This is a genomic window from Hellea balneolensis DSM 19091 (assembly GCF_000428525.1).
GTDB classification, from domain to species: Bacteria; Pseudomonadota; Alphaproteobacteria; order Caulobacterales; family Maricaulaceae; genus Hellea; species Hellea balneolensis.
The window spans coordinates 288,358-344,685 of the sequence record NZ_AUAC01000002.1 but is presented as its reverse complement, the minus strand read 5'-3'; the positions used below and the strand labels follow the sequence as shown (position 1 = coordinate 344,685).

The 56,328-nt window shown below is 48.2% G+C and carries 57 protein-coding genes (2 of these 57 cut by a window edge); 34 read left to right on the top strand and 23 right to left on the bottom strand.

Annotated elements, in window-relative coordinates; translation table 11 throughout:
• The 3 genes from F569_RS0101830 to F569_RS0101820 all read left to right on the top strand — a co-directional run.
• Positions 1 to 749, top strand: the 3' portion of a protein-coding gene (locus F569_RS0101830; protein WP_084168711.1) for a class II aldolase/adducin family protein. It extends 88 nt beyond the left edge of the window; only the last 749 of its 837 coding nucleotides appear in the window; the start codon falls outside the window, past its left edge; it ends in the stop codon at positions 747 to 749.
• Between the two features lie 87 nt (positions 750 to 836).
• Positions 837 to 1,730 carry a formylglycine-generating enzyme family protein gene (locus F569_RS16005; protein ID WP_162143717.1) on the top strand — a complete coding sequence of 298 codons (894 nt, stop codon included), beginning with the start codon at positions 837 to 839 and terminating at the stop codon, positions 1,728 to 1,730.
• Between the two features lie 85 nt (positions 1,731 to 1,815).
• Positions 1,816 to 3,018 (top strand): hypothetical protein, encoded by a 1,203-nt coding sequence (locus tag F569_RS0101820; protein ID WP_026940789.1) that lies wholly within the window; start codon positions 1,816 to 1,818, stop codon positions 3,016 to 3,018.
• Between the two features lie 25 nt (positions 3,019 to 3,043).
• On the opposite strand, the gene F569_RS0101815 is transcribed toward F569_RS0101820, so the two are convergent.
• The 3 genes from F569_RS0101815 to F569_RS0101805 are packed head-to-tail and all read right to left on the bottom strand — an operon-like array spanning position 3,044 to position 5,018.
• On the bottom strand, positions 3,044 to 4,039 hold the full coding sequence (locus tag F569_RS0101815) for a tetratricopeptide repeat protein (RefSeq protein ID WP_026940788.1): 996 nt from the start codon (positions 4,037 to 4,039) through the stop codon (positions 3,044 to 3,046).
• Positions 4,012 to 4,674: a thiamine phosphate synthase gene (gene thiE / locus F569_RS0101810; RefSeq protein ID WP_026940787.1), complete on the bottom strand. Its 663-nt coding sequence runs from the start codon at positions 4,672 to 4,674 to the stop codon at positions 4,012 to 4,014. The genes F569_RS0101815 and thiE overlap by 28 nt, the downstream gene beginning before the upstream one ends.
• Positions 4,671 to 5,018, bottom strand: coding sequence for a tRNA-binding protein (locus tag F569_RS0101805; protein ID WP_034387063.1), 348 nt, complete (start codon positions 5,016 to 5,018; stop codon positions 4,671 to 4,673). Before F569_RS0101805 ends, thiE begins: the two co-directional genes overlap by 4 nt.
• A gap of 52 nt (positions 5,019 to 5,070) precedes the next feature.
• Here F569_RS0101805 and F569_RS0101800 point away from each other — a divergent pair, with 52 nt between their 5' ends.
• Complete coding sequence (locus F569_RS0101800) at positions 5,071 to 5,553, top strand: GNAT family N-acetyltransferase (protein ID WP_026940785.1); 483 nt, start codon at positions 5,071 to 5,073, stop codon at positions 5,551 to 5,553.
• Between the two features lie 70 nt (positions 5,554 to 5,623).
• Positions 5,624 to 8,035: a zinc-dependent metalloprotease gene (locus F569_RS16000; protein ID WP_051279102.1), complete on the top strand. Its 2,412-nt coding sequence runs from the start codon at positions 5,624 to 5,626 to the stop codon at positions 8,033 to 8,035.
• On the opposite strand, the gene F569_RS0101790 is transcribed toward F569_RS16000, so the two are convergent.
• Positions 8,032 to 9,207, bottom strand: coding sequence for a PrnB family protein (locus F569_RS0101790; RefSeq protein WP_026940784.1), 1,176 nt, complete (start codon positions 9,205 to 9,207; stop codon positions 8,032 to 8,034). The genes F569_RS16000 and F569_RS0101790 overlap by 4 nt on opposite strands.
• A gap of 100 nt (positions 9,208 to 9,307) precedes the next feature.
• Between F569_RS0101790 and F569_RS0101785 the strand changes: the two genes are divergently transcribed.
• From F569_RS0101785 to pgsA, 4 genes are read left to right on the top strand one after another with little or no spacing between them, the layout of a single operon-like run.
• On the top strand, positions 9,308 to 9,766 hold the full coding sequence (locus F569_RS0101785) for an Lrp/AsnC family transcriptional regulator (RefSeq protein WP_233353565.1): 459 nt from the start codon (positions 9,308 to 9,310) through the stop codon (positions 9,764 to 9,766).
• A gap of 50 nt (positions 9,767 to 9,816) precedes the next feature.
• Complete coding sequence (uvrC, locus tag F569_RS0101780) at positions 9,817 to 11,697, top strand: excinuclease ABC subunit UvrC (protein WP_051279100.1); 1,881 nt, start codon at positions 9,817 to 9,819, stop codon at positions 11,695 to 11,697.
• Positions 11,678 to 12,349, top strand: coding sequence for a CDP-alcohol phosphatidyltransferase family protein (locus F569_RS0101775; protein WP_026940781.1), 672 nt, complete (start codon positions 11,678 to 11,680; stop codon positions 12,347 to 12,349). The genes uvrC and F569_RS0101775 overlap by 20 nt, the downstream gene beginning before the upstream one ends.
• Positions 12,339 to 12,968, top strand: a complete 630-nt coding sequence (pgsA, locus tag F569_RS0101770) for a CDP-diacylglycerol--glycerol-3-phosphate 3-phosphatidyltransferase (protein ID WP_051279098.1) — start codon at positions 12,339 to 12,341, stop codon at positions 12,966 to 12,968. The genes F569_RS0101775 and pgsA overlap by 11 nt, the downstream gene beginning before the upstream one ends.
• Here pgsA and F569_RS0101765 read toward each other — a convergent pair.
• Positions 12,965 to 13,843, bottom strand: coding sequence for a branched-chain amino acid aminotransferase (locus tag F569_RS0101765; protein ID WP_026940779.1), 879 nt, complete (start codon positions 13,841 to 13,843; stop codon positions 12,965 to 12,967). The genes pgsA and F569_RS0101765 overlap by 4 nt on opposite strands.
• Before the next feature lie 107 nt (positions 13,844 to 13,950).
• Between F569_RS0101765 and F569_RS0101760 the strand changes: the two genes are divergently transcribed.
• Together F569_RS0101760 and F569_RS0101755 are read left to right on the top strand one after the other, a co-directional pair.
• Positions 13,951 to 14,655 carry a response regulator gene (locus tag F569_RS0101760; RefSeq protein ID WP_233353564.1) on the top strand — a complete coding sequence of 235 codons (705 nt, stop codon included), beginning with the start codon at positions 13,951 to 13,953 and terminating at the stop codon, positions 14,653 to 14,655.
• 5 nt (positions 14,656 to 14,660) lie between these two features.
• Positions 14,661 to 15,965 (top strand): ATP-binding protein, encoded by a 1,305-nt coding sequence (locus tag F569_RS0101755; protein ID WP_034387058.1) that lies wholly within the window; start codon positions 14,661 to 14,663, stop codon positions 15,963 to 15,965.
• On the opposite strand, the gene proC is transcribed toward F569_RS0101755, so the two are convergent.
• The 7 genes from proC to F569_RS0101715 form a co-directional block, all read right to left on the bottom strand.
• Complete coding sequence (proC, locus tag F569_RS0101750) at positions 15,962 to 16,777, bottom strand: pyrroline-5-carboxylate reductase (protein WP_026940776.1); 816 nt, start codon at positions 16,775 to 16,777, stop codon at positions 15,962 to 15,964. The genes F569_RS0101755 and proC overlap by 4 nt on opposite strands.
• A gap of 2 nt (positions 16,778 to 16,779) precedes the next feature.
• Positions 16,780 to 17,313 carry a type III secretion system chaperone family protein gene (locus F569_RS0101745; RefSeq protein WP_051279096.1) on the bottom strand — a complete coding sequence of 178 codons (534 nt, stop codon included), beginning with the start codon at positions 17,311 to 17,313 and terminating at the stop codon, positions 16,780 to 16,782.
• 128 nt (positions 17,314 to 17,441) lie between these two features.
• Positions 17,442 to 18,461 carry an ACP S-malonyltransferase gene (locus F569_RS0101740; protein ID WP_026940774.1) on the bottom strand — a complete coding sequence of 340 codons (1,020 nt, stop codon included), beginning with the start codon at positions 18,459 to 18,461 and terminating at the stop codon, positions 17,442 to 17,444.
• Between the two features lies 1 nt (position 18,462).
• Entirely contained in the window at positions 18,463 to 20,664 is a 2,202-nt protein-coding gene (locus F569_RS0101735; RefSeq protein ID WP_026940773.1) for a dehydrogenase E1 component subunit alpha/beta, read from the bottom strand.
• Between the two features lie 117 nt (positions 20,665 to 20,781).
• Entirely contained in the window at positions 20,782 to 21,405 is a 624-nt protein-coding gene (locus tag F569_RS0101725) for a glutathione S-transferase (protein WP_026940772.1), read from the bottom strand.
• Positions 21,405 to 22,343, bottom strand: a complete 939-nt coding sequence (trhO, locus tag F569_RS0101720) for an oxygen-dependent tRNA uridine(34) hydroxylase TrhO (protein ID WP_034387422.1) — start codon at positions 22,341 to 22,343, stop codon at positions 21,405 to 21,407. The genes F569_RS0101725 and trhO overlap by 1 nt, the downstream gene beginning before the upstream one ends.
• A gap of 15 nt (positions 22,344 to 22,358) precedes the next feature.
• Entirely contained in the window at positions 22,359 to 22,817 is a 459-nt protein-coding gene (locus tag F569_RS0101715) for a hypothetical protein (protein WP_026940770.1), read from the bottom strand.
• Between the two features lie 181 nt (positions 22,818 to 22,998).
• Here F569_RS0101715 and F569_RS0101705 point away from each other — a divergent pair, with 181 nt between their 5' ends.
• The 9 genes from F569_RS0101705 to F569_RS0101665 all read left to right on the top strand — a co-directional run bounded on the left by F569_RS0101705 (position 22,999) and on the right by F569_RS0101665 (position 34,670).
• Positions 22,999 to 24,132, top strand: coding sequence for a Gfo/Idh/MocA family protein (locus F569_RS0101705; protein ID WP_233353563.1), 1,134 nt, complete (start codon positions 22,999 to 23,001; stop codon positions 24,130 to 24,132).
• Positions 24,129 to 25,181 carry a sugar phosphate isomerase/epimerase family protein gene (locus F569_RS0101700; protein ID WP_026940768.1) on the top strand — a complete coding sequence of 351 codons (1,053 nt, stop codon included), beginning with the start codon at positions 24,129 to 24,131 and terminating at the stop codon, positions 25,179 to 25,181. Before F569_RS0101705 ends, F569_RS0101700 begins: the two co-directional genes overlap by 4 nt.
• A 19-nt stretch (positions 25,182 to 25,200) precedes the next feature.
• A complete protein-coding gene (locus tag F569_RS0101695) occupies positions 25,201 to 26,460 on the top strand; it encodes an MFS transporter (protein WP_233353562.1) in 1,260 nt (419 codons plus the stop codon).
• Positions 26,453 to 27,043 (top strand): gluconate 2-dehydrogenase subunit 3 family protein, encoded by a 591-nt coding sequence (locus F569_RS0101690; protein WP_026940766.1) that lies wholly within the window; start codon positions 26,453 to 26,455, stop codon positions 27,041 to 27,043. Before F569_RS0101695 ends, F569_RS0101690 begins: the two co-directional genes overlap by 8 nt.
• Positions 27,043 to 28,743: a GMC oxidoreductase gene (locus tag F569_RS0101685; protein ID WP_233353561.1), complete on the top strand. Its 1,701-nt coding sequence runs from the start codon at positions 27,043 to 27,045 to the stop codon at positions 28,741 to 28,743. The genes F569_RS0101690 and F569_RS0101685 overlap by 1 nt, the downstream gene beginning before the upstream one ends.
• Positions 28,744 to 30,444, top strand: coding sequence for a GMC oxidoreductase (locus F569_RS0101680; RefSeq protein ID WP_026940764.1), 1,701 nt, complete (start codon positions 28,744 to 28,746; stop codon positions 30,442 to 30,444).
• Entirely contained in the window at positions 30,444 to 32,132 is a 1,689-nt protein-coding gene (locus tag F569_RS0101675; RefSeq protein WP_026940763.1) for a GMC oxidoreductase, read from the top strand. Before F569_RS0101680 ends, F569_RS0101675 begins: the two co-directional genes overlap by 1 nt.
• Entirely contained in the window at positions 32,132 to 33,016 is an 885-nt protein-coding gene (locus tag F569_RS0101670; protein ID WP_026940762.1) for a sugar phosphate isomerase/epimerase family protein, read from the top strand. The genes F569_RS0101675 and F569_RS0101670 overlap by 1 nt, the downstream gene beginning before the upstream one ends.
• Before the next feature lie 118 nt (positions 33,017 to 33,134).
• Positions 33,135 to 34,670 (top strand): acyl-CoA synthetase, encoded by a 1,536-nt coding sequence (locus tag F569_RS0101665; RefSeq protein WP_026940761.1) that lies wholly within the window; start codon positions 33,135 to 33,137, stop codon positions 34,668 to 34,670.
• A 139-nt stretch (positions 34,671 to 34,809) separates the two neighbouring features.
• Here F569_RS0101665 and F569_RS0101660 read toward each other — a convergent pair whose 3' ends face one another.
• From F569_RS0101660 to F569_RS0101645, 4 genes are read right to left on the bottom strand one after another with little or no spacing between them, the layout of a single operon-like run.
• On the bottom strand, positions 34,810 to 35,637 hold the full coding sequence (locus F569_RS0101660) for an SDR family oxidoreductase (protein WP_026940760.1): 828 nt from the start codon (positions 35,635 to 35,637) through the stop codon (positions 34,810 to 34,812).
• Positions 35,638 to 35,652: 15 nt separating this feature from the next.
• Entirely contained in the window at positions 35,653 to 36,255 is a 603-nt protein-coding gene (locus F569_RS0101655; RefSeq protein ID WP_233353560.1) for a hypothetical protein, read from the bottom strand.
• Positions 36,252 to 36,686, bottom strand: a complete 435-nt coding sequence (locus tag F569_RS0101650) for an acyl-CoA thioesterase (RefSeq protein WP_026940758.1) — start codon at positions 36,684 to 36,686, stop codon at positions 36,252 to 36,254. Before F569_RS0101650 ends, F569_RS0101655 begins: the two co-directional genes overlap by 4 nt.
• 10 nt (positions 36,687 to 36,696) lie before the next feature.
• Positions 36,697 to 37,827 (bottom strand): iron-containing alcohol dehydrogenase, encoded by a 1,131-nt coding sequence (locus F569_RS0101645; RefSeq protein WP_026940757.1) that lies wholly within the window; start codon positions 37,825 to 37,827, stop codon positions 36,697 to 36,699.
• Between the two features lie 97 nt (positions 37,828 to 37,924).
• Between F569_RS0101645 and F569_RS0101640 the strand changes: the two genes are divergently transcribed.
• Genes F569_RS0101640 through F569_RS0101630 form a run of 3 tightly spaced genes read left to right on the top strand, consistent with a single transcriptional unit; the run spans position 37,925 to position 40,746 of the window.
• Positions 37,925 to 39,109, top strand: a complete 1,185-nt coding sequence (locus tag F569_RS0101640; protein WP_026940756.1) for an acyl-CoA dehydrogenase family protein — start codon at positions 37,925 to 37,927, stop codon at positions 39,107 to 39,109.
• Between the two features lie 3 nt (positions 39,110 to 39,112).
• Positions 39,113 to 40,252 (top strand): acyl-CoA dehydrogenase family protein, encoded by a 1,140-nt coding sequence (locus F569_RS0101635; RefSeq protein WP_026940755.1) that lies wholly within the window; start codon positions 39,113 to 39,115, stop codon positions 40,250 to 40,252.
• A 35-nt stretch (positions 40,253 to 40,287) separates the two neighbouring features.
• The gene (locus F569_RS0101630) at positions 40,288 to 40,746 is read left to right on the top strand and encodes a MaoC family dehydratase (protein WP_026940754.1); all 459 of its coding nucleotides are present in this window, start codon (positions 40,288 to 40,290) and stop codon (positions 40,744 to 40,746) included.
• On the opposite strand, the gene F569_RS18635 is transcribed toward F569_RS0101630, so the two are convergent.
• Positions 40,736 to 41,512, bottom strand: a complete 777-nt coding sequence (locus F569_RS18635; protein WP_051279092.1) for a CAP domain-containing protein — start codon at positions 41,510 to 41,512, stop codon at positions 40,736 to 40,738. The genes F569_RS0101630 and F569_RS18635 overlap by 11 nt on opposite strands.
• Before the next feature lie 100 nt (positions 41,513 to 41,612).
• Positions 41,613 to 41,915, bottom strand: a complete 303-nt coding sequence (locus F569_RS0101620) for a hypothetical protein (RefSeq protein WP_026940753.1) — start codon at positions 41,913 to 41,915, stop codon at positions 41,613 to 41,615.
• Between the two features lie 776 nt (positions 41,916 to 42,691).
• Here F569_RS0101620 and F569_RS0101610 point away from each other — a divergent pair.
• The 7 genes from F569_RS0101610 to F569_RS0101580 all read left to right on the top strand — a co-directional run bounded on the left by F569_RS0101610 (position 42,692) and on the right by F569_RS0101580 (position 48,329).
• Positions 42,692 to 43,249, top strand: a complete 558-nt coding sequence (locus tag F569_RS0101610) for a hypothetical protein (protein ID WP_154813606.1) — start codon at positions 42,692 to 42,694, stop codon at positions 43,247 to 43,249.
• Positions 43,246 to 44,292 (top strand): GmrSD restriction endonuclease domain-containing protein, encoded by a 1,047-nt coding sequence (locus F569_RS0101605; RefSeq protein WP_026940750.1) that lies wholly within the window; start codon positions 43,246 to 43,248, stop codon positions 44,290 to 44,292. Before F569_RS0101610 ends, F569_RS0101605 begins: the two co-directional genes overlap by 4 nt.
• A 2-nt stretch (positions 44,293 to 44,294) precedes the next feature.
• Positions 44,295 to 45,434: a DNA cytosine methyltransferase gene (locus F569_RS0101600; RefSeq protein WP_026940749.1), complete on the top strand. Its 1,140-nt coding sequence runs from the start codon at positions 44,295 to 44,297 to the stop codon at positions 45,432 to 45,434.
• A gap of 65 nt (positions 45,435 to 45,499) precedes the next feature.
• Positions 45,500 to 46,336, top strand: a complete 837-nt coding sequence (locus F569_RS0101595; protein WP_026940748.1) for a TIGR01459 family HAD-type hydrolase — start codon at positions 45,500 to 45,502, stop codon at positions 46,334 to 46,336.
• Between the two features lie 55 nt (positions 46,337 to 46,391).
• Positions 46,392 to 46,826, top strand: a complete 435-nt coding sequence (locus F569_RS0101590; RefSeq protein ID WP_026940747.1) for a MaoC family dehydratase — start codon at positions 46,392 to 46,394, stop codon at positions 46,824 to 46,826.
• Positions 46,827 to 46,828: 2 nt separating this feature from the next.
• Positions 46,829 to 47,767: a bifunctional riboflavin kinase/FAD synthetase gene (locus F569_RS0101585; RefSeq protein ID WP_026940746.1), complete on the top strand. Its 939-nt coding sequence runs from the start codon at positions 46,829 to 46,831 to the stop codon at positions 47,765 to 47,767.
• A 70-nt stretch (positions 47,768 to 47,837) separates the two neighbouring features.
• Positions 47,838 to 48,329 (top strand): hypothetical protein, encoded by a 492-nt coding sequence (locus tag F569_RS0101580; RefSeq protein ID WP_154813605.1) that lies wholly within the window; start codon positions 47,838 to 47,840, stop codon positions 48,327 to 48,329.
• Positions 48,330 to 48,343: 14 nt separating this feature from the next.
• Here F569_RS0101580 and F569_RS0101575 read toward each other — a convergent pair whose 3' ends face one another.
• Positions 48,344 to 49,645 (bottom strand): metal-dependent hydrolase family protein, encoded by a 1,302-nt coding sequence (locus F569_RS0101575; RefSeq protein ID WP_034387048.1) that lies wholly within the window; start codon positions 49,643 to 49,645, stop codon positions 48,344 to 48,346.
• 49 nt (positions 49,646 to 49,694) lie between these two features.
• Complete coding sequence (gene purD, locus F569_RS0101570; RefSeq protein WP_026940743.1) at positions 49,695 to 50,969, bottom strand: phosphoribosylamine--glycine ligase; 1,275 nt, start codon at positions 50,967 to 50,969, stop codon at positions 49,695 to 49,697.
• Between the two features lie 62 nt (positions 50,970 to 51,031).
• Here purD and xseA point away from each other — a divergent pair, with 62 nt between their 5' ends.
• The 4 genes from xseA (at position 51,032) to F569_RS0101550 (ending at position 54,253) form a co-directional block, all read left to right on the top strand.
• Positions 51,032 to 52,570: an exodeoxyribonuclease VII large subunit gene (xseA, locus tag F569_RS0101565; RefSeq protein ID WP_034387045.1), complete on the top strand. Its 1,539-nt coding sequence runs from the start codon at positions 51,032 to 51,034 to the stop codon at positions 52,568 to 52,570.
• Positions 52,571 to 52,707: 137 nt separating this feature from the next.
• Positions 52,708 to 52,917: a DUF2093 domain-containing protein gene (locus F569_RS0101560; protein ID WP_026940741.1), complete on the top strand. Its 210-nt coding sequence runs from the start codon at positions 52,708 to 52,710 to the stop codon at positions 52,915 to 52,917.
• On the top strand, positions 52,917 to 53,924 hold the full coding sequence (locus tag F569_RS15990; RefSeq protein ID WP_233353559.1) for a M23 family metallopeptidase: 1,008 nt from the start codon (positions 52,917 to 52,919) through the stop codon (positions 53,922 to 53,924). Before F569_RS0101560 ends, F569_RS15990 begins: the two co-directional genes overlap by 1 nt.
• 8 nt (positions 53,925 to 53,932) lie before the next feature.
• Positions 53,933 to 54,253 carry a chorismate mutase gene (locus F569_RS0101550; protein WP_233353558.1) on the top strand — a complete coding sequence of 107 codons (321 nt, stop codon included), beginning with the start codon at positions 53,933 to 53,935 and terminating at the stop codon, positions 54,251 to 54,253.
• On the opposite strand, the gene F569_RS0101545 is transcribed toward F569_RS0101550, so the two are convergent.
• The 3 genes in view from F569_RS0101545 to F569_RS0101535 are tightly spaced (each overlapping or abutting the next) and all read right to left on the bottom strand, a layout consistent with a single transcriptional unit that may run on beyond the window.
• Entirely contained in the window at positions 54,250 to 55,137 is an 888-nt protein-coding gene (locus F569_RS0101545) for a lysophospholipid acyltransferase family protein (protein ID WP_026940739.1), read from the bottom strand. The genes F569_RS0101550 and F569_RS0101545 overlap by 4 nt on opposite strands.
• Positions 55,134 to 56,138, bottom strand: a complete 1,005-nt coding sequence (gene lpxK / locus F569_RS0101540; RefSeq protein ID WP_034387042.1) for a tetraacyldisaccharide 4'-kinase — start codon at positions 56,136 to 56,138, stop codon at positions 55,134 to 55,136. The genes F569_RS0101545 and lpxK overlap by 4 nt, the downstream gene beginning before the upstream one ends.
• Positions 56,138 to 56,328, bottom strand: partial view of a 3-deoxy-D-manno-octulosonic acid transferase gene (locus tag F569_RS0101535; RefSeq protein WP_026940737.1) — the final stretch only. It continues 1,099 nt past the right edge of the window; the window shows 191 of its 1,290 coding nt (coding positions 1,100-1,290); the start codon falls outside the window, past its right edge; it ends in the stop codon at positions 56,138 to 56,140. Before F569_RS0101535 ends, lpxK begins: the two co-directional genes overlap by 1 nt.

Sequence of the window (56,328 nt, the reverse complement as noted above, 5' to 3'; positions counted from 1 at the left end):
AAGTTTCTGATACCGAGTGGGCTATGCGTAAACAGCTGGCGGCAACCTACCGGCTTTGTGCTATGCATGGTTGGACGGACCTTGTTTTTACGCATATCTCTGCGCGCCTTCCTGATGAAAATGGCGAGCACAGGTTTTTAATAAATCCATATGGGGTCATGTTTGACGAAATGACGGCCTCTGCTCTAGTTAAAATCGATATGGACGGGAAGATTTGCCAAGACACACCTTATTTTATTAATCCTGCAGGTTTTACAATTCACTCAGCTGTCCATATGGCCCGGGAAGATGCGGGCTGCGTCATCCACGTGCATACACCTTACGGAATGGCGGTGTCAGCTCAGAAAAAGGGCCTCCGTCGTTACACGCAGATGTCTATGCAAGTTTATGATGATTTGGCGTATCACGATTATGAGGGTATTGCTCTGGAGCATGATGAGCGCGAGCGGATCGTTGCAAACCTTGGGACTAAGAGCCTTCTTATGTTGCGCAATCACGGAACCCTAACCTTGGGCAAGACCTGCGGCACGGCCTTTTTGCGTATGTATTTCCTTGAAAATGCCTGCAAAGCTCAAATCTTCGCGCAGTCTGTTGGTGGAGAAGAACATCTGCACGAAGAGCCTGAAGCCATGGGGCACCGTGTCTATCAGCAAGGAGCGGCTGCTTTCGTTCCAGGTATGGGAGATAACCTCGTATGGCCAGGCTTGATGCGCAAACTCGCCAGAACAAATCCTGGATATGGTCATTGATTTAGCCGAAGTAAGCTAGACTTTGGGCCGAGGGATAATAATTAAGACTTAAAATCTAAAGCTATCTTTATGATAAGTAGTTTATGCATGATTGCTCTTACGGGGCCTCCTTTGGTGGGGCCAGCAAGGTGTGACTTTGAGCAAATGTCAGCTGAGTCTATTTATTATCTGACATTGGATGCTAAACCTCCAAAGCCAGAGGTCAAAGCCGTCGTTAAGAAGCGCCGCGATCACGGGCGTCCATCTCCTGCTAGAATGAATATGGTAACGATCTTGCCCGGTAGCTTTATGATGGGCTCACCCAAGGATGAAGTTCGGCGGGACAGTAATGAAGGGCCCCGTCATAAGGTCACGATTGATTACCCCTTTGAGGTCGGTAAATTTGAAGTCACCTTCAGTGAATGGGGCGTTTGTGTTGCTGATGGCGGATGCCGGGGACACCGTCCGAAAGATGGCGGATGGGGCCGCGGAAACCGCCCCGTTATTAACATTAGTTGGCAGGACGCAAAATCATACATCAAATGGATAAGACGCAAGACTGGGCTTAATTATCGGCTGCTCTCTGAAGCTGAGTGGGAATATGTTGCGCGCGCAGGACAAAAGGGGCCATTTTCTACAGGCTATAGTATCGGGGCCTATGATGCGAATTTTAACGGCGAGAAGCCCTACGGGGATGGGCCTCAAGGCCCGTATATTCGGCAAACGAAACCCGTTGGCAGCTATCCTGCCAATGCCTTTGGCCTTCACGATATTCACGGGAATGTCTATGAATGGGTCGAGGATTGCTGGAACCCAAACCATTCCGGTGCTCCTGCAAACGGAACGCCACGCTTGAGTGGAAACTGTAAACTCCGCGTGATGCGCGGTGGCTCTTGGGTTACGCACGGTTATCAAATGCGCGCGTCAAAACGCCTAAGATATACAACTGATTATCGTTACGATGATTACGGATTTAGAATCGCTCGGACGTTGGGAAAATAGAACATAGCATTGTCTTTGATGCGCTTCGGAGTCGCTTATAGATTTAGTTTTATTTGAGTTTAAATTTCTAAGAGGACCTCATGTTATGGTTTCAGCGTTCTTTATTATAGCTGGTGCGCTTTTTCTGGGTGTTTTTCTTTTGGCACCCTTTACGAAGCGCTCAATGTGGAAGGCTACTGTAACACCATTGGCCTCAATTATTGGCAGCGGTTTTTTGGTATCTGCGCCGCTTTTAGCTCGCGAATTTGGCGGTTATGCAGCTATAGCTATTTTTATATTGATAATCTTAGCCGGCCTTCTGGGGTGGGCAATACGATATAACATTAGAGTTGTTGAGCCACTACTAGAAGAGGGCTCCAATACTGTTATAAGTTCTATGGAGAAACTCAGCCATGTTGTTTTAGCTTTCGCGTATTTTATTTCCGTAGCCTATTATTTGTCTCTTTTAGGAAACTTTGTTCTGGAGGCTTCGGGGCGTCAGGACGCCTTCATTGCAAACATTATAGCTATAGCTTTGCTTGTTACTATAGGTGCCTTGGGATTGAGCGGTGGGGCCACTAGGGTGGCGTCTCTGGAGCGCTATGCGACAGCGTTAAACTTGGCGGTAATTTGTGGTATGTTGGTCGCTTTGGCGGCGCATCTCGGTGGTCTTATCAGTGCAGGTTCAAACGTAAGCCCTCCGTCAGGTAAGTTTGATATAGGGTCATTGCCAGTCTTGCTTGGGCTATTAATTATCGTGCAAGGTTTCGAAACAACTCGATTTACTGGCGATGACTTTGATGCAAAGTTACGACAAAGAGCTATGCTGAACGCGCAACTTATAAGTGGCGTTATCTATATAGTCTTCTTTATTTTACTCTCTCCATTATTAGCAGATTTATCCAAAGGAGAAGGCGTTGCAGCGATTATAACGGTTTCGGCTGTTGTGACGGCTCTTTTACCTATTTCTCTGACAGTTGCGGCTGCCGCAAGTCAGTTCAGTGCCTCAATTGCCGATAGCATAGGTGAGGCTGGACTAGTCTCCGAATTGACGGAAGGTAAAATTGATCAACGACACGCTTATCTTTTGATCGCCCTTATTGGTGTAGGTATTTTAGTATCACTGGACGTTAATCAAGTTATCGCATTAGCAAGCCGAGCATTTGCGTTGTTCTACGGGATGCAATGCTTCGTAGCGTGGCAAGCGGCACGTATTAGGCCTCAAGATAAGGGTAAATCGATAGCCTTTTTTAGCTTGGGGTTGTTAGCTTTTGCAGTCTTTATTTTTGGTGTTCCCTCAGGCGCTTAAGGTGGTAAAGTAAATAACTCTTTTTTTATTTTACCCGCGCCCTGGCTCTATCTAACACAGTCGCATCGACATTCGCCTCTAAACGCTTCTTCAACTCTGCACGATCTTTATCATAGTCGTCATTGCCGCTCTTATCTGACTTTAGGAGCCAATAATACGCGTCTTCAAAACTCTGCGTCACGCCTTCACCTTTCGCCAGCGTGAATGCGTAAAGAAATTGACCTTCTTTGTCGCCGCCTTTGGCTGATTTTTCGAACCATTTGGCCGCTTCGGTTTCAGACCGCGCTGCTCCGTAACCTTGATAAACCAGTAGACCATAATCTGCTTGAGCCGCTGCGTGGCCACCTTCCGCCGCTTGTTTTAGCAGCGCCGCCGATTTTGCTGAATTTGGCCGAATTTCAAAATTTTCTGCATACATAACGCCGGCAATGTAGGCGGCTTCAATATGACCTGATTCAGCGGCTTGCTCATAATATTTCAGGGCCTTTTTCGGGTCTTTTTCAAAATAGCTATCGCCTAAGCGTTTCGTGGCATCGCTGTCAAAGCTTTGCGAGGCCTTCTTGAGCAGGTTTTGTGATTTCTTGGTGCTAGGAGCTGTGCCTTGGCCCGTGCGGTAAAGGTCTGACAAGGCCCGCATGGCATCTGTTCGGCCCATATCAGAAGCGCGAGTCAGGTAAGCGACGGCGTCAGCTTGCGTCAGTCCGGCTTCATTCTTGATGGCCATTTCACCCAGAGCGACAAGAGCATCGGGATGGTTTTTATTCGCGGCTTGCAAATACCAAGATTTAGCTTCAGTCAGATTGATCGAACCCGTTTCACCCTTGCGTAGAATATATCCGGCCATAACGGCGGCATCGGCTGAACCAGCGCGAGCGGCCACCCGAGCATGGGAAAGGGCCGTAAGTTTATCCCCGCTATTAAAGGCGGAAAGCGCATCGTCAAAACTGACGGAAGGCTGTGTGGATGTTGTTGAGTCTGCGTAAGCGGACTGGCCTAGTCCCGCTGTGAATGCGCCTGACATAAGGCAGATAGCTGCGAAACCGCTGAGGCTGGCCCGTCCGGATGCGCCCACACGCCGGAAGATACGGCTATAAAGTCCGCGCCCGCTCTGATGATCTGCGCCGCATTGTCCACGGTTATTCCGCCAATCGCGACACTGGGTATTTCGACGGCTTCTTGCCACCATTCCAAAATCTCCGTCTCGGCACGGTATTTGGCGGCCTTGGTTGGCGTGTCAAAAAACGCGCCAAAAGCCACATAATCCGCGCCTGCATTTGCAGCCTCAAAACCGAGGCCTTTTGAATTATGGCATGTGACACCAATGATGACATCACCGCCTAGCAGTTCCCGGGATGAAAAATAGTCCATGTCGTTTTGACCCAAATGAACGCCATCCGCTTCACATTCCTTTGCCAGATCAGGGTTGTCATTGATAATGACAAGTGTTCCATGTTCATGACATATAGGTTTAATAGCTTCACAGGCCTGAATGACGGCTGAACTCTCTGGTTTGTCTCCGTTCATCTCTTTTAGCCGTATTTGAAGACATGCAACGGGGGCGGCTGCAAGAGTTTCGCTCAATGTTTTGCAAAAGGCTTGCAGGTCAGGAATTTGTGGAGGCGTAATCAAATAGATTTGGCAGCTATCATCGCTCATAACAAACGTGTCCCATTTGCGATCTTATGATCAGGTGAGAATAAGCTGACGTGACCTTCGTCATTATGAAAACCCAGCGTTAAAACCTCGGACATGAAGGGGCCAATTTGGCGTCTGGGAAAGTTCACGACTGCGGCGACTTGCTTTCCTATCAGTTTAGTTGGGGTATAAAGCCCCGTTATTTGAGCAGATGATTTTTTAACGCCAATGCCCTCGCCAAAGTCAATCTTGAGTTTATAGGCAGGTTTGCGGGCTTCGGGAAATTCCACGGCTTCGATGATGGTGCCTGTGCGGATATCGACTTTTAGGAAAGTTTCGAAATCAGTTTCTGGTGTTTTTGTCATTTCGGTTATATGTCAAAGCCTCTTGGCTTCGTCCACATGAAAAGGGTTTTACGTGAATATTCGCCGCGCGACGCAAGAGGATTATGACGCCGTCTGGAGTCTTACAAAACCTGTTATTCGAGAGGGCAGAACCTATCCTTTACCGCAAGATTTGGATAAGGATGGGGCATTGGCCTATTGGTTTGCTCTAGATAAAGATGTGTTTATAGCAGAGCAGGGCAAAGTTCCCGTAGGTGTTTATTACATCAGGCCGAATAATGCTGGGCCCGGCAACCATGTTTGCAATTGTGGTTATGTCACCAATGCTGAGTTTCGCGGGCAAGGTATTGCGGCACAACTGTGCGAGCATTCTCTTAAGCAAGCCCGCCATATGGGATATCGGGCTATGCAGTATAATCTCGTCGTTTCAACAAACAAACCTGCCGTTCATCTATGGACAAAAATGGGTTTCGAAATTGTGGGACGCCTGCCTATGGCTTTTCAAGACCCTGTCGAAGGTGATGTAGAAGCCTATGTCATGTTTCAAAAGCTATAGGCTCTACTCGACAAGACGCATTTAGCTGTTACTCTCGCGGTTAGTTTTAGACAAATCATTGGGTGTTAGTATGCGTATTTTTCTTGGCTTGGTAATGGCTTTTATTCTTACGGCATGTCAGCCTAGTGCTGAAACTTCTAACCCTTTAGCGGGGCTAGAACATAAACAGGGGTTCATTGATCTCTATGTGGATAATAGTAAGAACCGTGTCTTAGCTAAGCTGCCCAAAGCAGATGAAGACGGTGTATCGCTTCGTCTTATTCATACAGCAAGGCTTACGGCGGGTCTGGGATCTAACCCTGTGGGACTTGACCGAGGTTGGGGCGATAGCGGAAAAATCATCGTCTTTCGCCGAATAGGGGATAAAATTGTTATAGAAGCCGAAAATATGCTCTATCGCGCGAGCGCCGATAACCCTCTTGAGGAACGCGCTGTTCGGGAAAGTTTTGCGCGATCATTTCTTGCAAGTGCTGATATTATCAAAAGTTCCAATGGACTTGTGGTTGACCTAACAGACTTCCTAACGAGTGACGTTTTAAACCTCGTGCAATATTTGAAGGACAGAGACCAAGGCAGCTTTAGCGTTTCAAAAGATAGAACATTTGTGGATACAAAAAACGTTTTTTCTTTTCCTGATAATGTTGAAGTGGACGTGTTTTTTACGCTTTCATCTGCCAAACCCGGAACTGAGGTCGCGACAACAGCCGCAAACGGACGGGATGCAACACTTATTCAGCATCATAGTTTTGTAAGACTGCCTGAAGAAGGGTATAAGCCCTTAAGGTCAGACCCGCGTGCAGGTGCGATTGAAGAGGTGCACTATGATTATAGCGTGCCTATTTCAGGACAGATTGAAACCCGTTTGGCGCGGCGTTATCGCTTGCAAAAAAATGAAGCGGGTGAAACCCTAAACCCGATCGTCTTTTATATTGATAGTGGTGCGCCTGAGCCTATTCGCAGTGCCTTAATCGACGGTGCTAAATGGTGGGAAGCAGCCTTTGAAGCTGCCGGTTTTCCTGATGGATACCGCGTTGAGGTTTTGCCAGAGGATGCCCATCCACTTGATATCCGTTATAATGTTGTTCAATGGGTTCATCGTCAAACACGTGGGTGGTCCTATGGCGGAGGTGTTTCAGATCCTCGCACGGGTGAAATGTTAAAAGGGCATGTAAATCTAGGCTCCTTGCGTGTGCGCCAAGACCGCATGATATTCGAAGGCCTGGCTGGAACGGCAAAAACAGATAGCGGGGCCGATGATGACCCTGTTGAACTTGCATTAGATCGTATTCGTCAGTTGTCAGCGCATGAAGTCGGTCATGCTCTCGGTTTTGCACATAACTTCGCCGCTAGCACTTATGGCAAAGGCTCGGTGATGGATTATCCCGCCCCCGATGTGCGCGTAACAGATGGTCAAATGGATTTTTCAAACACTTATGGCGTTGGCGTGGGTGACTGGGATAAATTTGCAGCGATTTGGCTCTATGGTGATTTAACAGATCAAGAACGTGAGGCCGTCATACAGAATGCTTTGGATCGCGGCTTGGCTTATGTGGCCGACTCGGATGCGCGTAGTGCGGGAACGGCTCACCCCTTAGGCAATATCTGGGATAATGGCAGTGATCCAGTTGAAGGGTTAAATGAGGCTATGCGCGTTCGCCGTCTTGCACTTGACACATTTGGACCCGACCGCATTCATCCTGGACAGCCTGTCTATGATTTGAACAAAGTCATCGTGCCCATTTATCTTTACCATCGTTACCAAACGGCTGCGGCGGCCAAGTATATTGGTGGTATGAGTTTTAATTATGCTCTTAAAGGTGATGGTCAAAGCCCTGCAAAAATTGTTGCTCCTGCTGATCAGAGACGTGCATTAGCCGCTGTTCTAAAGACGCTCGACCCAGTGGAATTGGACTTAAAAGACTCAACGTTAAATCTTCTGACACCTACATTGGTAAGTTATTCCATAGCGGATAGTGACCGAGAATTATTTCGTAAGACTGCTTATCCCGCATTCGACGTCACCGCGGCGGCAGACACGGCTGCTGACCTTACATTTGATGTTTTACTGGACCCACGCCGTGCCGCACGTTTGATTGAATTTAAGAGGCGTGACGCGCGCAATCTTGGTTTGATGGACGTTCTACAGCGCACACGTGCTTATGTTATGCGTCAGCCTAATAATGATCGCACTGGAGAAATTGCAAAGGGGATTCAAGCGCGTTTCGTTTTTGCTTTGATGGAACTCGCAGACAGTCAAGCCACGCCCGGCGTTAAAGCGCGAACTGACAAAGTCTTGCGCGATATTCGTAGCGATCTTACTATAAAAGGCTCAGGGCACGGCCTGTGGTTGGTCTCATTAATTGATGCGCATCTGGAACGTCCAGTAAAAGCACGGCCACCTGTGACGAAAGCTAAAACGCTTCCGCTCGGAGGCCCCATCGGAATGGGACAGCTTGAGACATGTTGGCATTGCGATCCTTAAACAGAAACCAGATTCGCTTTCGTTTCATCACGATGCTTTTTGAGATATTTCATGAAGGGGGTCCCGCCTGTGCCGACATCAGTGTCATTACCCGCAGCTGATTTACCCTGCTTGTTTATGTAGCTTGCAGCATATTCTAGGTGGCGCGTTCGGAAGTCCGATATAGCTTGGACATTCGCATTATAGGCTTCGGCCAAACCTTTGTGCCCTGCAGTCTTTACGAAATCACGAAGACGACTTTTAGATCGGACATCATCGATAAATCGGCGGTGATCCGTTGGACGATAAATGTGAAGTTGGTCGAGATATTCCTTGAGAGGATCTGCAGCATGGCCAATGCCGAGCAGGGCATCCATTGCGGGTACAATTGAGCTTTGAGAACCTGTCTGTCCGCGAAAGGCTTGTGCCTCGGTACCAAAGCGTGTGCCCTCATAAATAATACCATTAGGCAAGGCAGGATTATCTCGCCAGCCGTGGATATAAGGACGGACACGCTCGAAATAGACATATGGATCGCATCGTTCTGGCATACGATCAAAGATAGCATTTATCTTATCCCAGGTGAGCGCCATTTTTCCGAGCTTGTTTTGGACTTCGTCTAGATCACCTTTTTCCACAGCATCCACAATAGGGCCCATTAAGGCGAGAGCGCGTCCAGCTTTCGCTTCAATTGCCACATGGATGAGAACAAACCAAGCCTCATCCTGTCCGCCAAGAAAGTGCTGGCGCATATAAATATTATCAAGAGCAATGGGTTTGTCGTGATCAAACCTGTCCCAATTATCAAGAACATATGAGCTGTAGGGGAGAAGGGGCTGTTGGCCTAAATGATCGGCAAGCGCAACAATAGGCATAGCTAAGCATTTTGGAAGGTAAGCCGGAGCTGTTGCTTCACCCCAAACGAAGGATTGCACCATGAAGGCATAGTGAACCATTGCAATGCGGGCTTGGGCGTCTGTGCATTTTGCTAAAAAGTCTGAGAGGTCAGTTTCAGGGAGATCACGATTAAGTATATGCCTAACGCGTCCTGAAGGCAAAATTTGAGGCAGTCCCATAGCGATATCACTTACTTCACTCATGATGCCCGTGAACTCGACTTCATTAGCATTAAACTGGCAAAGATAACCCCGCTCTTTGGAGATGTCGTAATTCGATAGATCTAACGTGCTCATTAAGGTCTCCACAAATTTTCATCTTATGCACACAATAATAGTGTAAAATAATTGCAATTATTCGCTTTATTAAGCGCTAAGTAGGCAATATATGCAATATATGAGAAGTATTGATGCTATTAACTCACAAATATTGTCTGTTCTTGAAAGAGAGGGGCGCATTAGTAACACTGATTTGGCGACAAAAGTCAGCTTGTCACCTTCAGCATGTTTGCGGCGAGTACAGGAGTTAGAAAGGAGAGGCGTGATAAAAGGTTATCGTGCCGTGATTGACCGTGCAGTTATAGGTGAAGTGATTACTATTTTTGTGACTGTCGGGCTCTCGGGTCAATTAAAACAAGACGCATTGGATTTTGAACGCGCTATGAGTGTCGCGCCCGTGGTTAAAGAGTGCCATAATATTACGGGCTCTGTGGAATATTTGCTACGAGTCGAAGTTCAGGATTTAGCGACTTACAAAGAGTTCCATTCAAACGTTTTGGGTGTGTTGTCTCAGGTGAGCAGCATGACTTCTCACATTTGTTTGGGCTCTTCAAAGGATGTTCGCAATCTAGTTTAAAGTGTCTGCTTGAATTGCGTTATGAAAGTAAAGTCCTTACTTATGGGGCAATGCCTGAAACCGAATCTATAAAACCTTTGCATAAAGACGCGAAGCTAGCAGTTCATGGGCCAGAGTTGATTGCTGATTTTGTCTCACGTTTGCCTCATAAGCCTGGTGTTTACCGGATGTTTGATGAGCACAGAAACGTGCTTTATGTCGGGAAAGCCAAGGATCTAAAGAAACGCGTTACAGCCTACACAAGCTATGCGAGGCACCCTGTAAGATTAAAGCGAATGATCCGCGCGACACAAGATATGGAATTCGTTGTTTGCGGCAGTGAAACCGAAGCGCTCTTACTCGAAGCAAATCTGATAAAACGCCTGAAACCGCGTTATAATATTCTTCTACGAGACGATAAAAGTTTTCCCTATATCCTTGTGCGTAAAGATCACCCCGCTGCGCAGATCACTAAGCACCGTGGAGCTAAGACGATTAAAGGAGATTATTACGGGCCTTTCGCCAGTGCGGGGGCGGTAAACCGAACACTTGATACATTACAGCGGGCTTTTCGCCTGAGAAACTGCTCTGACTCAATATATGAAGCTCGCACACGTCCTTGTATGTTACATCAAATCAAACGTTGTTCAGCCCCTTGCACGGGCGAGATTGAGCTTGATGAATATTCTCAGCTTATTGGCGACGCGGAAGACTTTTTAACAGGTAAGTCTGCTGCCCTTCGGCGGCGGCTTCAGAGCCAAATGTCTGATGCGTCAGCGGATTTAAACTTTGAAAAAGCGGCTGAACTTAGGGATCGACTTCATGCCATGTCTCAAGTCAGCGGTGCGAGTGGCGGTATAAACCCCACAACCTTTTCAGAGGGCGATGTAATAGCCATTCATAGCGAGGGCGGACAGAGTTGTGTGCAAGTCTTTTTCTTTCGCGCGGGACAAAATTGGGGGAATAATTCTTACTTTCCACGCCACACAAAAGACGATGAGATTGCAGAAGTGATTGATGCTTTTATTGCTCAATTTTATTTGAATAAACCTATTCCGAAGAATATATTCGTTAATCAAGATCTACCGAATAAAGATCTATTGGAAGCAGGCCTTACTGAAAGATCAGGGCGGCTCATTAAAATCACCAACCCTGTGCGCGGCGAGAAAAAAAAGCTTGTTGATCGCGCCGTTAGGAATGCACAGGAAGCCTTGGCGCGCAAGATGGCTGAAACTGCATCGCAGCAAAAGTTACTCAAAGAAATACAAACCGTTTTTGATCTTGAAGATATGCCTGAACGGATAGAGGTGTATGATAACAGTCATATTCAAGGGACTAATGCCGTGGGGGCCTTTATTGTCGCTGGGCCGAAAGGGTTTAGAAAAAAAGAATACCGAACCTTCAATATTAAAGATGTTGAGACAGAGCCCGGAGATGATTACGGCATGATGCGCGAAGTTTTTCGTCGGCGTTTTTCCCGGCTTATGAAAGATGATCAACTTGAATGGCCTGATATTGTTCTTATTGATGGCGGTAAAGGCCAGCTTTCTGCTGTTAAAAACACGCTTGATGAGCTTGGCGCGACTGAAAAAACAACTTTGGTTGCCATTGCAAAAGGACCTGACAGAAATGCAGGCCGAGAAACATTTTTCATGCCCGGTAAAGCCGAGTTTACAATACCTCCTAAAACACCGGCGCTTTATTATTTGCAACGCTTAAGAGATGAAGCCCATCGATTTGCTATAGGTACGCATCGCGCAAAGCGTAAAAAACAGATGATTACAAGCCCGTTAGATGGTATCACAGGCGTGGGGCCGGGGAGAAAGAAGTCTTTATTGGCGCATTTTGGTTCAGCCAAAGCGATTAAAAAGGCGGCGGTAGAAGATTTGGCTTTAGTAGAGGGAGTCAGTGTAAAGCTGGCAAAGCACATACATGACTATTTCAACGAATAAAACAGGCGAAGCGGAAAGTACGCAAACTGGCGGGGCTATTGCAGACGCTCTGACACTCATGCGTTTTTTTCTGACGCCCATCATCATGATAATTATTATCAAAGGGTGGCCGGATTTAAATATGGCTATTTTGGCGACCTTTCTTCTAATCTTTGCCGCGATGACAGATTTTTTTGATGATTATTTTGGGGGGACAGAAAGAGCACCACATCGGAAATTTGGATGGTTTGACGATATTGCTGATATTATTCTTGTCCTCGGCGTCTTACTCGCCATGACTTATGTGGTTTATAAAGCGAATATGCTTAATTGGATATTCGCGTTGCCTGTTGGTATTATCATTTTACGTGAAGTTCTTGTAGGGCTGCTTAAAGGTTATGATATGACTAAGAGCGGATGGCCTGAGACAAAATTCGGAAGCCTGAAAAATGGCTTGTCTATGCTTGCGGCCTGTTTGCTGGTCGCGTCGCCTTGGATAACGACTTGGATTGATAGTCTTATATCCGGTAAGGATAATATCGATGCGTTAATGTCGACATCCCCTTATGTTTGGATGATTGGCCAGGGGATTCTCTGGTTTGCCGCACTTATCTCAATTCTTACAGGATTTAAGATTCTGACAACAAAGGCGGTCGCCGCAAATGACATCTGATAGGTCTACCCTAATACGCCATCCCGGATGGTGGGTTCCAAATGCACTTACAATTTCACGGATCTGTATTATCCCGATTTTGATTGCTGGAATTATCGCATTCGCAAACGGAACTGATTCTGCGCTAGCGAATGGATATTTGCTTTTCTTTTTGATTTTCTACGCAATGGCGTCTGACTTTCTGGATGGATTTTTAGCTCGGCGTTGGAATCTGGTCAGCGGTTTTGGCCGAATGATTGACCCAATTGCGGATAAGCTATTAGTCGCGGGCTGTTTGATTGCCTTCTGTATAGCTGTCCGAGGAGACTGGCTTATCGTGGTGCCCGCAATTGCGATAATATTCCGTGATATCTTAGTTTCTGGAAGCCGTGAGCATGCGGCACTTTCGGGCCGGGCCATGCCGCCAACAAAGCTAGCTAAATGGAAGACAAGCTTTGAATTTATCTCAATCGTTGTTTTGTTGTTCTGGATTATGGGGCGAAGCTATTTGGAGATAGATTCCGCGATTCCGTCCATTAAGGCGAATGCGAAATTCTTAGGAATTGCTCTACTTTGGCTTTCTGCAGCGATGTCAGTTTGGACAGGACAGCTCTATGTAAGGGCCGCTCTTAAAGATTAAAGACTGGTCTTACCTCTGACAAGGTCGTCATAATCTGAGATAAGCGCCTGACAGACTTCACCTGGAGTATAATGCCGTCCGTCAATCTCGCGGACGGGGGTAACCTCCGCAGCTGTTCCTGTCACAAAACACTCGTCAAAATGCTCCATTTCTGAAGGGTAGATGTCACGTTTAAACACTTTATATCCGCGCTTGGCCGCAAGCTTTAAAACAGTATCATGGGTTATACCGTCCAAGAGGTTATCGCAGGTCGGTGTGTGAATTTCTTGGCCTCTGACAAAGAAAATATGCGCGCCTGTACATTCGGCGACGCGGCCTTGATAATCATACATAAGCGCATCATCAAACCCTTTGGCAGCTGCAGCATCTTTTGAAAGCGTGCAGATCATATAAAGCCCTGCGCCCTTTGATTTACAGGGAATAGTATCAGGTGCTGGGCGTTTCCAATCAGCAATGCAAAGACGAATGCCCTTCATTTTATCTTCAAAGTAATTGCCCCAAAACCAACAGGCAATGGCGAGGTGGATCTGATTGTTCTTAGAGGCAACCCCCATCATTTCCGAACCGCGCCATGCCACCGGTCGCATATAGGCATCCTGCAAACCTGATTTATCAAGTGTATCTATACAAGCCTGATTGATTTGCTCTGCTGTGTAGGGGATTTCATATCCCATCAACTTCGCAGATTGGATTAGTCGATCTGTATGATCCTCAAGGCGAAATACTTTACCGTTATAGGCGCGGTTACCTTCAAAGACGGCAGAGCCATAATGAAGTGAGTGAGTGAGGACATGGACTTTGGTCTCACGCCAATCAATAAATTCGCCATCCATCCAAATGTGACCATCGCGGTCGTGATATGCTTTTTCAATCATTTCGCTCGCCTTAAGAGACTGCTGACTTGCAGGAGTGTGTGTTTCGCGGCATTCTCTTCAGACAGTTTGGGAAGTCAACACTGATTAGACCACGAAAGCAGGAAAAATTGAGCACAGAATCTGACAGTTTGGAACGGCGGGATATTCACATCCTTGTTGTCGATGATGATGACCGTATCAGGTCTCTGCTGAAAAAATACTTGGCTAAAGCCGGGTTTCGCGTTTCAGCGGCGTGCGATGCGGCTGAAGCCCGGAGGAAGATGGATGGCCTTGCCTTTGATTTGCTGATATTGGACGTGATGATGCCGGGAGAGGATGGTTTTACCCTGACGAGAGCTCTAAGGGAACACAATGACGTTCCTATAATCCTACTGACGGCGCGAGGCGAAGCGGCTGACCGCATTGAGGGATTAAAGACAGGCGCGGATGACTATCTTTCTAAACCATTTGAGCCTGAAGAACTAGTGCTGCGTATAGAGGCTATATTCAGGAGGTTGGGGACCACGGCGCCGGCTTCGGTGGTCGCCTTCGGGCCTTATAGATATGATCTTGAGCGGCTGGTTCTGACTAAGAATGGTGATCGTGTTAGGCTGACGACAGGTGAGGAGGCGTTAATGACACTTCTCGCGCGCCGCGCAGGTGGGACAGTAAGCCGGTATGCTCTTTCTGAAAAAATAAGTGCAAAATCTGAACGTGCTGTCGATGTTCAGATGACGCGGTTGCGGCGTAAAATCGAAGACAATCCTGCAGAGCCCGATTATATTATGACTGTGCGCGGTCAAGGATACCGCCTATTGGCAGAAGGGGCCTAGGGCTTATGCCCTTGAAAAAATATCTACCCAAAAGTCTTTTTGGACGAGCCCTGCTAATTATCATGCTGCCGATTGCCATTATGCAAATGGCAGTGGCTTATTTCTTTTTTAATGCGCATTGGAATCAAGTTACCGGAAATTTATCTGACTCAGTTGCCGCCGACATATCAGTCGCGGTTCAGCTCTATAAACAAAGTCCGTCTAGCGATCGCGCGGAACGTTTAGATGATATGCTTCGCCCCCAGATGGAGCTTTCAGTGGCTTTGGAGGAGGGTGATAAACTACCTTTGACGACGCGTGACGCGTTTTTTTCAAATTTGGATAAAACGCTTCGCCGCTCTTTAGGTAACAGTCTGATCGATGAGTTTTGGTTTGATACTACGCGTTATCCTAATCATATTGATATTCGAGTGGCCGTGGATGAGGGTGTTCTAAGATTTATTGCTGCGAGGGAGCGGGTCTTTGCTCCCACCGGTTTTGTCTTCATTTTTTGGCTTATTACTGCGACAGTTTTATTATCCTTAGTTTCAATCGTATTCATTCGCAATCAAGCCAAGCCGATAACAGAACTTGCGGCGGCTGCGGATGCTTTTGGTAAGGGGCAAGATATTTCAAATTTCAAACCTTCAGGTGCCTCTGAAGTGCGCCTTGCGGGACAGTCATTTTTGAAAATGCGTGGACGTATACGCCGCCACATTGAACAGCGCACAACAATGCTTGCAGGTGTATCACATGACTTGCGGACGCCATTGACCCGTTTAAAGCTCCATCTTGCGATGCAAGATAAGACAGACGAAAACGATGAGGCCCGTCAAGATATAAAGGATATGGAAGCGATGCTGGGCGGATATCTTGATTTTGCTAAAGGGCTTGAAGGAGAAAGCACCCGAGCCGTGAATATCAAGCGCTTTTTAACTGACATTATATCAAAATGCGCAGAACCTTTGCCCGAACTTTTTGCCCCTGAGACTATTCAGGCGAATATACGTCCGCAGGCGCTTGAGCGGGCCGTTATGAACTTACTCTCGAATGCTCAAAAATATGCAGAGATGTCCCGTGTTACACTGACAGAAACTGAAAGTAATATATTCATTGCCGTAGAGGATAACGGGCCGGGTATTCCTCCGGAAAAGCGCCAAGTGGCTTTTAAAGCCTTTCAACGCCTAGATGAGGCCCGTAATCAGAATATTGAAGGGGTAGGTCTAGGGCTATCAATTGCTAGAGATATTGCTCAAATTCATGGTGGTTCACTACAGCTAGAAGAAAGCGAACTGGGTGGTTTGAAAGCCGTTTTGTATTTACCGATTTAAGTATCTGCCAGCTCTTTAGCACGCCGCAGGGCGGCTTTGACAGTTTCCCGCATTATAGTTGGCAGTCCGTCTAGTCCCATAAGAACATCCAAGGCAGCCTCTGTAGTTCCATTAGGAGAGGTCACATTTTTCCTTAAGTCTGAGGCTGAAAGCTCAGACTCTTCAAGCAGCCCGGCGGCACCTATTATGGTTTGCCGCGCAAATTTTGGTGCCAACTCTTCGGGAAGTCCAATTTTGACAGCCGCGGCTTCCAAAGCCTCTGTCATGTGAAAGACATAGGCGGGGCCTGATCCTGAAACAGCTGTGACAACGTCAATGAGGTGTTCAGTTTCAACATGAAAAACATCGCCTCCTGCAGCGAGGAGTTTTTCTGCCTCTTTCGTTTGGGCGGCTGATATATTCCCGCCTTTCGTGTAAGCCGTTAGGCCTTTGCCGATGGCGGCAGGTGTATTCGGCATAGCTCTGATAATAGCTTGATCTTTGAATATGCTTTGAAGCGAGGCGAGTGAAGTTCCTGCTAAAATTGAAATCACCAAACATTTTTCTGGAAGGGTCAGCGCGATTGGGGGTGCAAGTTTTTTAAACATTTGTGGTTTAATGGCTAGAAGCAAGTATCTGATATTGCTTGCATTTTTATCGGTCTCAATGAGGTGAAGAGCCCCTTCAGAAATCGCCTTTTGCGCGGCGTCTCCAGGTGACGGATCAAGGATTATGAGCTGTTCTGGTGTAATAACCTTTGAGTTAATCCACCCCTCTAATAATGCGCCGCCCATTTTGCCTGCGCCGACAACAAGGTGCGTACGGTCCGACATGGTTACGGATTCGCTGCTAAATCGACCAGAGCAGATGTTAGAGCGTCTTCTGGAGATTTTCCGGCCCAAATGACATATTGGCATGCAGGATAGCCGCGTTCAGCAGCGTCAAGTGCTAAGGCTAGCATATCCATGGCTTGTTCAGTCCGTAATGTAGCCCCGCCTCGTAATGAGGCCGCATTGCGGTAAACCAAGGCTTCATTCTTGTCCCAATAATCAAAATGTCCCGCAGAGAGCCGCTCATTTATCAATGACATGAGGCGGCAAATATCGTCAGACCGTCCGCCAGGAGTGCGGCCTTCAAAAATCAGAAAAATCTGAACCTGTTCAGTCCCGAGATTCCAAGTTATCGAGACATCATGATCACACCACAGTCCGGGTAGTGAAAGATGAAGTTCGTTTAAATCCACGCGCTCATGGTCATATCCTTCTGCCGTCGCGAGGCGTGAGAAAACGTCAATTGGATTAGGCCGCATGGAGACGGCGCCTTTCAAGGACGGATTGGGCCTAATACATCTATCGTCTGCAAAACTCATTCGCATTTCCATTCACCGAGAATCGTCTGATGCGATTCTTCTTGTGTAAACGCTAGCTTGAACGGAATTTATTACAAGATGTAGTGTTAGGTGCTTTGTTGATAAGTAGATTTAGGGTTAACGGCGCCTTAAATGACCCATTTTCGTTGGGTTTCTAAACCCATAGCGGCCAAATATGGCGCATTTTCTTGCCTATCAGTGAAATCCTTTTTTGTGTTCAGGGATTCCCATCCACAGGAAATTAAAGCTTGTGCAGTTGCCCCGCCTAATGTTGTTCCGGGGCCTAAGACGATAACAATATCCGGGGCGAGTTCTTTGACGCTATTGGCGACAGCTTTAGTGAAGTCATATGTCTCTGTGACTTGCTTCCCAAAGGTATAATTCCACAGATCCCCAAGTTCCACGGTCTGAGGATGCCACAGATGGCCTCGGCCATCAATGAGAGGTATATTGGGTTGAGAAAATAGAGTTTCTGGCAAGGCTGCCTTACCTTGTATTGAGTTTTCAGATTGAAGTTCTGAATGAAATCCTGAATGGTTCATCAACCGCATTGGAAAACGCCCTTGAGCTGGGAGTCTGTCTTCGAGAGTTTTTAATGCCGTATCGGTGCCCGCGAAAACAATCATACCGCCAAGATAAATAGAAATATAAAGCCCTTCGATATCTGAGGCCAAGGACTCAAGTTCAGATTTTTTCGCGGGGCTTTCTATCCAGTTTTCATCATTAAAAGGGTATAGGATTTGTCCGCCAATAGCATTGCCTTGCATGATGCGGCCCATTGTGTTGACGACATGAAACCCATCTTGTGCCGAAAGAGCTCCGCTACAAGCGAGGGCCGTGTACCAGCCCATGGAATTGCCGGTAACGCCTACAATGTCATATTTCTTGCGATCAATCGATTGGAAATCCGCATAAGAGCACGCATAGATAAGGCCGGATGCATTATCGCCTCTCGTGAATTTAGAGACTGAAAACCGCTCGGCGTTGTCAAGCGCTGAGATTGCATCTTGTTCTTCCGTGGTTCTTATCGCGTCAAAGCTGGATATGAGCTCTTTCTTGTCGCCGTGGAATTTATTCAGATAACCAAGTTCGGTTTTATTATAAACGCCGCGGCCCGGACAAATAACAAGTGCTTTTTGATGCGCCATATCAAGCTCCCTCATGAGCTTTTAGAGCGGCTTCGATGATGCTGTCTTTTGAAGGCATCGTAGCGCCATAAGCAGGGCCTGTTGCAATAAAACAGTCATCAGAAGCTAATAATGAGGTCGGAATATCGGTTCGCGAACTGAACAGTGTGTGTAAAGCCTCGCCCTGCGAGCCTGTTTTGCGGCACTCATCGACAATAAGAATATTTCGGCTCTCTTTTGTTTCGACCAATAAAGAGGTTTCCGCTAGGGGTGCGAGCCAGCGTAAGTCAATTACCTTGCACTTGATATTATATGTGTCCTTTAGCTCTTTTGCAGCTTGGAGTGAAAGGAAATAGCCGTTTCCGTAGCTAACGATTGCGATGTCTTTACCGTCCCCGGAAACTCCAATTTCACCGACGGGCAATGTTCCATTCTTGGGGTAATCAAATGCCCAAGCGCCGTCATTTTCTTCATGAAGGTCACGGGTCATGTAAAGTGCAATAGGTTCTATCAAGGCGACTATACGCTGTTCTTCACGGGCAAGCCGCACGGCCTCGCGCAGCATAAGGGCGGCGTCACGACCATTGGAAGGACAGGCTATGATAAGGCCCGGAATATCGCGTAAGACTGCAAGGGAATTGTCATTATGAAAGTGTCCACCAAATCCGCGCTGATAGCCAAGCCCCGCAACACGCATCACCATGGGGTTGGTAAATTGCCCATTTGAGAAGAATGGCAGAGTTGCCGCTTCGCCTCTGATTTGATCCTCTGCATTGTGTAGATAGGCAAGGAATTGAATTTCTGGCATGGGCGTAAAACCGTTATGGGCAAGACCAATACCCAAACCTAATATTGATTGTTCATCTAAAAGCGTGTCAATCATGCGGTGTGGACCAAAGCGTTTTTGAAGACGCTGCGTGACGCCATAAACGCCGCCTTTATGACCAATATCCTCGCCCATCATGATGATGTCTTCATGTGCGTTCATAAGATCTGTCATGGTAAAATTTATCAGTTTGGCCATGTGTTGTGGCTCACCCATAGCCCTCATATCACTTTTGCCAAAAAGAGAGTCTCTATTCTCATGACAAGAAGGTGAGAGTTTTTCGTATTTGCGCCCTGGAGGAATGAGGCTGGCACTGACTTCTTCAGGTGTCGTGAGTTTTGGGCGTTTAACAACTTGCCGGGCTGTTCGGGCAACGCGATCAGTTGTATCGTTATAAAGGCCTAATATCTCTTCGGGCGTCATGATATTATTTTCAACGATATGCCTTGCCGTATGCAAAAGCGGGTCTTGGGCTTCTTGAGCTTCAACCTCTTCTTTTGAAAGATAGACTGTCTGGATATCTGGGCCAGCATGACCATAAAGGCGGATGCAGGACATATGAAGAAAGACGGGTTTTTTACGGGCCCGCGCAATGCGCTGCGCTTCACTAGCCTTGGCGTAAGTCTCAATCACGTCTAGACCATTACAGCTTATATATTCCAATCCCGGACGCGACTCGATTGAAGCTTGCACCCAACCGCGCGGCGTTTTTGTAGAAATGCCAATACCATTATCTTCACAGACGAAGACCATTGGCACGGCGCTGTTCTGATAGGCGCTCCAACTCGCTGTATTTATCGCGCCTTGAGCTGTTGAATGATTTAAAGAGGCGTCGCCAAAGCTGCAGACAACAATACCATCTGTTGGTATTTGCTGATGTTCAGGTTTAATGCGCTTCGTAAGGCCAATGCTAAAGGCCGCGCCAACAGCTTTGGGAAGGTGAGAAGCAATTGTTGAGGTTTGCGGAGGAATGTTCAAAGGTTTCGAACCTAGAACTTTGTGCCGACCGCCTGATATGGGATCTTCAGAAGATGCCGTAAAACTCAGCAGCATATCCCAGAGTGGCGTCTGTCCTGGAACCTGGCGAGAGCGAGCAATTTGAAACGCTGCGCCGCGATAATGTAAAAACGCCATATCGGTGGGTCGCATAGCCCAGGCGATTGCGGCGTTACCTTCGTGACCAGATGAGCCAATAGTGTAAAAGCCTTGTCCGGCTTTCGAGAGTTTTCGTGCGATGATATCCAAATGACGACTAAGAATTTGCGCGTGGAAAATTTCGCTCAAGCCAGCTTTCGTTAGCCCTGATTGTTTTAGAGATAAATCGCTGAGACTTGCCGGGAAATCTCCTTGAGCGACGCGGCGCTTGAAATTTTGGTCTACAATTGCGGCGCGGTCCATGATGTCTCTTTCCAAGCTACTTTGCGGGCATATCCACAAGCATTTGCAACGACAAGCCGTTATGACTGGCTTTGGCAGAAAAATTTACCCCAAAGTCATCTTTCATGAAAACAGCGCTTATAAAGATGTCCAAAGCGGGTATTTTATCATAATGGATTTGAACAGTTCTGACTCAACATGCTGTGAGAGCCATTTTAGCGTTTTAGGGTAAGGTCCGCTGTTCCACCAGTCAGGCTCGACATTTGAAAATTGCCGCATAAAGGGGAAGATAGCGATATCGGCAATCGTTTGCTTCTCGCCTAAAAGATAAGGGCCTGACTCTAGGAAATTCTCTAGAGTTTGAATGTGTTTCTCAGCCTCCAAGCGATGACTTAGGTCCGTATCGCCCCGCTTGGCATCCTCACTATAGCGGCTAGCATATTTATAGCGGTCCAGATGATGTTTGAAATCTGTATCGTTCGCCATGATGAGTGTATTTGCAGCTTCCAAATCGCAGTCAAGCCAACCTAAAGGATCATTTCGTGAAAGAGCCCAATGGAGTAAGTCTAAACTTTCTTCAATAACGTTTCCATCATCTTTAATAAAAACAGGAACGGTGCCTTTGGGTGATGCGTCAAGCATAGTCTTGGGTTTGTCCCTTAAGATAATTTCTCGGTGTTCATAGTCTATGCCGCTCACTTTCAGTCCCATCCGGCCGCGCATGGCATAAGGACATCTGCGGAATGACCAAAGGATAGCCATTAACTGACTTTGCGCCCCAAATGATCTTCGCCGCGCTTTTTGGCGAGTGCAATTTGTTTTTGCCGTTCAGCAAAGCGGGCGCGTTGTTCTTCACTCATTTTGTTGTGACAGCGTGGGCAGGAGACACCTTTTATATAGAGGGGAGAGGCTTTTTCTTTATCTGTAATAGGGTAACGGCACGCATAGCACTGATCGTAATCGGATTCTTCAAGGCCATGTTTGACAGCAACGCGCTGATCAAAGACAAAACAGTCTCCTTCCCAAAGGCTTTCTTTTTCAGGCTGTGTCTCTAAATATTTTAATATGCCGCCTTTAAGGTGATAAACATCATCAAATCCGTTTAACTTCATGAAAGAGCTTGCTTTTTCACATCTTATACCTCCTGTGCAAAACATAGCAACTTTGGGTTTGTTTAAATTTTCGCGATTGTCCTCTACCCATTGCGGGAATTCACGAAAAGTTTGCGTGTCGGGATTTAACGCGCCCTTGAATGTTCCGATTTCGACTTCATAATCATTACGCGTGTCTATCAAGACTACATCTGGGTCCGATATAAGGTCATTCCAGTCCTTAGGGTCAACATAGGTGCCCACAGTCTCGTTAGGGTCTATACCTTCTACTCCCATTGTGACGATCTCGCGCTTTAGGCGGACTTTCATGCGGTAAAATGGCATGTCTTCTGAGCGGGACTCCTTGTGCTCCAAATGCTGAAGGCGAGGATCGGCGCGCAAGAACGTTAAGAGATCGGCAATAGCATTATCAGGCCCGGCTACTGTGCCATTTATTCCCTCATATGCGAGCAATAGAGTGCCTTTAATTCCGAGTAAATCGCACATGTCTTGTAAAGGCGCCTTAAGCTGCTCATAGTCAGTTAGACGCGTGAAATGATAGAGAGCGGCAACGCAGTAAGTCATGCGCCGCGCTTTACTGCTCAGCAACGCAGCCGTCAATCATTAGGCGCGGTTAGCAAGAGCAGGATCGGGCGCAATAAGTTGTTGATAGATACCCACGCCTTCGATGAATTTGATAATGTTATCAGGCAGGCCTTGTTTGCGTAGAAACCCGTCCATTGCATTAGATATGATTTTAGGGTCGTTACATGTGGCCGAGAGCATTTTTAAATCTTTGATGCCTTGGCCATTCTTGAGCTCTTTTTCGAGACTTTTCAGAGAATTACTCAGCATAAAAAGTTGAATCGGGTTTGGTGTTTTACCCTGTGCCCATTTTTCGCCAGCTTTTTTGAGAGGTTTGATTGAGCGAACAGCTTTTTTCTCAATTCGAGAGATAGCTTTGTCAGAGCGCTTGCTGATCCATTCTGATGTGCAAACTTTCTCCGGATCTGGAGCTGTTGCGCATGCTGAAAGAGATAGGGCCGTGAGAGCTATTATGAGTAAAGCTTTGAAATGTGTCATAGGCTATGCTTATCTGGCAAATAACAGCTTCACAAATGAAAAGGACTGTTGTCCTTGTTTTACTTTTGCCCTCATGGCGAGGGCTTGACATTCTGCGTCGATAGCGTGAAATATATTTTTAATGACAACGCTGTCAAAAATGGCAGGAACATTATAAGCACTAAGGTGCTGGGGAACCTTCATGACGCAATCCAGCGGAAAGATCAGAATGGGCATGGTTGGCGGAGGCCAAGGCGCCTTTATCGGTGATGTCCACCGCCTAGCCGCGCGTCTAGATGGTGATATAGAGCTTGTCTGCGGTGCGTTCTCCCGCGATCCTGAAAATTGCCGCATAACTGGAGAAGCCTTAGGGGTCGCCCCGGCGCGCTCTTATACCGACTTTAATGAGATGATGAGAACCGAAGCAGCTCTTCCCGCAAATGAGCGTATGGAATTTGTGGCGATTGTGACGCCTAACCATGTTCATTTTCCTGTGGCGAAAGCCGCGCTCGAAGCTGGTTTTAGTGTACTCTCGGATAAGCCCGCGACACTTAATCTTGAAGAGGCTCTAGAGCTTCGTAAAATTGTCCAAGCGAATAATGGGCTCGCTTATGGTCTGACACATACTTATCTCGGCTATCCTTTGGTTGGCGAGGCTCGCGGCATCATTGAGAGCGGCGGCATTGGTAAAGTTCGCAAAGTCTTTGTTGAATACATACAAGGCTGGCTAGCCACAGAGGTGGAAAATAAGCAGGCAGATTGGCGAACCGACCCCGCCAGATCAGGAGGTTCAGGCTGTATGGGCGACATTGGCACTCATGCGCACAACCTTGCGGAATTTATGACAGGCAAGCGGATGACCCATGTTGCCGCTGATTTATCTATATTCGTAGAGGGGCGGCGATTAGACGATGATGGGTCCGCGCTATTTAAGATGGAAGATGGCGTCAAAGGAACACTCTCAGCTTCGCAAGTATGCGTGGGTGTTGAAAATGGTCTGTCCATTCGCGTTTATGGCGAGACGGGTGGCCTCGAATGGCATCAGGAAGAACCAAATACGCTTAAACGTACATATTCCGACCGCCCAACTGAGCTTATTCGGGCCGCCCAAGGCTACCTGAGCGAAGGTGCGCAAGGCTGGTTCCGCACGCCGCCAGGGCATCCCGAAGGCTATATTGAGGCTTTTGCCAATTGTTATCGCGAGTTTGGAAAAGCTCTACGAAGTCAAGGCGGCGTAGCCTCTGGCATTGATGCGGCGGTGCGGGGAATGGCCTTCATTGAAGCGCTTTTGGAAAGTAGCGAAAATGACTCGGCATGGACGGAGATAAAACAATGAAGACGATTAAAGGCCCAGCTATTTTCCTTGCGCAATTTATGGGTGATGCGCCGTTTGATACGCTGGAAAACGCCTGTAAGTGGATGGCAGATGCGGGATATAAAGGCGTGCAAATTCCTTCCGATAATCCCGTCTGTATTGATCTTCAACGCGCGGCAGAAAGCCAAGATTATTGCGACGAATATTTGGGTAAATGCAAAGAATGGGGTGTAGAAGTCACAGAGCTTTCAACCCATATTCAAGGACAACTCGTCGCCGTTCATCCCGCCTATGATACGGCCTTCGACGCTTTTGCGCCAAAGCATCTTCATGGAAAGCCTGATGACCGTCAGCGCTGGGCTGTAGAGCAAGTCAAATTTGCGGCGAAAGCCTCAGAGCGTATGGGTCTTACCAATAGCGTCAGTTTCCCAGGTGCGCTCGTCTGGCCCTTTATGTATCCGTGGCCGCAGCGTCCAGCCGGACTTGTGGAGGAGGGATTTAAAGAACTCGCGAAACGTTGGCGTCCTATTCTGGATTACTATGATGAGTGCGGCGTAAATGTGTGCTATGAAATTCATCCCGGTGAAGACCTGCATGACGGCGTAACATTTGAGCGTTTCCTCGAAGAAGTTGACGGGCATAGCCGCTGTAACATCCTCTATGATCCGAGCCATTTCATTCTTCAACAGCTCGATTATCTTTCTTTTATTGATCATTATCACGACCGCATCAAAATGTTCCACGTTAAGGATGCGGAATTCCGCCCGAACGGCAAGTCAGGTGTTTATGGCGGCTATCAGGGATGGGTCGAACGTCCCGGGCGCTTCCGTTCTCTCGGCGATGGGCAGATAGATTTCAAGGGTATCTTTTCGAAACTCTCGGCCTATGATTTCGATGGTTGGGCCGTGGTTGAATGGGAATGCGCGTTAAAACATAATCAAGACGGCGCGCGCGAAGGCGCACAATTTGTGAATGATCACATTATCCGCGTAACTGACAAAGCCTTTGACGATTTCGCGGGCGGCGCCGCGGACACAGATACAAACAGAAAAATGCTCGGGTTAAGCTGAGCGATTAAGGGGAAATATTATGGCATCAACAACACTTGCGATGAATGAAGGTGTAAAGCCTAGTCGATTATTTTTATTGAGCTGTATAGCTCTGTGCGTGACGGCAATGACCTTTGCAATACGCGCGGGTATGCTTAATGATCTGGGAGCAGAATTTAGCTTGAACAAAGCACAATTGGGGTGGACGGCTTCAATGGCGTTTTTCGGCTTCCCTGCTGCTACTGTTTTAGGGGGCCTACTTTATAACAGCGTCGGACCGCGCAAGATTATGATTATTGCCTTCCTTGGGCATATTTTGGGTTTACTTCTGACGATCTTTGCGGGCGGGTTTTGGGGGCTGATGATTTCTACCTTCTGTGTCGGCTTTGCCAATGGCGCCGTGGAGGCGGCCTGTAATCCTATGATTGCCAATATGTATACAGATAACAAAACGACCATGCTCAACAAGTTCCACGTTTGGTTTCCGGGCGGAATTGTTGTCGGCTCACTAGCGGCGTTACTCGTTAAAAAGCTTTTTGCGGGAAGTGGCTCGACATGGCAGATGGAAATCGCCGTTATGCTTATCCCGACAATTATTTATGGCTGGATGGTTTTCACCACGAAATTCCCCGACGTGACCGAAGATAAGTCTGACCTGACGGACACAGGGTTAAATTTGAAAGCCCTCGTCTCTCCGCTTTTCATATTTATGTGCGTTTTGATGACGATCACAGCCACGACAGAGCTCGGGACACAGCAATGGGTTGGGTCATTACTTGAGAGTTCAGGAGCTAACCCGCTAATTATACTAGCTATTGTAACAGGGCTTATGGCGATAGGGCGTTACTTTGCAGGGCCGCTAGTTCACGCACTTAACCCAACAGGCGTTTTACTTTTTTCGGCGGTTGTGACAACATTGGGCGTATTCCTTCTCTCAATTGCCACAGGCGGTATGACCTATCTAGCGGCAATCGTCTTTGCCATTGGTGTCTGTTATTTCTGGCCCACTATGGTCGGATTTATCGCCGAATATATGCCTAAAACAGGCGCGCTCGGTATGTCCATCATTGGCGGGGTCGGCATGATGGGACTAGCTATGTGGCAGCCCGTCATTGGCGGCTGGATTGACAGTGAAACAGCTAAGGCCGAAGCATCGGGTGCTGTCGGAAATGCTGTTCAACTCGCGGCGGGGCAGGCAACATTGGGTAAAATACTACTATTTCCGATAGTACTGATTTTAGCTTTCGGCATTCTCTTCGCCCTACGTAAGAAATTCACCCCTGGAGTCTCTCATGGATAAATTAATGATGCAGCGCCGGGATGCGATTAAATCGCTTCTCGCGATATCTGCAGCGAGTGCTTTGGCCGCCTGTACAGGAAAAACAGAGGGCGGCGAGGCGAAACCCGCGGCCTCTGCTAGCCTGAAATATGCTTCCGAGGGCAATTTCTTAAACGCGTATGAAATGGCTTTAGTGGCGGCTCTGGCTCAGACTATTATTCCAAAAACGGACACTGCTGGCGCAATTGAAGCAGGTGTGCCCGCAGCGATACAGGGGCTGGCTTCTGAGTGGGGAGATGATAATTTCCGTAAATATACGCGCGCAGGATTATTGGCTCTTGATAAGTATTTTAAATCAGTGGGCGGGCAAGCTTTTGCCGACCAATCGGAAAAACAACGTGAGTCACTACTCTCGAAATATGATGCTGATGTGTTTGGCGGCAAAGTCAAAGATGATTTCTACCGCAATTTCAAATCTACCGTGGCTACAGCTTATTATATGAGCGAACCGGGCGCGAGTGAAGAACTTATCTATGAGGCCGTGCCGGGCGACTGGAAGGGCTGCGTGCCATTTTCCGAGATTGGCCGGACATGGGCAACATAATGGCTGATTTTGATGTTATTGTCGTGGGCTCGGGCATGTCGGGCGGCTGGGTCGCAAAAGAAATGTGCGAGAAGGGTTTTAAAGTCGCCGTTCTTGAGCGCGGAAAAGATATTGTGCCAACTGAAGATTACACCGATATGGTTGATCCTTGGGATATGGAGCATCTGAATTTAAAGTCGCCTGATGATAGAGCTGACTATCCTATTCAAAGCGAAGTCTATGCCTTCCATAGCTATACCAAGCAGTTCTGGGTCAAGGATACAGAGCATCCTTATATTGTGCCTGAAGGCCAAGAGTATAAATGGCGCCGAGGTTATCACACAGGCGGACGGTCTATCATGTGGGGCCGTCAATCCTACCGCCTGTCTGAGATAGACTTTGAAGCCAATAAAAAAGATGGTCACGGTGTTGATTGGCCATTGCGTTACAAAGACATCGCGCCTTGGTATGATTATGTCGAGACATTTGCTGGTATATCGGGGTCTAAAGAAGGTCTGGATATTCTGCCTGATAGCGTCTTCCAAAAACCCCATGAGTTAAGCTGCGGTGAAGACGTCCTAAAAGAGAAAGTCGAAGCCGCATTTCCGGGCCGTAAAGTTATTCCGGGACGCGTGGCCAATCTGACAGAGCCGACAGAAGAACAAACGGCTCTCGGGCGTGGGCGCTGTCAAGCGAGAGACCATTGTTTTCGAGGGTGCTCCTTTGGCGCTTATTTCAGCTCCAATTCAGCGACGCTTCCTGCGGCTCGCAACACCGGTAATTTGACATTGATAAATGACACCGCTGTTCATGAGGTCATATATGATCCTGCAACCAAGCGGGCAACAGGTGTTAAAACTGTCAATGTTAAAACAAATGAGACAAAGATTATCACGGCGCGGGTTGTCTTCCTAAATGCCGGCACAATTCCGACCTCTATGATTTTGCTGAATTCAAAATCTGACAGTTTTAAAACGGGCCTTGCAAATTCCTCGGGACAGTTGGGCCATAATCTTATGGACCACGTCATTGGCGGCGGCGCTTATGGCATCATGCCGGGAATGGAAGATAAATATCACTTTGGTCGGCGTCCCAACGGCATTTATATTCCGCGTTTTAGAAACCACACGGAAGAGGGCAAAGACTATGTGCGCGGCTTTGGTTATCAGGGCCGTATTTACCGCGCTGATTGGCGCGGCGGAGCTGGTAAAGCGGGCGTGGGCAAAGACTTCAAAGCGGCGAACCGCACGCCGGGCCCTTGGGTGGCTTCGATCACTGGCTTTGGGGAAATTTTGCCGAACTATGACAATCATATCCGCCTAGATGAAACTAAGACCGATAAGTGGGGTTTCCCGACGCCTATCTTGGATGCCAAGCATAGTGACAATGAAAAGAACCTTATGAAACAAGCTGGCTTGGATGCGGCAGAAATGCTGGAAGCAGCGGGATGCATCAATATTGGAGGGTCTTTCAAAGATGGTAATTATCTTTCACCCCCCGGCAACGGTATTCATGAAATGGGCACGGCGCGTATGGGCCGCGATCCTAAAACATCTGTTCTCAATAAGTGGAACCAGAGCTGGGATGTGCCTAACTTATTCATTACTGACGGGTCCTTCATGACCTCTGCCGGATGCCAAAATCCATCGCTTGGCTATATGGCGTTTTCTGCACGAGCGGCTGACCACGCGGCTAAACTTATGAAAGACGGTGTTATCTAAATGCTGGATTTCGACGCCATTGTTGTGGGGTCGGGAATTTCCGGCGGCTGGGTCGCCAAAGAGCTTTGTGAGCGGGGCTTAAAAGTTTGCGTGCTGGAACGGGGCGCAGATTTGAACATGAATGAAGATTATTCTGATAATCTTGATCCGTGGGAGCGTCAGCATTTCGACCGCCCTAAGCCAGATGAGGCCAAATCGGTTTACGTCGTCCAAAGCACGAGCTATGCTTTCAAAGAGAGCAACAAGCATCTTTGGATCAAAGATAGCGATCAGCCTTATGAGGTCAGCGAAAAGACAAATTTCAAATGGCGTAGAGGGAACCGTGTAGGCGGACGGTCGCTCCTATGGGGGCGGGCGTCGTTTCGTCTGGCACCCCATGATTTTGAAGCAAACAAGTTGGACGGTCACGGAGTAGATTGGCCGGTGAGATATGGCGACATCGCGCCTTGGTATGATCGTGTAGAAAAATTTGTAGGCATAGCTGGCAATAATGATGGCCTTACGCAATTACCGGGTGGCGATAATTATCTTCCGCCTTTTGACCTAACCTGCGCTGAGCAAGCCGTAAAAAATGAAATGGCGAAGAACTTCCCAGATCGTGATTTGATCATTGCGCGTGTGGCGAATTTGAAACGGTTGACGGAGGAGCAGAGAGCTTTGGGGCGCGGCCAATGTCAGGCGCGAAATAAATGTTTTCACGGTTGTTCCTATGGCGCTTATTTTTCTTCTAACTCAGCGACGATTCCTGCGGCTGAGAGAACTGGAAATCTTACGCTGATATCCAATGCTATTGTTACAAAAATGAATTACGACGCTGAGACAAAACGTGTTTCAAGCGTTGATATTATAGATAGCAAAACTAGAGAAACACGCCGTTATTCATCGAAAATTATCTTTCTAAACGCCTCGACCGTCGGCTCGGCAATGATTTTACTGAACTCGATATCAGAAGAATTCCCGTCAGGTCTCGCAAACACCTCAGATCAAGTCGGGCGTAATTTTATGGATCATGTTGGCGGCGTCTGGGTGGAAGCCCGTGTGCCAGGGCATAAAGATGAATATGTTTATGGACGTCGTCCGACCAATGCCTATATCCCAAGGTTCAGGAACTTTCCTGAGCAGCAAGAACCCTATATGCGCGGTTTTGCCTATCAAGTCTATTCAGGCCGCAGCGGTGCAGGGGGGTGGCGACAAGGCATAGGTAAAGACTTTAAAGCCGCTAACAGAACACCTGGTGATTGGCGAATTGTCTTGGATGCCTTTGGTGAAATTCTGCCGCATCAAGATAACCGCGTCACACTCCATAAAAGCAAAACTGATAAATGGGGACAGCCCATTGCTGTGATTGATGCGCCTATGCGTGATAATGAAATAGCCTTGATGAAAGCAGCGCAAAAAGACGCTGTCGATATTCTGACTAAAACGGGATGCCAAGATATCAATCCTGGCAAGACGCCCAATGATGACGGAACGAATTTGGGTCGCCGTACCCATGAAATGGGGACGATACGCATGGGACGTGATCCCAAGACCTCTGTTCTGAACGGATGGAATCAAGCGCATGACGTGCCAAATTTATTTGTGACAGATGGATCTTTTATGACGTCTTCCGCAGTTCAAAATCCTTCCCTCAGTTATATGGCGTTTTCAGCTCGCGCTGCCCATTATGCCGCCGACCTTATGCAAGCGGGGGCGCTGTAATGGCTGATTTTGATGTCATCGTCGTCGGCTCCGGCATGTCGGGCGGTTGGGTCGCCAAAGAGATGTGCGAGCGTGGGATGAAAACGCTTGTGCTTGAACGCGGCAAGGATATCGATCCTGCTGAAGACTATTCGGATATGCTCGATCCATGGGACAAGAAATTTCTTGATCGTGTCAGTCCTGATGAAGCTGCGCGAGATTATGCCCGCCAGAAAGATGTTTATGTCTTCTTTGAAAGCACAAAGCATCTCTGGGTTAAAGACAGTGATCATCCTTACGAAACCGCTGAGGGTACGGATTATGAATGGTACCGTGGTTATCATGTCGGCGGACGTTCTCTTCTATGGGCACGGATGAGTTACCGATTTTCTGACCATGATTTTAACGCCAATAAAGTTGATGGTGTTGGCGTCGATTGGCCCATCCGCTATGCAGACTTAAAACCGTGGTATGACAAGGTTGAAAAATTTGCAGGTGTTTCAGGTAATAATGATGATTTAGGACAATTGCCCAATGGCGTATTTCTGCCGCCCTTTGAGCTCGACTGCGCTGCGAAAGAATTACAAGCCAAAATCGCTGAAAATTTCGATGATCGTCAACTCATTGCGGGGCGCGTAGCAAATTTATCACGAACAACGCCTGAGCAAGAAGCTTTAGGTCGCGGGCCCTGCCAAGCGCGGTATCATTGTTTTAGGGGCTGTTCTTATGGGGCTTATTTTAGTTCCAATTCCGCGACACTACCTGCGGCGAGGCAGACTGGAAATTTAACGCTTAAACCTGACTCAATTGTTCATTCCGTAATCTATGACCCTAAGGCAAAGCGTGCAACAGGCGTTCGCGTTATAGATCGTCTTACAAAAGAAATGCGAATTTATACGGCCAAAGTCGTTTTTCTCAATGCTTCGGCCATCAATACGGCAGCAATTCTCTTGCAATCAGCAAATGAGGACATTCCAAACGGATTAGCAAATAGCTCTGACCAAGTCGGCCGTAATCTGATGGACCATGTGGCAGGCGCGAGAGCCTCAGCTATAGTTGACGGGTTGGACGACCGCTATGTTTATGGCCGTTATCCGGGGCAGGGTTATATCCCGCGCTACCGAAATTATCCTGACTATGACCAAGACTATAAACGCGGCTTTGCTTTTCAAGTCTATACGGGCCGAGGAAGTTGGACTGGGAACCGCCTTGGCGTCGGTGAACAATTTAAAGCCGATAACCGCAAGCCCGGACCATGGACGGTTACGCTAGACGCCTATGCAGAAGTACTCCCCAATCCCAATAATCGCATCACACTTAGCACAACTCAAAAAGATAAATGGGGTATCCCACTTCCTGTAATGGATGCCCGTATGGGACCTAACGAATGGGCGCTATTGCGCGCGGCCTCTAAGGATGCTGAAGACATCCTCACTAAAGGTGGATTTAGCAATATTAGCATGAGTGAGGTTCAACCCACAAAACCTGGTAATCGTATTCACGAAATGGGTACGGCGCGAATGGGCCGCGATCCTAAGACTTCCGTTTTGAATAAATGGAACCAAGCTTGGGATGTTGAGAACATATTCATTACAGACGGCGCCGCTATGACCTCATCGGCGATACAAAACCCATCTATAACTTACATGGCGCTATCTGCGCGGGCCGCTCATCATGCGGCAGACCTTATTGAGCAAGGAGTTCTTTGATGTATTCACGGCGTTTATTTATGGGTGGCAGTGCTGCGGCCTTAGGCCTAACGGCTTGCGGAGGAAGGGCGGAAGTGGCCAGTGGGAAAATTGATAAAGTCGGGATACAGACTTATACTTTGCGCGAGATTTTCGAACCTGATCCGGTCGGCACTCTAAATATGATCAAAGATGTAGGTTACGACTATGTTGAGCTTAATGGCCGTAATTTTTCAGAACGCTCTCCAACTGACCTCGCAGCTATGATTAAAGATGCAGGGCTCTATTCCCCTGCGACCCATGTCTCATATGACGCCGCCGTCAATAATCCCGAAGCATTAGCGAAAATCTGTCAAATATTGGGGTGTGACTTTGCGATTATTCCGTGGGTGGATGAGGGGCAGCGCAGTAAGGAGGACTGGGTGCGTCATGCAGCAGCCTTTAACGCGGCTGGTGAAATCATGAAGGATAATGGCGTTCGGCTTGCTTATCACAATCATCAATTCGAATTTGATGATTTGGGGGGCGGTGAAACTGCTATGGATATATTGCTCGATCAAACAAGTCCCGATAATGTCCATTTCGAATTAGACTTATTTTGGTCTGCGCTGGCTTCGATAGATGTGCCCGCCTTATTCAAGAAAGCTCCGGGCCGTTTTAAGCTCTGTCATATAAAGGATATGAAAGGTGACCCGAAGCCTTATTATGAGAGCCGTGATTACGGTAAAATTTCCAATCAGCTCATGGTCAATGTAGGAGAGGGGACGCTTCCTTTTGAAACTTATTTCGCGTTAAATGACGTCTCTGGAATGGAGTATTTCATTACAGAACATGATAACCCGGTAAAGCCATTTAGAAAGTCTATCAAAACCAGCTATGATACTGTTCGCGCTATGCGGTTTTAGGACTTAGCACCTAACATTAAATTTATATGCAAAGAGTTGCATAGCTCCGCTTTTGTTGTCATGTTTTAGGTAATGAAAACTGAGACTCTTAAAAAGAGCCGATTTGGGGAGACTAGATATGCCGCTTCAAGCCCGCGACTGGATTGAATACCATGCTGTGACGACGCCTGATAAATTGGCGATGGTCGATCTTATGAGTCAGCGTAAATTTACCTATGCGCAAACTCACGAACGAACGGCTCAGGTCGCGGGTTTCTTAAAGTCTAAGGGCATTAAAAAAGGCGACCGTGTTGCGTTTCTGTGTTTGAACACGACAGATGTTATGGAACTTATTTTTGGCTGTTGGCGCCTAGGCGCGATATGCTTGGCACTTAATTTCCGGCTGACACCGCCGGAACTTGCTTTTATTTTAAATGACGCTGAAGCCTCTATGGTGTTGGTGGATAAACCTTTCGAGCCGGTTGGCGAGGCGGCTAAGGCCCTTACCAATGTCGAGCATTGGGTTGATACAGATGGTTTAGGCGGCGATAGCGGATATGAGCGCGGACTAGCCGCCGCCACGCCGATCTATGATTTTGTTGAACAAAGCTACGATGATCAATGCTTGCTTATGTATTCGTCAGGGACAACGGGAATGCCCAAAGGCGTTATCATCACCCATGGCATGTTGGAATTTACGGTCGCGTCAACGGCGCGACTACCGGATAGCGGTCCACACCAAGTCTCTTTGAATAACATGCCACTCTTCCATATTGGCGGTCTGAATGTGACTGCACTGCCAAGCATCGCCGTAGGTGGTACATGTGTTATCATGCGCATGTTCGACCCGACGGCGACATTGCAAGCTCTCAATAGCGCCGAGCTCGGTATCAATCTCGTCTTCATGGTGCCTGCTGCCTATAATGCCATGAAGGCCCATCCTGACGTAGATAAGACCGACTTTTCACGCATCATCACCGCACTTTGTGGAGCTGAAACAGTCCCTGTTTCATTAGTTGAATGGTGGCTCGAAAAAGGTGTCGTCATTCAGGAGGGTTACGGCATGACCGAGACTGCTGCGGGCGGAACAATGCTCCATAAAGAAGATATCCCGCATATGATTGGTTCTGCGGGACGAGCGCTTCTTCACTCTCGTGTACGAATTGTTGATGAGGCTGGAAAGACATGTCCCCCAAATGTCCCTGGCGAAATTTGGTTTAAAGGTAACGCGATTACCCCGGGCTATTGGCGTAACCCCGAAGCGAATGCAAAATCTTTCGTCGATGGCTGGTTCAAGTCAGGCGATATTGGCCGCATGAATGAGCAAGGCTATGTCTATATCGAGGATCGCGTCAAAGACATGTATATCTCAGGCGGCGAAAATGTTTACCCGGCTGAGATTGAAAACGTGCTTTATCAAATGCCGCAAATCACCGAAGTCGCAGTCATTGGCGTCGCTGATGAGAAATTCGGCGAAACAGGCTGTGTTTGCGCGGTGGTCAAAGAGGGCGAAACGCTTTGTCTTGAGGATGTGTTAGCTCACGTCGAAGGTAAGCTCGCGACATTTAAGAAACCGAAATATTTGCATCTGATTCAAGAGCTCCCACGGGGCGGCACGGGGAAGGTGTTAAAATTTGAGTTGCGCAAATCAGTGCCGGGCAAAATTGGGCTGTAACTTTAACTAATTCCAATATTGTCATCACCGTGCTTGTCGCGGTGATCCATGTGAGAATTCCTCAACTTGTGTCCAAATAACATGGATTGCCCAAACAAGCCGGGTAATGACAAAATGGCAAGAGGTGAGAGCTACCGGTTTAATGCCCCAAATCTCTCAGATTGGCATCATAATCCGTCAACAATGACTGTGCGCGTGCCTCCACAGCCGCACGGGCTTCGGGGTCGTTGAAGACGTGGAGGCGGTTGGCCTCTACAGATTTGAGGCAGAGCTCGGCATAGACATCGGCGTCCATCCCGTTTTCAATATAACCTTTGATGGTTTCATAGGCTTTTGAGGATTTGAACTTATATCGATATTGTCCCGCCACCGGGGCTTTATCAGGTGTGTTGTGGATGTTCGACTTGACCCATGTGGGGCACAGGCAGGAGACACCAATGCCAGCTTCGGCGAGCTCTTGAGATAAGGCTTCGGAATAACCCACAACTGCAAATTTAGTAGCAAAATAGGGCGCCATGCCGATGCCTGTGACGTGTCCTGCCGTAGAGGCGGTATTGATAATATGGCCTCCTTCGCCGTGGCCGACAATGTGAGGAATAAAAGTCTCGCAGCCATAGACAACGCCGAGAATATTGATGTCGGTAATCCAGCGCCAATCTTCCAGCGCGATACGTCCAGGCCGTCCGGGGAGGCTTACGCCCGCATTATTGAAGATGAGGTGTACATTCCCAAAGCTTTCAATCGCTACTGCAGCGGCGGATTTGACGGCGTCAGGGTCAGCGACGTCACAGACGGCTATAGCTGTATTCTCTGTGCCGAGTTTTTCCTGCGCAGCGGCCAAACCTTCCGCGTCAATATCGACCATCATAACTTTTGCCCCGCGTTTGAGCAGGCCTTCAGCTAAAGCAAAGCCAATCCCGGAGGCCGCCCCCGTTACGAAGGCGGTCTTATTTTTAATATCTGTCATGAAGTACTTTCTGGTTTAACCCACAGCCATTGGGCTGTCGTGAAAAATTTTGCGCATAAGCGGTTCAAAGCTCTCAAGGCTATCGGCCTCAAAGTTAGGGTCAAAGGCCGGGGCGTCCCATTCATCGACAAGCTTGACCGCGTAATCATACCACGGCTCATCTTTCCATTGCAGGCGCAAATCTGTCGGCGCGCCCATATAGTGATAATAATGCTCGCCTTGAAACGCCTGGTGATTGCGCAACACGTGATAGCTGTCCTCGGAAACATAAGGCTTTAGCATCTCAGCGACGATAGGACCGTGATTAGGCACGTTGATAACTTTCGCCATATCGTGGCAGAGTGCAACAACGATTTGTTCATCAGTCGCGCCATCTCTTCGCGCAAGTGTACCGCACATTAGCGCGTGTTGGAGTTGGTCGCAGGCAAAGCCAAGCGTGGCGTCTTCAAGCTGTTTGAGCATATCGATAAAGCGGTCAGCGGTTTTTTTAAAATCCTGTTTATGGGCCGCGCCGATTTTTTGCCAATCTTCTAGCGTACCATCCTGCATCCGCGTGAAACGGGCTTGCTGACTCACCAGTGCAGGGTCCTCTTTAATCATCTCAGAATATTGGCTCATGGCGTAATCTCCGCTAATTTTTCGCGCATCATATCAGATATGGGCATTGGCCGTCGAGTGGCTTCATCTACATAGACATGGGTGAAGCTTCCTTGGGCTGAGGCTGTTGTGTCATCATTTCGGAACAATCCGATCTCATATGTCACAGAGCTATTACCCGCTTTGGCGATCCGAAGGGCCGCTACAACATTATCAGGAAAGCTTATGGGTGCAAAGAAATCACATGAAGTTCCGACCACTAATCCAATAACGTCGCTCTTACCTAACACTAGCAAGTCTTGATCAAGCAGCCATTTATTCACAACTGTATCGAAATAGAAATAATATACCGAGTTGTTCACATGTCCGTAAATATCATTATCAGCCCAGCGCGTCGGAATGGTGAGTTTGTGCGGATAGTCAGCTAAGTTATGTGGTTTGGCTCGTGTCATTGAAAATGCCTCATAATATTATCTCATAAATTTTGACCGTCGCATCATAGGTCATTTCGCGGGCATTATTCATGAGCAAGCGGTCCTTAGTCATGGCGTCCTCAGCCATCATTGGGATGGCGCTTTGCGGGATGTTGACCTCGCTTAGCGTTTTGGGGACGCCGGTTTCTTCTTTAAGGCGTAACATCTCGTCTATGAGGGAAGAGCCTGTTTGGCCTACGCCAAGATCTTTGGCAATTTCGCCGTACCAATGATCAGCTTTAGGCAAGTTATATTTCATCACCTCTGTCAGAACGAGCGCATTTGAGAGGCCGTGGGGCACATGAAAAAAACCGCCTAGAGGGTAGGCGAGGGCATGAACCGCAGCGCAAGGGGCGTTGGAAAAGGCTTGTCCTGCTAACATGGCGCCGATAAGCATGTCGTTTCGAGCCTCAATATCATTGCCGTCATTGACCGCCGTCACAATCGCATTGCGCATTTTCCGCAAGGCCGTCAGGGCAAGGGCATCAGAGAGCGGGTTCTTTTCGCGGATAGAGGTATAGGCTTCAATCGCATGTACCATAGCATCTATACCTGTGGAGGCTGTGATGGAGGGCGGAAGTCCGAAGGTGAGTTCAGCATCCAATAAGACACGGTCAGCATAGAGACTATCGGCTACGACACCTTTCTTAGCGGTTTTGCCTGTTGTGATAATTGCGACATTGGTGACTTCTGACCCTGTGCCAGAGGTTGTTGGTATAAGCAGAAGTGGCAGGGTTGGTCCTTTGGCTTTACCTACACCGTAAAGGCTTTCAATAGGTAGCTCAGAGCCGCAGAGGTGAGCGATGACTTTGGCGGTATCCATGGGAGAGCCGCCGCCAAAGCCGATAATTAGTCCAGCATTGAATTTACGAATGGCTGTTGCGCCTTTTAAAACAATGTCCTCAGGCGGGTCAGGGACGACTTTATCGAAAACAAAGACCGCATAGCCAGCATCCTTTAAGGCAGCGATACCCGCATCCATCAGTCCAAGCCCCTTGACGCCCTTATCAGTTACAATGGCAATACGTTTATTTTTGCAAAGGCCTTCAACATATTTATCAAGCCTAGCCGTGCCTCCAGGGGCGATGTGAATATCCGCGACCGTTTGGAATGAATGCATGGGGTGTCCTCATCTTGCGTCATTTTGCGTCTTTGTCTTTACCTAGCCTATATCAGAGTATATGCAACTATGTGCATATAAATTTGAGGACAGGATTATGAGTGATTTGAAAGCTTTTGCTGCTGAAGTTCGGGAGTGGCTCGAGGCCAATTGCCCAGAAGAGATGCGTAAACCCATTACTGGTGATAAGGATTTGTGTTGGGGTGGCCGGAATTGGGAATTCCAATCTGACGCTCAAAAAGTTTGGCTCGACCGTATGGTTGCTAAAGGCTGGACAGTTCCGACATGGCCTAAAGAATATGGCGGGGCAGGGCTGTCCCGCGCCGAGGAGATCATTCTGAAAAAAGAAATGGCGCGTATTGGTGCGCGTTCACCGCTCTCATCCTTTGGTATTTGGATGCTTGGGCCTGCACTTTTGAAATTTGGTACCGAAGAGCAAAAGCTTGAGCATTTGCCGCCCGTAGCGCGCGGCGAAATCCGCTGGTGTCAGGGTTATTCCGAGCCGAGTGCGGGGTCAGATTTGGCCTCTCTTGCAACTAAATGCGAGGATAAAGGCGATCATTTCATGGTCAATGGACAGAAAGTCTGGACGTCATATGCCGATAAGGCTGATTGGATTTTCTGTCTCGTGAGAACTGATAATACAGGCAAAAAGCATCACGGTATTTCATTCGTTCTCTTTGATATGGAAACACCAGGAGTCGAAGCCCGGCCCATCAAACTTATTTCAGGCCGTTCACCTTTCTGTGAAACATTTTTTGAGGATGTACGGGTTGAGAAGAAAAACCTGGTCGGCACGCGCGACAGAGGGTGGGATGTAGCAAAATACCTCCTTACGCATGAGCGTGAAATGATTGGCGGCCAAGGCCAACTCGAAGGTCAAGGACGTCCGCTCCATGAAATCGCGGCTGGCTCTTTAGGCATTGAAGACGGAAAGCTCGCTGACCCTATGTTGCGCAGTAAAGTAGCTGAAGCTGAAATTGATGATTGGGCCTTTAGCCTCACAGTTTCTCGTAAATTGGCAGAAGCCAAAGCGGGCGCTTCGCTTGGCGCAGACAGCTCTATGCTGAAATATTACGGGACTGAACTCAATAAGCGCAAATATGAGCTTATGATGGATGCCACAGGTCATGACGGGTTAGAATGGGAATCAGACCGATCAAATGACGGAAAACTTGCCCGTAGTTGGCTCCGTACCAAAGGAAATTCGATTGAAGGCGGCACCTCAGAGGTGCAGCTCAACATCATTTCCAAGCACATTCTCCAGCTTCCGGGAGCATAGCAGATGGCTTTGGTCTTAAATGAAGACGAAGTCATGCTCCGCGATACAGCGGAGGGTTTCTTTGCAGAGAAAGCGCCCATCAAAGCGCTTCGGTCTTTACGTGATGAGCGCGATGAAACAGGTTTTGATCGCGGCCTTTGGGCCGAAATGGCTGAAATGGGCTTTACGGGTGTTGTGATTGATGAAGATCATGGCGGCGTGGATATGGGCTTTATGGCGGCGGGACTTATTGCAGAGCAGATGGGCCGTAACCTCTCGGCGTCTCCATTCCTCTCCACAGCTATTCTGGCGGCTACAGCTATTCGCGAAGGCGGAACGGACGAGCAGAAATCAGAGTGGCTGCCGAAAATTGCAGGCGGTGAGGCCATAATTGCGCTCGCGCTGGATGAAGGGCCAAAGCATCACCCGGCAGGAACGTCAGCGACGGCGGAGAAATCTGGTAACGGGTTCAAGTTAAGCGGTGCGAAAGCGATGGTTGTAGATGGCCACGTTGCCGACGCTCTCATTATTGCGGCGCGCACAAGCGGCGATGAGGGCGATGCCGAGGGCATAAGCCTTTTCATCGTTGACCCTAAATCCAAAGGCGTTTCAACCGAGCGCACCATTATGGTTGATAGCCGCAATGCCGCGCGTATTGATTTGGATGATGTCGAAGTGTCAGGAGATGCGCTTTTGGGCTCTCTTGATGATGGCATGGCCGTTCTGGGCAAAGTCCTGAATGCCGGCCGCGCAGCGGTTGCGGCTGAGCTTTTGGGCGCAGGATCACAAGCCTTTGAAAGCACAGTGTCCTATATCAAGGAACGCAAACAATTTGGTTCCATCATTGGCGAGTTTCAAGCGCTACAACACCGGGCCTCGCATCTTTATTCCGAGATGGAAATTGCGCGCTCTGCCGTTATGGGCGCTTTGACAGCACTGGATAATAATGATCCTAAGGCCGAGCTTTATTGCGCCATGGCCAAAGCCAAACTCGGCTCAGTTGCCAAGCTAGCCTCGCAAGAGGGGGTTCAGATGCATGGCGGCGTGGGCATGACGGATGAATATGATATCGGATTATTCATGAAGCGTATTCGCGTTCTGCAAGAGCTCTTCGGGGATGCGCATTATCATATGAACCAATTCGCGCTCGCGAATAGGTTTTAGATTAAATAAATTCTAATTATAACAAGGGGATACACATGAAAACTGCAGCAGCTTCCGCATTGCCGGACCTCGTAGGCACCGTTATTGGTGTCAGTGATTGGATCACGGTTGATCAAGACCGCATTAATCAATTTGCCGACGTGACCGAAGATCATCAATTCATCCATATTAATGAAGACATGGCCAAGATGACGCCCTTTGGCGGCACGATTGCCCACGGATTTTTAACGCTCTCGCTCTTGTCAAAATTCTCAGAGAGCGCAGGTCTTGTCATTGAAGGTGTAAAAATGGGGGTCAATTACGGGTTCAATAATGTTCGTTTCCTCGCGCCTGTCCCGAGCGGGTCCAAAGTTCGCGCTCAGTTCACGTTAAAGGAAGCCGTGGAAAAGAAGCCTGGCCAGCATTTGCTGACCTATGAGGTCACCGTTGAGATTGATGGCCAAGATAAGCCCGCCCTGATTTGCGATTGGCTCGGCATGCAGTTTACGGGTTAATATCGGACTTCAATTCTGCGCCTGATGTCGCCATGGGCGGGATTTGCCCCTGATATCTTAAATACTCTGTCGTGTCCGCATCCAGCGGCGCGGCGACCAACATCGCCCAATAGGTTTGATAGGCACTGTCCGGATCATAGACGAGGGCCACACCAAAATCCGTCACATCATCACGCAATAAATTTTCATTATGGCCGGGGCTATCCTGCCACGCCTTGAAAACTTTCTCCCACGACTTTTGTCCGGAAGCTACATTCTCAGCCGCAATGGTAAAATAATAAGCCTGACGCTGCACGCGATCCCCATGTGACGAACCATCAGTTCCGCTATGTGAGGCATCGCCCGCGCGGGCCATATCCTCGGCATGGAGGCGCGACGCTTCATTGAGTTTGCCGCTATATTTTACAGGATCAAGCCCCACTTCCGCGCGGTAAGCATTGAAATCTGCTAAAGCAATATCGCGGTTGAGCGGTGTTGGTGGCGTGGACGGGAAGGCGGGCTGTGCGCCCTTGCCATTATTCAGCCGGCAAATCATTTCGGGCTTGGTGATGTCCATCTGCACCGTGATCGTCCCGCGGCAAAGCGGCGATTCAGCTTGGCAGATCGCAGAGCATTCACTGGTCGAATAGACCGTTTCTGTTCGGTAAGTGCCGTCATCGGTTTGCCCAATCAGATTTGGCGCGCCAAAAGCGGGGGCGGAGAGGGCGAGCGCGCCCAAGGCTGAAAAAGATAAGAAAGAGAGTCCAATACGCATTGCTAAGTCCATGTTTCGGCCCTCCCAAGACGGAAATCACCGTGGGCCTACTCTGGTTATCAAAAGGTTAAGCTGCGAGTTACAAATCCGTAAATGTCAGTAAATGAGCCGCTTACGGCTTTGCGGCCTCTATTGATTTTATGCCCTGGCGTTTCATTTCCTCTTTCAGGCATTTTTCTATGTGGTTTAAATATCTTTGAGATTTGACAAGTGAGAGATCTTTTTCGACCGCAGTTGTTTTAGCTTCAACGGCTTCAATCCGTTCATCTGTCAGCGGCAAGCGGTCCTCATAGGGAATGGGTTTGTTGGCGATGCGCTGGGCCTGAACGAGGCGCGCCCGTTTAAGCGCTACATCCAAACGCAGCTTTTCAAGACTGTGGCGAAGATGGGCGGGATGTTTCTGAGCACGGGGCATAAGTAACCTTTTTTAATAAGTTTCAAACCGACCTATTGGCCGGTTTTATGGTTTCGGCACCGGCCCTCTCCCCCACCCGACCACCCAATGAGTTTACCCTGTGGGTGGTCGGGTGGGGGAGAGGGCTGGCAAGGCACCTGATAAGACGCCACGCATCATCCTTGGAGGACTTCGACGCCAAGATGCGAAGCCAAGAATTGTTGCGAAGCACACAAAATGTGGGACGTCCGCGCGGCTTTGACGGCGACGGAAAAACCGAGGACGTCAAAAGATATGTGTTTTACGCAATCAAAGACCGCGCGGCGATGTTTTTTAGCGAAGGGCCGAGCGAAGCAAAGTTCCGCAGCTCACCTCCGATGAACAGGTTTACAGGCGTTACCCAAAGAACCTCATTCACAAACACCGTCCTCTCCAAAGCCAGCCAACGTACGCTTGCCTGTCCCGAAGAGAGGAACGATTTAAATATAAGGGCAAATCAGAGACCAAGGATAAGTTTTTTACAAAGTGCCGTATTAGTGGAGGTTTTGGAGCGTAGGTGTGATGATTGGGGGTGCATGAGGAGAGGAGAGAAGATTATGAGAATAATGTCTGCTATAGTTTTAAGCTGAGGTGGGTTATCGAAATATTTTGTTTTGAATTGAATTATGTTAAATGAAAAAAAGTATATTTCTTTCTTGGGGGACAAACACTAAGACTAAGTGGGGAGGCCTGATTCTATGATGCCAAAAGGAGACTTACGAGACTTGATACTTGAATGCTCGGAAGAGGAGTTCAATATGGGGCATTTATTTTCTGATAACCCTTGGTATTTTACACGTCCTGACGCTCCTTGTGATTATACCTTTTTTCGCGAAAAAATCGGGCAAGTTTTCGGCATATCGGAAGAAAGTGTTATGCTGATCGGAAGTGGATATTTTGGCCGAAGTCTTTCGCCATCAAGTCCATTTAGGCCTTATCGTCTTAGAAATACATCAGGGAATCCGAAATCTGATTTAGACGTAGTTATTATATCTCCGAAGCATTTCGAGACTATTTGGATTGATTTAATTGCAGCATTTTATGCTGGACATCATTACGTCTACAAACGTTACGCAAAATCCACTTTTAAGAAATTCGTTAGTTTTGACAGTAAAATGCATATTTCCAATTTAGGAGCCTCACGCGTGACTACAAAGTTTGACCGTATCTTAAGGCTGTATGATGACGTAAAAAGAGAAGCGAACACCAGTTTGAGGCTAAAAAATGAAATCAAGTTTAGGGTGTATAGAAACAAAGATGATGTGTTAGCTTATCAAAATTGGAGTATTTCAGAATTTAAGAAAGCGATTGCATGACAACTTTAAATGAAATTATCCAGCCAAAACGCGAAAACATTACCTCTGTCGTCGCAAAGTTGAGAGACGACGTATATTTTGTGGATCGTTCTTTTCAGAGGAAAATGATATGGACAGAGAGCCAGAAGATTAAACTTATTGAGACAATTCTAATGGGATACCCTATGCCTGAGATATATCTTTGGGCTCAGAAGTCTGATCCTAATTCCGGAAAGCAAAGGTTCAGTGTAGTTGATGGGCAGCAACGTCTTTCGACAATTTTACAATTCGTGAGCGGAGAGTGGGGGCTCAAAAAGTCCGCTCTGCATAAAAGTAACAAAGATAGCGCATATGCTTCTAAAAACTGGGATAGCCTGCCCGCTAACCTTAAACAGAAAATATGGGAGTATAATATTGATGTACGTGAGATTCCTTCATCTCTAACTGCAGAGTTGATTCACAAGATTTTTACTAGATTAAATCAAACTGATAAATCTCTGAATCCGCAAGAAATGCGTAACGCCGAATTTCATGGCGAGTTCATCAAGGCCTCAGTCGATGTTGCAAATAAGCTGAATAGCTATGATTGGAATATATTTTCTGATAATGACATGCGGCGAATGAAAGATGTCGACTTTAGTAGTCAGTTACTCACCTTCTTAATACAAGGTATCGTTAGCACACCTCCTTCCGCTCTGAATGAATTGTATGACCGCTACAACGACAAGTATCCTGAGCGGAAATTACATTTTGCAAAAGTTGAAAAAAATTTTTCTGAGATAGAGAAGCTGTTTTTACAAAGATCGATTGAGAAGTTTTTTAGCAAGCCTGTTCATTTCTATACTATTTTTGCTGTAGTCGATTTGGCAAGGCATGCAAGTATAGAACTTACTACTAAGAAACTCGAAAATTTCATCCAGATTTATACCACGCTAGATTTTGATGACCCAAGCACAGATAGCCTGTTTCTAGAATATAAAAAGGGTTCTAGCTACAGCACTACGGGAAAACCAGGGCGAGAGCGCAGAGTATATTCCCTTTTACAATATGTTGAGCAAAATTAGGCATGACTAAAAAATTTAATGAGAGCTTTAGTGTGTTTTCCTTCTTCTCAGGAGGGGGCTTCTTGGACTTAGGTTTTGAGTCGGAAGAATTTGATGTAGTATTTGCTAACGAAATACATACTCCTTTTCTTGAGGCTTATTCTCATTCGAGAGATATTTTGGGAATTAGAGAACCAAAGTATGGCCTATCTAACGTAGATATAACTTCACTACGCGGAGATAGAGGCCTAGCTGAAGCTGTAAAAATGGAAGAAAACTTGAAAAAAGTCATAGGCTTTATTGGAGGGCCACCTTGCCCCGATTTTTCAGTTGGCGGGAAAAATCGCGGAAGAAGTGGTGAGAATGGCCGTTTGTCTGAAACTTATGTGGATTTAATAATTAATGGTAAGCCTCATTTTTTTCTTTTTGAAAATGTCAAAGGGCTCTACCGCACTAAAAAGCACAGAGAGTTTTTTGAACATCTTAAGGATAAACTTTGCCAATTTTATTATCTGAGCGAACGAGTTGTAAATGCTCTTGAATATGGTGTTCCTCAGGACCGTGAACGAATTATTCTAGTCGGCTTCAGGCGCGATTGCTTTGAGGAGACAAAATTCGGATGGGGTGAAAGGCTTTACCCTGATCGTTCGGGGTTCCAGTACGATTGGCCCGACGTTACTCCTTTTTACCCTCGAAAGCTCGTTCCTAGGCCAGACCATCTACCTCTAGGCTTGACTGTGCAGTATTGGTTTGACCGAAATGATGTTAAAAACCATCCAAATAGTAAGCATCATTTTAAACCCCGAGCTGGATTGCCGCGATTTAAAACCATTTGCGAGGGCGACGATAAGAAAAAGTCATATAAACGACTCCATCGTTGGCGCTATTCCCCAACTGCAGCATATGGAAATAATGAAGTCCATCTACACCCATATAAAGCACGGCGTTTATCAGCCGCTGAAGCTTTGGCTATCCAATCATTACCAAAAGAGTATGAGTTTCCGGCAGATATGGGCTTGTCAAATATGTTCAAATGTATCGGTAATGGTGTTCCATACTTGGCTGCCAAAGGTTTAGCTGCATCAATTAAGTTACATATCATAGAAAACTACCAGACTAACCTTCAGCAATTTAATGAATTCTCTACCTCATCTGCAGCTTAAAATGCTTAAATGTCACTAGAGTTTACCCCATTGCATTAAACGTCTCTAGCGCTTACCTCCCGCTCATGACAAATTTCTCTTCTCTTTCGGGTCTTGGGCAAGTGGCGCAGGATTATGATGTCGTGCTCTGTGATATATGGGGTGTTGTGCATAATGGGCGCGAGGCGAATAAAGCGGCAACCGAGGCGCTCGAGCTGTTTCGCGGAGAAAACGGGCCCGTTATTTTGATTTCCAATTCGCCCAAGCCGTCCGTGTCTATTCCACATAGCTTTGAACAGATCGGGGTGCAGGGTGAGTTTTATGACGCTATTGTCACGTCGGGCGATGCGACGATTGATGAGCTTTCACGCCGCGCGCCGGGCCCCGCCTTTAAGCTCGGGCCAGAGCGTGATGATGTGCTTTATGAGACGATAGAGCTGCATTTTTCCGATATCGATCAGGCGAGCTTTATTTCCTGCACGGGTATGTTTGACGATGATGATGAGCCGGAGGATTATCGCGCTATGCTGACCGAGGCGCGGGATGGGGGGCTGCCCTTTATTTGCGCTAACCCAGATGTGAAGGTACGGGTGGGCAATAAGATTGTTTGGTGCGGCGGAGCTCTGGCCAAGCTCTATGAAGAGCTAGGCGGGGAGGTGATTTATGCCGGGAAACCGCATGAGCCGATTTATCGGCTCTCTCGCGCGTGGATGCAAGAAATGCTCGGTTACCTTCCGCCGCAAGATCGTATATTGTGCATTGGGGATAATATTTTCACCGATTTACTCGGCGCACAGCAGCAGGATTATGACTGCCTCTTTATTCAAGACGGTCTTTACGGGGAAACCGAGACAAAGTTTAAGGCGCTGTTGGGTGAGCACGGTATTGCCGCGCGATATATGGCGTCTGAATTATCTTGGTAGGGCGTCTGGGCAATCTTTCTGTTGGTAATTCTGTTCACTTTTGCTAGGACGTGGAATGGCTGAAAATATAAAATACTATCTGGAAGATCTCGAAATCGGGATGAAATCAACAACAACCTCTGTGATTACCGGGGAGATGATTGACACATTTGCCGATATTACGGGCGACCATAATCCGATCCATGTGGATGCAGAATTCGCTGCGACGACTAAATTTGGGCAGCGTATTGCGCATGGCGCTTTGTCGGCCTCCTTCATTTCGGCAGTTTTGGGCAATGACTTACCAGGGCCGGGTGCCGTTTTTGTTGAGCTGAACCTGCGCTTTCGTAAGCCCGCCTTTATTGGCGACGAGGTCATAGCTGTCGCCGAGGTGGCCGAAATCAATGAGCGCACGGGCCGCGTGAAGATGAAATGCCACTGCGAAGTCAATGGGCAGAAGATCTGCCGCGGCGATGCGGGTGTGTTCGTGCAAAAGCGCCCTGCAGACTAAAGGTGAAGACTCTTCAGACTTACTCAGGGCTATCACCCTCGGATAAAGGTGCAGTCATTGCGCTCGGTAATTTTGACGGACTGCACCGTGGGCATCAGGCTGTCATTGCAGAGGCGAAAGCGATTGCGGATGATCTGGGCGCGCCGCTTGGCATCGGACTGTTTCGCCCGCATCCTTATCGCTATTTTAAATCCGATGCGCCGCCCTTTCGCCTTATGAGCGCGGCGGCGCGCGCTGAGATCATGCCGAGCCTGGGCGTGGAGCGGCTTTATGAAATCCCGTTTGATGAAGACTTACGCGAAATGGATGATGTGGAATTTGTCGAACGTGTTTTGCATCAGGGCCTTGGGATTAAACACGTCGTCGTCGGTGAGGATTATGGCTTCGGTAAAAACCGCTGCGGCAATGTCGAGAGCTTAACGCGGCTTTGTGGTGAGCGCGGCATAGGCGTGACCCCAATGAAACCCGTCGGATTACACGCGCTTTATGGGAAGTATGGCAGCACGGAAATCCGCAAAGCGCTACAACAGGGCGATGTGTTCCACGCCGCCCATATGCTCTCGCGGCCTTGGATCGTGGACGGCATCGTGCAGAAAGGGCAGCAGTTAGGCCGCACGCTTGGCTTTCCAACAGCGAACTTGCCTCTGGGGGACTTGGTTGTGCCCAAGCTAGGGATATATTGCGTGGAGACGCGGCTTGAGGGGGAGGATGTCTGGCGGCCCAGTATTGCGAGCCTGGGGACGCGGCCTACAGTGGGAGGTGAGGGCGTTCTTCTTGAAACCTTCATTTTCGATTTTGATCAAGATATTTACGGCCAGCATATACAGGTCAGGTTTCGCAGCTTCATTCGCGGCGAAGAAAAATTTGACAGTCTGGAGGCTCTCACTGCGCAGATGAAAAAAGACGAAGCTGGGGCGCGATCTTTATTCGGAATTGCCTAGGCTCTGATAAAAAAGGTTCACCCGAGAGCGAACTCGGTGTAGGATTTGCATATTAATTAAGATGATGAATATGAAACATATTAAAGCTCTAGCTCTTTTTACTGCATTTGCATTGCCATTAACTACGCAAGCTCAGATTTCGCCTAATGTAGGGACACAAATTCAGAACGTGACTAAACGCTGCACAGACTCAGCTTCTCTTGTGATGGGACAGGATGAGGTTACTGCAAAAGCCCTTGCAGAGGCCGCTCTGCCCAAATGCTATGACGCGCTCAGAGCTCTAGATCAGTTTGAAAAAACAAATGGGGCGGCTCTAAGTGCGGATGAGCGCAATTACTTTTACTATATGGGCGGGAATATTATTTGGCTTACGGCAGGATCGGAAGTCATGAAGAATAATGGGAATCTAACCCCTCAAATCTGCCAACAAGTGATTGCGGCAGAATCAGCATGGGGAAATGTCCGTGTGGCCGAAGGTACTGATGTTGATGTTAGTATGCGCACGCATGATCTGCGCCGAATGTTAGTTCCCGTCTGTCAAGTGGCGCTTGGACAAAAATAAGTAAAATCAGCTGCTTAAGGTGCTTTGTAAACCTTACCGCCTTTCATCACAAAATCTACGTCGCGCAGTTCTTCGATAGATTTTAGAGGGTTGCTGTCCACGCCAATCAAGTCAGCATATTTACCAGGCTCTAACGTGCCTATTACGGCATCAAGGCCGATATGCTTAGCTGCGACGGTGGTCGCGCTTTCAATCGCTTCCATCTCGCTCATGCCGGCCGCGACCATATAGGTAAACTCTTCAGCATTTTTGCCGTGTTCTGACACACCTGTATCTGTTCCAAAGGCGATATTCACACCGTTTTCATAAGCAATACGTGCCATATCCTGCATTTGAGGCCCAACTTCGAGCGCTTTCTTAGCTGAATTAGGCGGAAGCCAATCTTTATTTGTCGCCCAATCTACAACTGTCATGCCCGCCATAACCGTAGGAACAAGGGTCGCATCATACTTTTTAAACAAAGCGGCTGTGCCTTCGTCTAAATATGTCCCGTGTTCTATAGATTTGACTCCGGCCTTTAGCGCAGATTCGATGCCGTCTTTCCCATGAGCATGAGCGGTGACTTTACGCCCCATCTTAGTTGCGGCTTCTACAATGGCTTCCAGTTCATCATTGAAAAACTGTTGGCCCGTTCCGGCATTGGTGTTTGAGAGAACGCCCCCTGTGGCTGTAATTTTGATAACATCCGCGCCATTCTTGACGGCTTGGCGCACTGCGGCGCGGCATTCAGCCGGGCCGTCACAGATTGTTTCTGATTGCATGTGCGGAATAAGCTCATCCGTCCAGCCATGGGTATCCCCATGCCCGCCCGTAATAGAGATAGCCGATCCCGCAGCTTGGATATGTGGACCAGGAACAATACCTTTATTGATGGCACGCTTAAGAGCAAATATTTCCTTAGGGCCGCCAACATCCTGCACGGCTGTGAACCCTGCCATCAATGTAGTTTTTGCATGTTTCGCAGATTGAAATGCCCAATCTCCCGATTCGAGTGTTACAGGTTCCCAGCGCGATGTGGGGCTCCATTCGCCGCGTAAATGGACGTGACTATCAATTAAGCCAGGAAGGAAGAACATCTCCTTACCATCAATAATAGTTGCTTCATCATCATCGATGTAGCCTGCTTCGATACCAACGATTTTACCGTCGTGAATAATGATAGTTTGCTTTGATTTCGGGGCCTTACCCGGAATAGCTAAGACTTTACCCGCATGAATGAGGGTGAAGTCTTCGTGATTATCGTGGGTCTCGTCATGGGCGATAGCCGCGCTTGAAAAAGCGAGCGTGGCCGAAGCCAAAAGAAACTGTTTAATCATGCGAAACCCCATATGACTTTATGTTTTGAGCGCGTGATGTGCCCTGCGCTCATTTGAGCGCAAGATGAGCAATGTCCCTGCGGCAGAAGCCTTCAGGCCACACTATTGACTCATCAATCGCTTTATACGCCTTTGAGACGGCCTTTTCCAGAGAACTCGCCTGTGCGGTGATATTAAGCACACGGCCTCCCGCCGCACAAATCGCGCCTTTATCATCAAGCTTCGTACCCGCATGAAAGACGACAACGCCATCCATTTCATTGGCCTCATCAATACCTTTGATAACAGATCCCTTTTTATAGGCTCCAGGATAACCATTAGCCGCGAGAACGACATTGACAGTCGGTTCATCAAACCAAGCTGGCGCCTTGAGTTTATTTAGTTTTTTACCTTCCGCGGCAATAAAGATTTCCATAAGGTCGGATTGTAAGCGGCGCATCAGGACTTGGCATTCAGGATCGCCGAAGCGGGCATTATATTCAATCAACTTTGGGCCATCTTTGGTCATCATAAGACCTGCAAAAAGAACACCGACAAAAGGGTGCCCATCTTTGGCCATGCCGTACACTGTGGGCGTGATAATTTTATCCATCACGATTTCCATGGCCTTTTGGTCAAAAATAGGGGCCGGAGAGTAAGCGCCCATACCGCCTGTATTTGGGCCTTTATCGCCGTCATAAGCGCGTTTGTGATCTTGAGCGGCAATAAGTGGGATTGCGGTTTTTCCATCTGAAATGGCAAAGAAACTCGCTTCTTGACCCTCCATAAATTCTTCAATCACGACCTTGGTCGAGGCGTCGCCAAATTTGCCTGAGAAAAACTCTTCCAGTTCTTTTTCAGCCTCTTTAAGCGTTTCGGGCAAGACAACGCCTTTACCCGCAGCCAAGCCATCGGCTTTCAACACATAAGGCGGAGTCATCGTTTTAAGATAAGCTTTGGCCTCTTTCAGGTCCGTGAAAACGCTATAGGCCGCTGTCGGGATATTGTATCTTCTACAAAGCTCTTTGGTGAAGGCTTTGGAGCTTTCTAGCTGTGCGGCGGCTTCTGTTGGGCCAAAGACTTTTATGCCAAGCTCTTGCAGTGCATCGACTAGGCCAAGGGCCAAAGGCTGTTCAGGGCCAACCACAACAAAGTCGTAATTATCACGCTGAACAAGGGCTAAGAGGCCAATAATATCATCTGCCGCGACTGGAACGATGTCTGCGACTTCTGCGATGCCAACATTGCCGGGCGCACAAACAAGCTCCGTGACTAATTCGCTTTGAGCTAACTTCCAGGCTAAGGCATGTTCACGTCCGCCTGAGCCTATCAACAAAACTTTCATAATTTGTCCTAATCTAACGATTCCGTTTTCGCGGTGTTTAGGGTATAAGAGAGCTAGAATCTATGAAAGATGTAATGCCCGACCTGCAAAGCAACACCCCAGAATATACAGTCTCAGAACTGGCCTTTTCTCTCAAACGCACAGTTGAGGAAACCTTTGGTCATGTGCGGGTGCGCGGCGAGCTTGGCCGCGTGACGGTGGCAAAGTCTGGCCATTGCTATCTAGATGTTAAAGACGACAAAGCCGTGATTAACTCCATTATTTGGAAAGGCGTGATGAGCCGCCTCTCCATGCGGCCTGAAGAAGGTATGGAAGTGATCTGCGAAGGTAAGCTCTCGACCTATCCTGGACGGTCAAATTATCAACTTATCATCGAGAAAATGGAACTGGCTGGTGCAGGTGCGCTTATGGCGCTGTTTGAAAAGCGCAAGAAAATGCTCGCCGCGGAAGGTTTGTTTGCAGCGGAGCGTAAGCGTGAGCTGCCCTTTATGCCCAAGACCATCGGTGTGGTGACATCGCCCACAGGCTCAGTCATCCGCGATATATTGCACCGCATTGAAGATCGCTTTCCTAGCCATGTCTTGGTCTGGCCTGTGCTGGTTCAAGGCGATAAGGCAGCGGAGCAGATTACGAGCGCTATTAACGGCTTTAACAGGGCCGAAGGTTTTGCACGGCCAGATGTGCTTATTGTGGCGCGGGGCGGCGGCTCTATGGAAGATTTATGGTGTTTTAATGAAGAAAGTGTCGCCCGCGCGGCGGCGAATTCCCAAATTCCGCTTATCTCAGCGGTGGGCCACGAAACCGATTGGACGCTGATAGATTTTGTGGCTGATTACCGCGCGCCGACGCCAACGGGCGCCGCCGAAGTGGCTGTGCCTGTGCGCGAGGATTGGCTTGAGACGATAGCCGATTACGGCCTGCGGATGACGCGGGGCCTGCGCCGTAATGTGAATGAGAAAAAGACAGCATTATCGGCGGCGCGATTGCCACGACTTGAGGGTGTTATAGCCGCGCCGCAACAAAGGCTTGATTTGGCCGTTGCGCGATTGCCGAGACCTGAGCGGGTATTTGAGCCTTTACGCCAGAAATTAGCGATGTTGCGCTTACCGCCGCTTAAGTCTTTAGCGGTTGATTTCTCGCGGCGACTGGAATTCATCCTCGCCAGATTAGCGCCGGCTTTAACGGCCAGTCAAAACCGCCATGCTTCGCGCCTGTCGAATGCAGCTCAACGTCTGCGGCCCGAACCCATACAGCAAAATCTGACGCGGCAAAGCCAAACTTTAGGGCAGCTCTCAAACCGTTCAGCCCAAGCGTTTGTGCGAAAGGTAAAACAGGAAGAGCAACGCCTAAAGAAAGCGGCGCAATTACTCGATGCTTATAGCTATCAGGGTGTGTTGGAACGGGGCTACGCACTCGTGCAAAATGAGGACGGTGATGTTGTGCGCTCTAAGGATAAAGTCAAAGCGGGTGAGGGCGTTATGCTGACTTTTGCTGATGGGAAACGCAAGGCGGTTATTGATGGGGCGGCGGGTAAAATGCCTAAGACAAAACCCAAGCCTAAGAAAAGTGCGCCCGTAACGCCGCAAGGTGATTTGTTTTGAACGGACTTGAATTGTATTGTCATTCCGCCAGTGTTTGATAAATCAAACACAGGGTCGGAATGACAAAGTTGAGAGTGTTGGTAAATCACTGCAAAACCCCGCTTCACATTCCTATCAACTCGCGTTAGACCGCCCTCATGAATTCTTTTTTCCAAGGTACAGGCGAAGCAATTATCCATTACGGCGCTTCTGATTTTACGATTATGGAGGGCGGGGCTTATGTCACCTGCGCCACCACTGGCGATAAAATTCCGCTCGAAATGCTCCGCTATTGGAACGCCGATAGGCAAGAGGCCTATAAGGACGCCGCGGCGAGCCTAGAGGCTTGGAAGAAAGAAAACGCCTAATGCGGTGTTTGGCACGGTTAGCTCTGGCATTTGCAATTTGTGGGTCTGCTTGTGCGCAGGAAAAGACTGGAGGCCAGAACGACGTTATTAAGGTTGCCCAACTTCCAAATGCTCTTCAATCTCCTAGAAGAACGACTAAAAGTGCATCAGATATAAAGCCAAAACAAAGTGAAAGCCAGGAATATGAACTTGATACATCCATGTTGGGTTCTTCACCTTTGAACCACCGTAAACATGAAATAGACAACATTTCATGCCACGGTATTCCTAAACAAGGCGGTGCTGTTCTGTGTCGCACAAACCCAAATGCCAAAGTAAAAATTTCTCGCGGCGGCAAAGACTTTTATTATGAAAATGCTGATGAAAATGGACAAATTATTGTAGGGTTTGATCGAGATGAAGATAAGTCTCAAATTGCCGTTGGGGATAAAACGGTCGAGTATTTTTTTACAGCACGCGACTACGACACCTCCCGCATAGATGGCCTGCCGCCATCCCAAGTCTCCACCTTCACCGAAGCGCAGCTCAAACGCATCCGCAGTTCCTCCGCGCGTAAGAAAACAGGCTTCGCCTCACGTGCCAAAGAGATGGGCTTTAAGGATGGTTTTGACCTCCCCATCAAAGCGGACTTCATCAAAACTACAAATTTCGGGGCGCAGCGTATCCTCAATGGAGAGCCGAAAAAGCCGCATTATGGCGTTGATTTGGCCGCGCCTGTCGGGACGCCGATTTATGCGCCTGCCGATGGTATTGTGAGCCTCGCTGATGATGATCTTTATTTTGAGGGCGCTATGGTGCTGCTCGATCACGGGCAAGGCTTGATTTCCATGTATCTGCATACGGATGAAATTTTGGTAGAACCGGGGCAAGCCGTGAAGCAAGGTGAGCAAATCGCCACGGTTGGGTCAAAAGGCCGCTCGACAGGGCCGCATTTATGCTGGCGTTTGAAGTGGCGTAACCGTAACTTAGATCCTGAATTACTCACGGAGTGGCCTCTACAAGGCTGATGACGAGCATGGCTAAAGCAGGTGAAGATTGCCAAACAATGGCGGAAGTCCGCGAAGGCGTAGATGCGCTTGACCGCGAGCTTGTCGCCTTACTGGTAAAACGCCAAGCTTATATGACCGCAGCGGGGCGCATAAAAAACGACCGTGACGCCGTTTATGATGCTGAGCGTATCGAAGATGTTGTCTCCAAAGTATTAGTCGAAGCCCGCAAGCAGGGGCTATCCGAAGACATTGCTGAACAGGTCTGGCGAAAGCTCATAGAACGCTGCATTGCCTTTGAATTTGGAGAATGGGACTCCCACCGCGCCGCCAATAAGCAAAGCGCTTAATCTTTTTTGTATAGGGCCTTCGGCCAACGCCGATGCACCCAGAACCATTGCGCAGGCTCTTCTCTTATACGGTCTACAATGAATTCTGTGACTTTCGTAACACCGCTAAGAACATCCCTTTCGCGATTGCCTGTCGTCTCAAGTTCTATCGGTTCATAAAATGTTACGGTGAAGTTTGGTCCTTCACGGGTGATACCCATGGGTAAGAGCGGACGTCCGGTTTTAAGCGCGAGCCGCGTTGCGCCTTGCGCCGTCATCGCGTCTTTTCCAAAAAACGGAACGCTCACACCTGTATTGAATTTCTGATCATTGAGCAGAGCTACACTTTCACCGTTTTTCAGCGCTTCGAGTAATTCACGTCCGCCCCTGTGAGTCGATTTTTGAATAAGGAATTTCGTGCCGTAACGCTCACGCTGTTTCCGCACACGTTCATCTATATAGGAGTTGTTGATTTTGCGGTAGGTTATGCGCACAGGCAAGTCTGATTGGGTCAGAACAGTGGCCATAATTTCCCAATTTGCAAAATGCCCTGTTACGATGATAGCAGGCGCGTTGGCTTTGAATATCTCAAGACCTTTGACGGTGACGCGGCCATCCTCAAAGGCTTTGATGCGGTGGGTGATTGGAAATTCAGCAAAGGTGCGGCCCGTATTATCCCATTGGTCTTTGAGTATTTGTGTGATTTCAGCTTCTGATTTATCAGGAAAAGCAATTTCCAATCCTGTTTTGGCAATCCGATGTTTACTCGTCAGTGGCCCAATGAGGCGCAGAAGCCAGCCCCCAAATGCAGAGATTCCACCAAATGGAAACAATTTGAGCACTAGCCCAACGACATCATAAGCAAGCGCCTCCAAGCGCCAAATTATCTTTCGGCCAAGACTCATTTACGGGGCTTTGATTGCTCAATAATGGGATGGAGCAAGCGTCTTAAGGTCAACTCATCCTCAAATTGAACCGAAACAGGCCAAGCGTGGACACCTTTGCGATAACCCTTAGGAAGGCGCACATAATCCTTTTCCGTGGTGATGAGTGACGCTTCATATTCGGATGCCAGCATAAAGAGGCTCTCAATATCCTCATCCTTATATTTATAATGGTCGGCATAAGGCATTTCTTCGACGATGTCTCCGCCATGACGGCGCAGACTATCGAAGAATTTATTGGGGCGGCCAATGCCCGCAAAAGCATAAAGCTTGCCTTTGGGTGGCGGCGAGGCAGGAGCTAAAAAAGCTGGTATAACGATTTTGCCTTTAAGCTGCTCTGTCAGAACATCATCAATTTCATAATCTGCTGAAGGCTTCATCAGGATAACAGCGTCTGCGCGTTCCAATGAGGGCCCTAATTTTTCACGCAATGGACCGGCAGGAAAGACACAGCCATTTCCAAAGCCGACCTCGGCATCCACCACCAAGAGCGAGAGAGTCTTTTCCAGTTGGGGGTTTTGATGTCCGTCATCCATAACGATAACAGACGCGCCGTGACTTCGCGCAGCACGCGCGCCATCATCTCTGCCTGCACTGACCCAGACGGGTGCGTGGCGCGCGAGGAGCAGGGGTTCATCGCCTACATCAATTGCAGTATGTCTTTGCTGGACAGGCATAGGCCCTTTTTCCAAACCGCCATATCCGCGAGTCAAGCCTACAGCATCGATCTTTAGGCGGCGTAGGCTTTTAAGCAGATAAATCGCAACGGGTGTCTTGCCGGTTCCGCCCATGGTTGCATTACCCACGCATATGACGGGTATACCGACATCATAGCTCTCGGTTGTTTTGATACGCCGTGCGGCGGCCCAGCCATAAATCCAGCCAAAAGGCTTTAGAAACAGCCTTATCATAGGGGCGGCATCGCGGCCCTCGCGGTGATTCCAAAATTCGGGCGGTCTCATTATATGACCTCGCCTGATTTAGCAGGCAGGATCGGAGAAAGTTTCTCCCATACATACTCCAATACGGCGTTGCGGCCCTGCGCATAGTCAAATGCCAAACGTTGTTGACGCGCAAGTCTTTCTGGATCTGAGAATAAATCGCTCACCGCATGTCCTACCTTAGTAGGAGACAGAATACGCTGCGCGGCGT

What these genes read in the sequence shown, in the direction of transcription:
- F569_RS0101675 (WP_026940763.1), top strand. Translation starts at nt 30,444, where the DNA reads ATGGCTGATTTTGATGTCATCGTCGTCGGCTCCGGCATGTCGGGCGGT.
- F569_RS0101620 (WP_026940753.1), bottom strand. Translation starts at nt 41,915, where the DNA reads ATGCCCCGTGCTCAGAAACATCCCGCCCATCTTCGCCACAGTCTTGAA.
- F569_RS0101610 (WP_154813606.1), top strand. Translation starts at nt 42,692, where the DNA reads ATGGGGCATTTATTTTCTGATAACCCTTGGTATTTTACACGTCCTGAC.
- F569_RS16000 (WP_051279102.1), top strand. Translation starts at nt 5,624, where the DNA reads ATGCGTATTTTTCTTGGCTTGGTAATGGCTTTTATTCTTACGGCATGT.
- F569_RS0101575 (WP_034387048.1), bottom strand. Translation starts at nt 49,645, where the DNA reads ATGATTAAACAGTTTCTTTTGGCTTCGGCCACGCTCGCTTTTTCAAGC.
- F569_RS0101785 (WP_233353565.1), top strand. Translation starts at nt 9,308, where the DNA reads ATGAGAAGTATTGATGCTATTAACTCACAAATATTGTCTGTTCTTGAA.
- F569_RS0101605 (WP_026940750.1), top strand. Translation starts at nt 43,246, where the DNA reads ATGACAACTTTAAATGAAATTATCCAGCCAAAACGCGAAAACATTACC.
- purD (WP_026940743.1), bottom strand. Translation starts at nt 50,969, where the DNA reads ATGAAAGTTTTGTTGATAGGCTCAGGCGGACGTGAACATGCCTTAGCC.
- F569_RS0101775 (WP_026940781.1), top strand. Translation starts at nt 11,678, where the DNA reads ATGACTATTTCAACGAATAAAACAGGCGAAGCGGAAAGTACGCAAACT.
- F569_RS0101735 (WP_026940773.1), bottom strand. Translation starts at nt 20,664, where the DNA reads ATGGACCGCGCCGCAATTGTAGACCAAAATTTCAAGCGCCGCGTCGCT.
- F569_RS0101820 (WP_026940789.1), top strand. Translation starts at nt 1,816, where the DNA reads ATGGTTTCAGCGTTCTTTATTATAGCTGGTGCGCTTTTTCTGGGTGTT.
- F569_RS0101640 (WP_026940756.1), top strand. Translation starts at nt 37,925, where the DNA reads ATGAGTGATTTGAAAGCTTTTGCTGCTGAAGTTCGGGAGTGGCTCGAG.
- F569_RS0101755 (WP_034387058.1), top strand. Translation starts at nt 14,661, where the DNA reads ATGCCCTTGAAAAAATATCTACCCAAAAGTCTTTTTGGACGAGCCCTG.
- F569_RS0101765 (WP_026940779.1), bottom strand. Translation starts at nt 13,843, where the DNA reads ATGATTGAAAAAGCATATCACGACCGCGATGGTCACATTTGGATGGAT.
- F569_RS16005 (WP_162143717.1), top strand. Translation starts at nt 837, where the DNA reads ATGATTGCTCTTACGGGGCCTCCTTTGGTGGGGCCAGCAAGGTGTGAC.
- F569_RS0101685 (WP_233353561.1), top strand. Translation starts at nt 27,043, where the DNA reads ATGGCTGATTTTGATGTTATTGTCGTGGGCTCGGGCATGTCGGGCGGC.
- F569_RS0101725 (WP_026940772.1), bottom strand. Translation starts at nt 21,405, where the DNA reads ATGGCTATCCTTTGGTCATTCCGCAGATGTCCTTATGCCATGCGCGGC.
- F569_RS0101705 (WP_233353563.1), top strand. Translation starts at nt 22,999, where the DNA reads ATGACGCAATCCAGCGGAAAGATCAGAATGGGCATGGTTGGCGGAGGC.
- F569_RS18635 (WP_051279092.1), bottom strand. Translation starts at nt 41,512, where the DNA reads ATGGACTTAGCAATGCGTATTGGACTCTCTTTCTTATCTTTTTCAGCC.
- thiE (WP_026940787.1), bottom strand. Translation starts at nt 4,674, where the DNA reads ATGAGCGATGATAGCTGCCAAATCTATTTGATTACGCCTCCACAAATT.
- F569_RS15990 (WP_233353559.1), top strand. Translation starts at nt 52,917, where the DNA reads ATGCGGTGTTTGGCACGGTTAGCTCTGGCATTTGCAATTTGTGGGTCT.
- F569_RS0101790 (WP_026940784.1), bottom strand. Translation starts at nt 9,207, where the DNA reads ATGAGCACGTTAGATCTATCGAATTACGACATCTCCAAAGAGCGGGGT.
- F569_RS0101545 (WP_026940739.1), bottom strand. Translation starts at nt 55,137, where the DNA reads ATGAGTCTTGGCCGAAAGATAATTTGGCGCTTGGAGGCGCTTGCTTAT.
- F569_RS0101595 (WP_026940748.1), top strand. Translation starts at nt 45,500, where the DNA reads ATGACAAATTTCTCTTCTCTTTCGGGTCTTGGGCAAGTGGCGCAGGAT.
- F569_RS0101745 (WP_051279096.1), bottom strand. Translation starts at nt 17,313, where the DNA reads ATGAGTTTTGCAGACGATAGATGTATTAGGCCCAATCCGTCCTTGAAA.
- F569_RS0101740 (WP_026940774.1), bottom strand. Translation starts at nt 18,461, where the DNA reads ATGGCGCATCAAAAAGCACTTGTTATTTGTCCGGGCCGCGGCGTTTAT.
- F569_RS0101645 (WP_026940757.1), bottom strand. Translation starts at nt 37,827, where the DNA reads ATGCATTCATTCCAAACGGTCGCGGATATTCACATCGCCCCTGGAGGC.
- F569_RS0101590 (WP_026940747.1), top strand. Translation starts at nt 46,392, where the DNA reads ATGGCTGAAAATATAAAATACTATCTGGAAGATCTCGAAATCGGGATG.
- F569_RS0101580 (WP_154813605.1), top strand. Translation starts at nt 47,838, where the DNA reads ATGAAACATATTAAAGCTCTAGCTCTTTTTACTGCATTTGCATTGCCA.
- F569_RS0101635 (WP_026940755.1), top strand. Translation starts at nt 39,113, where the DNA reads ATGGCTTTGGTCTTAAATGAAGACGAAGTCATGCTCCGCGATACAGCG.
- F569_RS0101655 (WP_233353560.1), bottom strand. Translation starts at nt 36,255, where the DNA reads ATGAGCCAATATTCTGAGATGATTAAAGAGGACCCTGCACTGGTGAGT.
- F569_RS0101660 (WP_026940760.1), bottom strand. Translation starts at nt 35,637, where the DNA reads ATGACAGATATTAAAAATAAGACCGCCTTCGTAACGGGGGCGGCCTCC.
- lpxK (WP_034387042.1), bottom strand. Translation starts at nt 56,138, where the DNA reads ATGAGACCGCCCGAATTTTGGAATCACCGCGAGGGCCGCGATGCCGCC.
- F569_RS0101600 (WP_026940749.1), top strand. Translation starts at nt 44,295, where the DNA reads ATGACTAAAAAATTTAATGAGAGCTTTAGTGTGTTTTCCTTCTTCTCA.
- F569_RS0101560 (WP_026940741.1), top strand. Translation starts at nt 52,708, where the DNA reads ATGAATTCTTTTTTCCAAGGTACAGGCGAAGCAATTATCCATTACGGC.
- F569_RS0101695 (WP_233353562.1), top strand. Translation starts at nt 25,201, where the DNA reads ATGGCATCAACAACACTTGCGATGAATGAAGGTGTAAAGCCTAGTCGA.
- F569_RS0101700 (WP_026940768.1), top strand. Translation starts at nt 24,129, where the DNA reads ATGAAGACGATTAAAGGCCCAGCTATTTTCCTTGCGCAATTTATGGGT.
- F569_RS0101665 (WP_026940761.1), top strand. Translation starts at nt 33,135, where the DNA reads ATGCCGCTTCAAGCCCGCGACTGGATTGAATACCATGCTGTGACGACG.
- pgsA (WP_051279098.1), top strand. Translation starts at nt 12,339, where the DNA reads ATGACATCTGATAGGTCTACCCTAATACGCCATCCCGGATGGTGGGTT.
- F569_RS0101650 (WP_026940758.1), bottom strand. Translation starts at nt 36,686, where the DNA reads ATGACACGAGCCAAACCACATAACTTAGCTGACTATCCGCACAAACTC.
- F569_RS0101670 (WP_026940762.1), top strand. Translation starts at nt 32,132, where the DNA reads ATGTATTCACGGCGTTTATTTATGGGTGGCAGTGCTGCGGCCTTAGGC.
- F569_RS0101680 (WP_026940764.1), top strand. Translation starts at nt 28,744, where the DNA reads ATGCTGGATTTCGACGCCATTGTTGTGGGGTCGGGAATTTCCGGCGGC.
- proC (WP_026940776.1), bottom strand. Translation starts at nt 16,777, where the DNA reads ATGTCGGACCGTACGCACCTTGTTGTCGGCGCAGGCAAAATGGGCGGC.
- F569_RS0101715 (WP_026940770.1), bottom strand. Translation starts at nt 22,817, where the DNA reads ATGACACATTTCAAAGCTTTACTCATAATAGCTCTCACGGCCCTATCT.
- F569_RS0101690 (WP_026940766.1), top strand. Translation starts at nt 26,453, where the DNA reads ATGGATAAATTAATGATGCAGCGCCGGGATGCGATTAAATCGCTTCTC.
- F569_RS0101805 (WP_034387063.1), bottom strand. Translation starts at nt 5,018, where the DNA reads ATGACAAAAACACCAGAAACTGATTTCGAAACTTTCCTAAAAGTCGAT.
- F569_RS0101550 (WP_233353558.1), top strand. Translation starts at nt 53,933, where the DNA reads ATGGCTAAAGCAGGTGAAGATTGCCAAACAATGGCGGAAGTCCGCGAA.
- xseA (WP_034387045.1), top strand. Translation starts at nt 51,032, where the DNA reads ATGAAAGATGTAATGCCCGACCTGCAAAGCAACACCCCAGAATATACA.
- F569_RS0101630 (WP_026940754.1), top strand. Translation starts at nt 40,288, where the DNA reads ATGAAAACTGCAGCAGCTTCCGCATTGCCGGACCTCGTAGGCACCGTT.
- uvrC (WP_051279100.1), top strand. Translation starts at nt 9,817, where the DNA reads ATGCCTGAAACCGAATCTATAAAACCTTTGCATAAAGACGCGAAGCTA.
- F569_RS0101815 (WP_026940788.1), bottom strand. Translation starts at nt 4,039, where the DNA reads ATGTCAGGCGCATTCACAGCGGGACTAGGCCAGTCCGCTTACGCAGAC.